Origin of the sequence: uncultured Thiodictyon sp. (assembly GCA_903837595.1) — a bacterium.
GTDB lineage: Bacteria > Pseudomonadota > Gammaproteobacteria > Chromatiales > Chromatiaceae > Thiodictyon.
This window is the reverse complement of sequence record CAILVI010000375.1, coordinates 1-57671: the sequence shown is the minus strand read 5'-3', so window position 1 is coordinate 57671 and position 57671 is coordinate 1. Positions and strand designations below refer to the sequence as shown.

50 protein-coding genes, 2 tRNA genes and 2 pseudogenes (1 of these 54 running past the window's edge) are annotated in these 57671 nt (G+C 64.0%); 17 read left to right on the top strand and 37 right to left on the bottom strand.

The window, feature by feature from the left end; all coding sequences use genetic code 11:
- Positions 1-41 (bottom strand) — tRNA-Leu (locus tag QZY44_RS22120); it reaches 44 nt to the left of the window's first position.
- 134 nt (positions 42-175) lie between these two features.
- On the opposite strand from QZY44_RS22120, the gene rnr reads away from it, so the two are divergent.
- The 10 genes from rnr (at position 176) to QZY44_RS22070 (ending at position 13885) form a co-directional block, all read left to right on the top strand.
- A complete protein-coding gene (gene rnr / locus QZY44_RS22115) occupies positions 176-2545 on the top strand; it encodes a ribonuclease R (protein ID WP_295452463.1) in 2370 nt (789 codons plus the stop codon).
- 226 nt (positions 2546-2771) lie between these two features.
- Positions 2772-3101, top strand: coding sequence for a killer suppression protein HigA (locus QZY44_RS22110; protein WP_295452460.1), 330 nt, complete (start codon positions 2772-2774; stop codon positions 3099-3101).
- The gene (locus QZY44_RS22105; protein WP_295452455.1) at positions 3094-4218 is read left to right on the top strand and encodes a helix-turn-helix domain-containing protein; all 1125 of its coding nucleotides are present in this window, start codon (positions 3094-3096) and stop codon (positions 4216-4218) included. The genes QZY44_RS22110 and QZY44_RS22105 overlap by 8 nt, the downstream gene beginning before the upstream one ends.
- A 118-nt stretch (positions 4219-4336) precedes the next feature.
- Positions 4337-7660, top strand: coding sequence for a site-specific DNA-methyltransferase (locus tag QZY44_RS22100; RefSeq protein ID WP_295452450.1), 3324 nt, complete (start codon positions 4337-4339; stop codon positions 7658-7660).
- Complete coding sequence (locus tag QZY44_RS22095; RefSeq protein ID WP_295452446.1) at positions 7657-9096, top strand: ATP-binding protein; 1440 nt, start codon at positions 7657-7659, stop codon at positions 9094-9096. The genes QZY44_RS22100 and QZY44_RS22095 overlap by 4 nt, the downstream gene beginning before the upstream one ends.
- Positions 9093-9395 carry a hypothetical protein gene (locus QZY44_RS22090; RefSeq protein ID WP_295452441.1) on the top strand — a complete coding sequence of 101 codons (303 nt, stop codon included), beginning with the start codon at positions 9093-9095 and terminating at the stop codon, positions 9393-9395. Before QZY44_RS22095 ends, QZY44_RS22090 begins: the two co-directional genes overlap by 4 nt.
- Positions 9392-12373, top strand: coding sequence for a BPTD_3080 family restriction endonuclease (locus QZY44_RS22085; protein WP_295452437.1), 2982 nt, complete (start codon positions 9392-9394; stop codon positions 12371-12373). Before QZY44_RS22090 ends, QZY44_RS22085 begins: the two co-directional genes overlap by 4 nt.
- Before the next feature lie 101 nt (positions 12374-12474).
- Positions 12475-13311 carry a hypothetical protein gene (locus QZY44_RS22080; protein WP_295452433.1) on the top strand — a complete coding sequence of 279 codons (837 nt, stop codon included), beginning with the start codon at positions 12475-12477 and terminating at the stop codon, positions 13309-13311.
- A gap of 39 nt (positions 13312-13350) precedes the next feature.
- Positions 13351-13590, top strand: a complete 240-nt coding sequence (locus QZY44_RS22075) for a hypothetical protein (RefSeq protein WP_295452429.1) — start codon at positions 13351-13353, stop codon at positions 13588-13590.
- Entirely contained in the window at positions 13580-13885 is a 306-nt protein-coding gene (locus QZY44_RS22070) for a carboxypeptidase-like regulatory domain-containing protein (RefSeq protein ID WP_295452425.1), read from the top strand. Before QZY44_RS22075 ends, QZY44_RS22070 begins: the two co-directional genes overlap by 11 nt.
- Before the next feature lie 57 nt (positions 13886-13942).
- On the opposite strand, the gene QZY44_RS22065 is transcribed toward QZY44_RS22070, so the two are convergent.
- The 11 genes from QZY44_RS22065 to QZY44_RS22015 all read right to left on the bottom strand — a co-directional run bounded on the left by QZY44_RS22065 (position 13943) and on the right by QZY44_RS22015 (position 25625).
- The gene (locus QZY44_RS22065) at positions 13943-14413 is read right to left on the bottom strand and encodes a hypothetical protein (RefSeq protein WP_295452419.1); all 471 of its coding nucleotides are present in this window, start codon (positions 14411-14413) and stop codon (positions 13943-13945) included.
- Between the two features lie 93 nt (positions 14414-14506).
- Entirely contained in the window at positions 14507-15985 is a 1479-nt protein-coding gene (locus QZY44_RS22060; protein ID WP_295452415.1) for a sigma-54 dependent transcriptional regulator, read from the bottom strand.
- A 13-nt stretch (positions 15986-15998) separates the two neighbouring features.
- Positions 15999-16826, bottom strand: a complete 828-nt coding sequence (locus QZY44_RS22055; RefSeq protein ID WP_295452411.1) for an N-formylglutamate amidohydrolase — start codon at positions 16824-16826, stop codon at positions 15999-16001.
- Positions 16823-18136, bottom strand: coding sequence for a hypothetical protein (locus tag QZY44_RS22050; protein WP_295452408.1), 1314 nt, complete (start codon positions 18134-18136; stop codon positions 16823-16825). Before QZY44_RS22050 ends, QZY44_RS22055 begins: the two co-directional genes overlap by 4 nt.
- Before the next feature lie 311 nt (positions 18137-18447).
- Positions 18448-19707 (bottom strand): MgtC/SapB family protein, encoded by a 1260-nt coding sequence (locus tag QZY44_RS22045; RefSeq protein WP_295452404.1) that lies wholly within the window; start codon positions 19705-19707, stop codon positions 18448-18450.
- Positions 19708-19751: 44 nt separating this feature from the next.
- A complete protein-coding gene (locus QZY44_RS22040; protein WP_295452399.1) occupies positions 19752-20609 on the bottom strand; it encodes a hydrogenase expression/formation protein in 858 nt (285 codons plus the stop codon).
- 270 nt (positions 20610-20879) lie between these two features.
- Positions 20880-21179 carry a HypC/HybG/HupF family hydrogenase formation chaperone gene (locus tag QZY44_RS22035; RefSeq protein WP_295452392.1) on the bottom strand — a complete coding sequence of 100 codons (300 nt, stop codon included), beginning with the start codon at positions 21177-21179 and terminating at the stop codon, positions 20880-20882.
- Positions 21176-21805, bottom strand: a complete 630-nt coding sequence (locus QZY44_RS22030; protein WP_295452387.1) for a HyaD/HybD family hydrogenase maturation endopeptidase — start codon at positions 21803-21805, stop codon at positions 21176-21178. The genes QZY44_RS22035 and QZY44_RS22030 overlap by 4 nt, the downstream gene beginning before the upstream one ends.
- A 153-nt stretch (positions 21806-21958) precedes the next feature.
- Positions 21959-22651, bottom strand: coding sequence for a Ni/Fe-hydrogenase, b-type cytochrome subunit (gene cybH, locus QZY44_RS22025; RefSeq protein WP_295452383.1), 693 nt, complete (start codon positions 22649-22651; stop codon positions 21959-21961).
- A 50-nt stretch (positions 22652-22701) separates the two neighbouring features.
- Positions 22702-24492 carry a nickel-dependent hydrogenase large subunit gene (locus QZY44_RS22020; RefSeq protein WP_295452380.1) on the bottom strand — a complete coding sequence of 597 codons (1791 nt, stop codon included), beginning with the start codon at positions 24490-24492 and terminating at the stop codon, positions 22702-22704.
- Entirely contained in the window at positions 24489-25625 is a 1137-nt protein-coding gene (locus QZY44_RS22015) for a hydrogenase small subunit (RefSeq protein ID WP_295452376.1), read from the bottom strand. The genes QZY44_RS22020 and QZY44_RS22015 overlap by 4 nt, the downstream gene beginning before the upstream one ends.
- A gap of 416 nt (positions 25626-26041) precedes the next feature.
- On the opposite strand from QZY44_RS22015, the gene QZY44_RS22010 reads away from it, so the two are divergent.
- Positions 26042-27952 (top strand): porin, encoded by a 1911-nt coding sequence (locus QZY44_RS22010; RefSeq protein ID WP_295452372.1) that lies wholly within the window; start codon positions 26042-26044, stop codon positions 27950-27952.
- Positions 27953-28459: 507 nt separating this feature from the next.
- Here the strand turns inward: QZY44_RS22010 and QZY44_RS22005 are convergent.
- The 3 genes from QZY44_RS22005 to QZY44_RS21995 all read right to left on the bottom strand — a co-directional run bounded on the left by QZY44_RS22005 (position 28460) and on the right by QZY44_RS21995 (position 31603).
- Positions 28460-28915 carry a sulfur globule family protein gene (locus tag QZY44_RS22005; RefSeq protein WP_295452368.1) on the bottom strand — a complete coding sequence of 152 codons (456 nt, stop codon included), beginning with the start codon at positions 28913-28915 and terminating at the stop codon, positions 28460-28462.
- A gap of 151 nt (positions 28916-29066) precedes the next feature.
- A complete protein-coding gene (locus tag QZY44_RS22000) occupies positions 29067-30047 on the bottom strand; it encodes a uracil-DNA glycosylase family protein (RefSeq protein ID WP_295452363.1) in 981 nt (326 codons plus the stop codon).
- Between the two features lie 5 nt (positions 30048-30052).
- Positions 30053-31603 carry a 2-isopropylmalate synthase gene (locus QZY44_RS21995; RefSeq protein WP_295452356.1) on the bottom strand — a complete coding sequence of 517 codons (1551 nt, stop codon included), beginning with the start codon at positions 31601-31603 and terminating at the stop codon, positions 30053-30055.
- Positions 31604-31882: 279 nt separating this feature from the next.
- Between QZY44_RS21995 and QZY44_RS21990 the strand changes: the two genes are divergently transcribed.
- Positions 31883-34027 carry a CARDB domain-containing protein gene (locus tag QZY44_RS21990; protein ID WP_295452349.1) on the top strand — a complete coding sequence of 715 codons (2145 nt, stop codon included), beginning with the start codon at positions 31883-31885 and terminating at the stop codon, positions 34025-34027.
- Positions 34028-34087: 60 nt separating this feature from the next.
- Here the strand turns inward: QZY44_RS21990 and pufA are convergent, their stop codons facing one another.
- The 13 genes and pseudogenes from pufA to QZY44_RS21925 all read right to left on the bottom strand — a co-directional run bounded on the left by pufA (position 34088) and on the right by QZY44_RS21925 (position 44740).
- Complete coding sequence (gene pufA / locus QZY44_RS21985; RefSeq protein WP_295452341.1) at positions 34088-34249, bottom strand: light-harvesting antenna LH1, alpha subunit; 162 nt, start codon at positions 34247-34249, stop codon at positions 34088-34090.
- 24 nt (positions 34250-34273) lie between these two features.
- The gene (locus QZY44_RS21980; protein WP_295446895.1) at positions 34274-34405 is read right to left on the bottom strand and encodes a light-harvesting protein; all 132 of its coding nucleotides are present in this window, start codon (positions 34403-34405) and stop codon (positions 34274-34276) included.
- Positions 34406-34572: 167 nt separating this feature from the next.
- Positions 34573-35550: a diguanylate cyclase gene (locus QZY44_RS21975; RefSeq protein ID WP_295452336.1), complete on the bottom strand. Its 978-nt coding sequence runs from the start codon at positions 35548-35550 to the stop codon at positions 34573-34575.
- Positions 35547-37853 (bottom strand): ATP-binding protein, encoded by a 2307-nt coding sequence (locus QZY44_RS21970; protein WP_295452331.1) that lies wholly within the window; start codon positions 37851-37853, stop codon positions 35547-35549. Before QZY44_RS21970 ends, QZY44_RS21975 begins: the two co-directional genes overlap by 4 nt.
- A 194-nt stretch (positions 37854-38047) precedes the next feature.
- Positions 38048-38677 (bottom strand): prepilin-type N-terminal cleavage/methylation domain-containing protein, encoded by a 630-nt coding sequence (locus QZY44_RS21965; protein WP_295452327.1) that lies wholly within the window; start codon positions 38675-38677, stop codon positions 38048-38050.
- A 345-nt stretch (positions 38678-39022) separates the two neighbouring features.
- Positions 39023-39508: pseudogene (locus QZY44_RS21960) on the bottom strand (YgjP-like metallopeptidase domain-containing protein).
- Positions 39505-39636, bottom strand: coding sequence for a hypothetical protein (locus QZY44_RS21955; protein ID WP_295452324.1), 132 nt, complete (start codon positions 39634-39636; stop codon positions 39505-39507). The pseudogene QZY44_RS21960 and the gene QZY44_RS21955 overlap by 4 nt, the downstream one beginning before the upstream one ends.
- Positions 39637-39721: 85 nt before the next feature.
- Complete coding sequence (locus QZY44_RS21950; protein WP_295452321.1) at positions 39722-41182, bottom strand: DEAD/DEAH box helicase family protein; 1461 nt, start codon at positions 41180-41182, stop codon at positions 39722-39724.
- Positions 41173-41952, bottom strand: coding sequence for a type I restriction endonuclease (locus QZY44_RS21945; RefSeq protein ID WP_295452311.1), 780 nt, complete (start codon positions 41950-41952; stop codon positions 41173-41175). Before QZY44_RS21945 ends, QZY44_RS21950 begins: the two co-directional genes overlap by 10 nt.
- A gap of 122 nt (positions 41953-42074) precedes the next feature.
- Positions 42075-43184 carry a restriction endonuclease subunit S gene (locus QZY44_RS21940; RefSeq protein ID WP_295452306.1) on the bottom strand — a complete coding sequence of 370 codons (1110 nt, stop codon included), beginning with the start codon at positions 43182-43184 and terminating at the stop codon, positions 42075-42077.
- Positions 43181-43876: a transposase gene (locus tag QZY44_RS21935; RefSeq protein WP_295452303.1), complete on the bottom strand. Its 696-nt coding sequence runs from the start codon at positions 43874-43876 to the stop codon at positions 43181-43183. The genes QZY44_RS21940 and QZY44_RS21935 overlap by 4 nt, the downstream gene beginning before the upstream one ends.
- 118 nt (positions 43877-43994) lie before the next feature.
- The gene (locus QZY44_RS21930; RefSeq protein ID WP_295452301.1) at positions 43995-44228 is read right to left on the bottom strand and encodes a hypothetical protein; all 234 of its coding nucleotides are present in this window, start codon (positions 44226-44228) and stop codon (positions 43995-43997) included.
- Positions 44229-44443: 215 nt separating this feature from the next.
- Positions 44444-44740 (bottom strand): N-6 DNA methylase, encoded by a 297-nt coding sequence (locus QZY44_RS21925; protein WP_295452296.1) that lies wholly within the window; start codon positions 44738-44740, stop codon positions 44444-44446.
- 412 nt (positions 44741-45152) lie between these two features.
- Between QZY44_RS21925 and QZY44_RS21920 the strand changes: the two genes are divergently transcribed.
- Positions 45153-45380 (top strand): hypothetical protein, encoded by a 228-nt coding sequence (locus QZY44_RS21920; RefSeq protein ID WP_295452292.1) that lies wholly within the window; start codon positions 45153-45155, stop codon positions 45378-45380.
- Between the two features lie 519 nt (positions 45381-45899).
- On the opposite strand, the gene QZY44_RS21915 is transcribed toward QZY44_RS21920, so the two are convergent.
- Complete coding sequence (locus QZY44_RS21915; RefSeq protein WP_295452288.1) at positions 45900-48500, bottom strand: hypothetical protein; 2601 nt, start codon at positions 48498-48500, stop codon at positions 45900-45902.
- Positions 48501-48635: 135 nt separating this feature from the next.
- A pseudogene (locus QZY44_RS21910) lies at positions 48636-48860 on the bottom strand (IS5/IS1182 family transposase); the annotation flags it as partial.
- 483 nt (positions 48861-49343) lie between these two features.
- On the opposite strand from QZY44_RS21910, the gene QZY44_RS21905 reads away from it, so the two are divergent.
- Positions 49344-49988, top strand: a complete 645-nt coding sequence (locus tag QZY44_RS21905) for a DUF11 domain-containing protein (protein WP_295452284.1) — start codon at positions 49344-49346, stop codon at positions 49986-49988.
- A 408-nt stretch (positions 49989-50396) separates the two neighbouring features.
- Here QZY44_RS21905 and QZY44_RS21900 read toward each other — a convergent pair.
- The 4 genes from QZY44_RS21900 to QZY44_RS21885 all read right to left on the bottom strand — a co-directional run bounded on the left by QZY44_RS21900 (position 50397) and on the right by QZY44_RS21885 (position 52132).
- Positions 50397-50470 (bottom strand) — tRNA-Gln (locus tag QZY44_RS21900).
- Positions 50471-50535: 65 nt separating this feature from the next.
- Entirely contained in the window at positions 50536-50925 is a 390-nt protein-coding gene (rpsI, locus tag QZY44_RS21895; RefSeq protein ID WP_295452279.1) for a 30S ribosomal protein S9, read from the bottom strand.
- Between the two features lie 16 nt (positions 50926-50941).
- Entirely contained in the window at positions 50942-51379 is a 438-nt protein-coding gene (gene rplM, locus QZY44_RS21890) for a 50S ribosomal protein L13 (RefSeq protein WP_295452274.1), read from the bottom strand.
- A 438-nt stretch (positions 51380-51817) separates the two neighbouring features.
- Positions 51818-52132, bottom strand: a complete 315-nt coding sequence (locus tag QZY44_RS21885) for a (2Fe-2S) ferredoxin domain-containing protein (protein ID WP_295452269.1) — start codon at positions 52130-52132, stop codon at positions 51818-51820.
- A 54-nt stretch (positions 52133-52186) separates the two neighbouring features.
- Between QZY44_RS21885 and QZY44_RS21880 the strand changes: the two genes are divergently transcribed.
- Together QZY44_RS21880 and coq7 are read left to right on the top strand one after the other, a co-directional pair.
- The gene (locus QZY44_RS21880; RefSeq protein WP_295452261.1) at positions 52187-53446 is read left to right on the top strand and encodes a (Fe-S)-binding protein; all 1260 of its coding nucleotides are present in this window, start codon (positions 52187-52189) and stop codon (positions 53444-53446) included.
- 79 nt (positions 53447-53525) lie between these two features.
- Positions 53526-54170 carry a 2-polyprenyl-3-methyl-6-methoxy-1,4-benzoquinone monooxygenase gene (gene coq7, locus QZY44_RS21875; RefSeq protein ID WP_295452258.1) on the top strand — a complete coding sequence of 215 codons (645 nt, stop codon included), beginning with the start codon at positions 53526-53528 and terminating at the stop codon, positions 54168-54170.
- Between the two features lie 10 nt (positions 54171-54180).
- Here coq7 and speD read toward each other — a convergent pair whose 3' ends face one another.
- From speD to QZY44_RS21860, 3 genes are all read right to left on the bottom strand, one after another.
- Positions 54181-55020 carry an adenosylmethionine decarboxylase gene (gene speD, locus QZY44_RS21870; protein WP_295452253.1) on the bottom strand — a complete coding sequence of 280 codons (840 nt, stop codon included), beginning with the start codon at positions 55018-55020 and terminating at the stop codon, positions 54181-54183.
- Between the two features lie 77 nt (positions 55021-55097).
- Positions 55098-56462, bottom strand: coding sequence for a DUF885 family protein (locus QZY44_RS21865; RefSeq protein WP_295452245.1), 1365 nt, complete (start codon positions 56460-56462; stop codon positions 55098-55100).
- Positions 56455-56871 carry an OsmC family protein gene (locus QZY44_RS21860; RefSeq protein WP_295452573.1) on the bottom strand — a complete coding sequence of 139 codons (417 nt, stop codon included), beginning with the start codon at positions 56869-56871 and terminating at the stop codon, positions 56455-56457. Before QZY44_RS21860 ends, QZY44_RS21865 begins: the two co-directional genes overlap by 8 nt.
- Before the next feature lie 169 nt (positions 56872-57040).
- On the opposite strand from QZY44_RS21860, the gene crp reads away from it, so the two are divergent.
- On the top strand, positions 57041-57671 hold a 631-nt coding region (gene crp, locus QZY44_RS21855), incomplete at its 3' end, for a cAMP-activated global transcriptional regulator CRP (protein WP_295452236.1).

Here is a 57671-nt window from a genome sequence, read left to right as displayed (position 1 = left end):
ATACCTGAAACTAGCGCGTCTACCAATTCCGCCACCTCGGCTAAGATTCCCTGCCAGGCCATCGCGTGAGAGATGAGCCGGTTGGGAGCGCGCATCTTAGTGAGACAGGGCGGGCTTGTCAACGATACACTAGGCAATATTCGCAAAAGCCTCAAGACAGACTCAGTAACACCACGTGACCAGACGCAAATCGACCGATACCCCACCCACCGACCTGCCCCCGGACGCCTACCAGGAGGCGGCCCCCCCGGCCCCCAAGCGGCCCGCCCGCAAGGCCAAGCCTACCCCCGATGCGGCACAGGCGTCCGCGCAGGCCGCCCCCCCAGTACCAACCGCCCGGGACAAGGACCCCAACCGCCAGCGCGAGGCAAAGAAATACGAGAACCCCATCCCCAGCCGGGAGTTCATCCTCGACACCCTGACCGCCCACGGCGCCCCGCTCGGTTTCGGCGAGGTGGCGGTCGCCCTGCAACTGACCACTGAGCCCGACCTGATCGCGCTGGAACGCCGCCTGGGCGCCATGGTCCGCGACGGCCAACTGCTGCGCAACCGCAAGGACGCCTTCTGCATCGTCAACCACCGGGATCTCATCGCCGGGCGGGTGATTGGGCATCAGGACGGTTTCGGCTTCGTGCGCCCGGATGAGGGCGGTGACGACATTTATCTCTACCCCAAGGATATGAAGTCGCTGTTCCATGGGGATCGGGTGGTGGTGCGTGTCAGCGGGCGCGACCGGCGCGGGCGCCTGGAGGGCTCACTGGTGGAGACCCTGGAGCGCAACACCCACACCGTGGTCGGGCGTCTCTATCAGGAGAGCGGCGTGGGCTTCGTGGCGCCCGACAACAAGCGCATCTCCCACGACGTCATCATCCCCAGCGACCGCCTGAACGGCGCCAGCCATGGTCAGATCGTGGTGGCCGAGATCACCGATCAGCCGACCAGCCGCACCCAGCCCATCGGCCGGGTGCGCGAGGTCCTGGGCGATCACATGGCCCCGGGGATGGAGACCGACATCGCCATCCGCGCCCATGACCTGCCGGTGGAGTGGCCGGCCGAGGTCGAAGCGGAGGTCGCCGGTCTCACCCCTGAGGTGCCGGAGTCCGCCAAAGCGGGCCGCACGGACCTGCGCAAACTGGCCCTGGTGACCATCGACGGGGCCGACGCCCGCGACTTCGACGACGCCGTCTACTGCGAGCGCAAGCCCAAGGGCTGGAAGCTCCTGGTCTCCATCGCCGACGTCTCGGCCTATGTGGTCCCCGGCACCGCCCTGGACACCGAGGCCCTGGAGCGCGGCAACTCGGTCTATTTCCCGGACCGGGTCATCCCGATGCTGCCGGAGGTGCTGTCCAACGGGCTCTGCTCGCTCAACCCGGACGTCGATCGCCTCTGCATGACCGCCGAGCTCTACATCGACGCCGAGGGCAAGGTCACCCGCACCCGCTTCTTCCAGGCGGTGATGCGCTCCAAGGCGCGCCTGACCTACGACCAGGTGGCGGCCATGATCGTGGACCGCGACCCCGGTCTGTGTGAACGGCACAAGGCCGTCCTGCCCCATCTGCAAGACCTGCATGCGCTCTATCAGGTGCTGCACGCCGCCCGCGTGGAGCGCGGTGCCATCGACTTCGACAGCACCGAGAGCAAGTTCGTCTTCAACGCGCAGGGCCGCATCAGCGCCGTGGTCCCGGTGATCCGCAACGACGCCCACCGCCTGATCGAGGAGTGCATGTTGGCCGCCAACGTGGCCGCCGCTCGGCATTTTGAGCGCAAGAAGGTCCCGGCCATCTACCGCATCCACGACCTGCCGAGCCAGGAGAAGCTCAGTGATCTGCGCGAGTTCCTGGGCCAGCTCGCGCTCAAGCTCCCGGGCGGGGAGAAGCCGATCGCCGCGGACTATGCCCAGTTGCTACGCGAGGTCCAGGACCGGCCCGACCGTTCACTGATCCAGACCGTGCTGCTGCGCTCCATGCAGCAGGCCATGTACAGCGCCGAGAACGTGGGTCACTTCGGCCTCGCGTTCCCCGCGTACACCCACTTCACCTCCCCCATCCGCCGTTACCCGGATCTGGTGGTGCATCGCATCATCAAGCACCTGCTGGCGGACGGCACCGCGGAGGATCTGGACTATTCCAAGTCCGACCTCCAGCAGATCGGCGAGCACTGCTCGGGCACCGAACGGCGCGCCGACGAGGCGACCCGCGACGCCAACGACTGGCTCAAATGCGAGTTCATGCAGGACAAGCTGGGCGAGGAGTTCGAGGGCACCATCACCAGCGTCACCTCCTTCGGCATCTTTGTGCAGCTGGACACCGTGCATGTTGACGGCCTGGTGCACATCACCGCCCTGGACAACGACTACTACCACTTCGACCCGATCGGCCACCGCCTCCAGGGCGAGCGCAGCGGCAACATCTACCGCCTGGGCGACCGCCTGCGCATCCAGGTGGCCGCGGTGAACCTGGATGATCGCAAGATCGATTTCGTGCTGGCACAAGCGCAGGCCCCGGCTGCGGGGACCAAGCCGGCGGGGCGGCGGCGCAAGGCCTGAGGCCGGTAGGTCGTGGTCGGTGGCGCGCTGGGCGGGACGGGCCCCGTCCCGAACATTTGTTCCGTCACCGAGCCATGCCACGGGTACGCAGGTCCGCAAGAGACTTGACGGACGCGGCGAATGCTCGGTCCGCCCCGGATTTGACGCCCCAGATCGTAGCGGCGAGCCAGGCTGATCGAGCATCGAAATTTACCTACCAGGTAAACTTTGATAGGATGGACCGTCGTTGGACATAGACTACAAGAACAAGAAACTCCGCGACCTGTGTGAAAAACGCGCCGTCGCTGAGAAAAGGCTTGGGACCGTCTGTGCCCGTAAGTTACGAAGTCGGCTTAGTGAGCTGGAAGCCGCAAGCCAGGTGACCGATCTGGTTGCCGGCCACCCACACCCGCTGGAGGGCTATCGAGCAGGACAGTTTGCGCTGGACCTGGCGGGCGGATGGCGACTCGTGTTCGCTCCGGATCAGGACCCTTGTCCCCGCCATGCCGATGGCAGCATCGATTGGTCCCAAATCACCATCCTCCTGATCGAATACATCGGGGATTACCATGACTGAGTTACGCGCCCCCTTCGCGCCAGACTGGGTCTCCCCTCCTGGCGACACCATCGTCGACATCATCGAAGAACGGGGATGGACACAGGCGGAATTGGCCAAGCGACTGGGCTACACAGAAAAGCATGTTAGCCAGTTACTCAATGGTAAGGTACCGCTTACCGATGATGCCGCGCTGCGGCTGGAGCATGTGCTGGGCAGCAATGCCGGCTTTTGGCTGGCGCGCGAGGCCAAATATCGAGAACACTCCGCCCGGCTGCAAGCCGCACGCACCCAGGCGAGTTGGGTGGACTGGCTCGCTGAACTACCGCTGAAAGAATTGATGGATGCCGGCGTCATCACCAAGTGCCGAATCGTGGCTAAGCACAAACCCGGCTTGGTGAATGCCTGTCTGCGTTTCTTCGGTGTCGCCTCGCCGGACGACTGGCGTGTTCACTATGGCGGTATGCAGGTCGCCTTTCGCCGCAGCCGCGCCGAGCAGAGCGACATCGGCGCCATTTCAGCGTGGCTTCGCCTGGGCGAACGGCAAGCAGAAACGACCGACGGTCCAAAGTACGACAAAGGCCGCTTTTTCAAGGCGCTCAATACCATCCGCACACTGACCTGCGAGCCGCCCGAAGTTTTTGAGCCACACATGCGGGCGCTGCTATATGAATCGGGCGTGACTCTCGTATTAGTCCCTGCCATACCTCGCACCCACGTCAGCGGAGTGGCGCGCTGGCTGAGCCCCACCCGACCATTGATCCAGCTCTCGCTCTACGGGAAAACCAACGACAGATTTTGGTTCACTTTTTTTCATGAGGCTGCGCATATTCTGCTGCACGCCAATACCAAAGAAGAAAAGCAGTCGGTCTTTCTCGATGACCCCAATGCCAGCCCTGCGGATACCCCCGATGAGCAACAAGCAAACCAATGGGCTGGCGAATGGTTGATCCCGCCACGGTATACCAGTGAATTGCCGGGTCTTCGCACCAAGGCTACGGTTATCGACTTTGCGCAACGGATCGGCATTCATCCCGGCATCGTGGTCGGACGCTTGCAGCACGACAAGCTGATTGAGCCCTCATGGATGAATGACGTGAAACTGAGTTTCTGCTTCAAGAAGGCCGCGGATGCCTGAGTCTTAAGCGGCGCAGCCTGAGTTGATGAGAAGCCGACGCGCGCCCCCCGTCCGGCCCGGAGTCCAAGGCGCCACCCTTGGATGAAGGGGGTTGGGCATTCAAAGACAGGAAGATCCAATGTCCACCGACGATGACGCGAAGACCCTATCTGACCGCCCGCAACCGCCACTGCCAGACCTGCTGCTGTCCCTGGTCCCGGCCGATGGCGCAACGATCGGCAATACCGCCTTGCGACGGCAGATCGAGGCGCGCCTGGCACCCGCGGGACTGACACTCGTGGAAGCCGACTATTGGGAGGCGCAGACCGCGCTGATTGCCCAGGGGCGGCTGATCAAGGGTCAGGGGCGCGGTGGCACGGTGCGGCGGGCCGCTTCGGCCGGAATCAACACCGTGGACGACTTGGCCGACGGTGCCGATGGCTTCGCGCTTCAGACCCAGGAGGTCCCGGCCGCTGCCGCGCTGCCCAACAAGACCAAACCAAGCAGTGCCGCGGCAACGCCCAAGCCCAAGGGCCGCCCGGCGGCCGACGAGGCGACCCAGGTCATCGCCTACCGCCACCTGGACAAACGCAAGAACAATCCGGAGGTCGGCATGGTCACGCCGGCCACCGATCCGGATGCCGACAAGACCTCGTGGGCCTATGACCCCCACCTCGACCCCGCCCTCACCTTCGATCCGCAGCGCGCCCACATCGAGACCCTGATCGACGACGCGCTGGCGTCCGGCGACCTTGAGCGGATGCGCGCCGCGCTGGAGGAATTGAAGCGCCTGCAATCGCCCTATCTGAACTGGGCCGGCAAGGCCGAGCGGACCAACTTTGAGATCGATACCGTCAGCCTGCATGTGCATGAGCGTATCGACTCCGCCAGCATCCTCTCGGCCGTGCGCAAACGGATGAAGGGCGAAGGCCAGGCCAAGGGGGCAGACAAGAAGATGCAGTTGGGCCTGTTCGACGCCCCCTTCGAGAACCTGCCGCTGCGCGACGCTATCGACTTCTACCGTCACGAACGCGGCTGGGCCAACCGCCTGATCGCCGGCGACAGCCTGCTGGTGATGAACAGCCTGCTGCAAAAGGAGGGTATGGCCGGCCGGGTGCAGATGATCTATATCGACCCGCCCTATGGCATCAAATACGGCAGCAACTTCCAGCCCTTCGTCGGCAAGCGCGACGTGAAGGACCGCAACGATGCGGACCTGACGCAGGAACCGGAGATGATCAAGGCGTTCCGCGATACCTGGGAGTTGGGCATCCATTCGTATCTCACCTATCTGCGCGACCGGCTGCTGTTGGCGCGGGAGCTGCTGCATGAGAGCGGCAGCGTGTTTGTGCAGATCTCGGATGAGAATGTTCATCTGGTGAGAAATCTCCTAGATGAGCTATTTGGCAAAGATAATTTTTGTTCGCAAGTGGTTTTCAGAAAAACAACTGGCAAAGCTAGCGAGCTCTTAGACGCAACCTGTGATTTCTTGATTTGGTATGCCAAAGACTCAAAACGAGTCAAGTTTCATTCTTCGTATGAACCGCGGGGACCACAAGACGATTACAACTTGCGCTTTGTCGAGGTCGTCGATGGGCGACGCAGAGGAATTACCGAAGAGGAGGTAGCTGGGACAGCTCCATTGCCAATTGGTGCCCGAATTTTTCGGCCCAACCCAATCACTAGCGCTCGCCCGCCAACACGCAACGACGTACAGAATTATAATTTCTCTGGAAAAACCTTCAGTCCGGGGGCAAGGACCTTCAGTACCGATGAACGTGGACTAACGCGTCTTAATAAGGCTGGAAGATTGATTGCCTCTGGAAACACGCTTGGCTTCACCCGCTACTTGGACGATTTTCCGTTTAAGCCAGGAAACGATATCTGGGACGACACGCGACAAAGTGGCTTTACGGACGCAAAGGTTTATGTCGTACAAACGGCGATTCGGGCTATTGAGCGCTGCCTGTTGATGACCACCGACCCCGGCGACCTGGTGCTCGACCCCACCTGCGGCTCAGGCACCACCGCCTTTGTGGCCGAAAAATGGGGCCGCCGCTGGATCACCTGCGATACCTCGCGGGTGGCGACCACGCTCGCGAAGCAGCGGCTGATGACCGCCAGTTACGACTATTATGAACTGAAATACCCGCACGAGGGACTGAAGGGCGGCTTCATCTATAAGACGGTGCCGCACGTCACCCTGAAATCGATCGCCAACAATCCGGAGATCGACAATATCCACGAGCGGATGCACCCCGCCATCGCGGCGGCACTCGCCGACTTGAATACGGCCTTGAAGGCGCAGCCGCCGACCAACAGCCTGCTCGTCACCGAGGGCGGACGCAAGGGTCAGCGGCTCGCGGTCGGCAAGGGCACCGACCTGCATGAATGGGAGGTGCCTTTCGATTTCCCGGAGGGCTGGCCGGATGCCGCACATTCACCCTTTGATACGTTCCAGAGCGCCCGCCAGGCGATGCAGCGGCAGATGGACCTGTCGATCGCCGCCCATGCCGATCAGGAGGTCCTGTACGACCAGCCCGCGGTAGCGAAGAACAAGCTGCGCATCAGCGGTCCATTCACCATGGAGGCCGTACCCTTCCCAAGCGTGCAGTCGATGGATGAACCCAGCGGCCCCCAAGAGGCGGACGCCAGCATCGCCCGCACCGGCGAGTCCGGCCGTCAACACCAATGGCGTGACGAACTACTCAAGACCGGCGTGCGCGGCAAGGGCGGCCAGATGCTCCGAATCAGCGACCTGGAGCCCCTGCCGACCGACCCCGATCTGCGTCACCTGCACGCCAGCGGTCATCTGGATAGCGGCGAGCGGGTAGTGGTGAGCTTCGGCCCCGAGCATGCCGCGCTGGAGCAACGCCAGGTCGCCCATGCGTTCAATGAGGCGGGCAACCTCTTTCCGCTGCCGAAGATGATCCTATTCTGCGCCTTCGCCTTCGACCCGGAGGCGGCCAAGGACATCGACTCCATCAAGGGCGTCACCGCACTCAAGGCGCAGATGAATACCGACCTGCTAACCGAAGACCTCAAGAAGGCCCGCGCCGGCAACCAGAGTTTCTGGTTGATGGGTCAGCCGGAGGTGGAGGTCCGCCCGCGTAAGGATGGCCGTTTTGAAGTCGAGGTGCATGGTTTCGACTATTTCGACACCGTCAAAGGCGAGCTGATCTCCGGCGGCAAGAGCAGGATTGCGATGTGGGCGCTGGATACCGACTATGACGAGCGCAGCCTGTTCCCGCGTCAGGTGTTTTTCCCGATGGCCGGCAAGGGTGAGGGCTGGGAGAAGCTAAAGAAGAACATCCGTGCCGAGTTGGATGAATCCCTGCTCGACCAGTTCCGCGGCACCGTCAGCCTGCCCTTCGAGGCGGGCGAGAACCGCAAGATCGCGGTGAAGATCGTCGATGACCGCGGGATCGAGTCGCTGAAGGTGATGAACCTGGAGGTGAGATGATGAACGCAGACAGTGAAAACGAGCAGCGTCTTGACCTCGCGAGCTGGCGTTTCAAGCCCGGCAAGTTCGGTTGCCTGGAAGCGGACGCGGGTGAAATCGACTTCAAGCCTTTGACGCTGGTCTGCGGCCCGAATAACACGGGCAAGACCTGGGTGATGTATGCGTTGTACGGATTCTTGTCCGACTCCAGCCTCGTCAAGCTTCCGGGGCTCGACGCATTGTCCGAAGACTTGATGCGAGAGGGCCAGATTACATGGAACTTCGGTGAATGGGCACATGGCAATACAAGAAAAATACTAGCGGCAATCAATCAGGCCACAAGACACCGGCTGCCTTCGGTTTTTAATGGTTCCGCAGGCTTTTTTAGGGACAGCAAGTTTGACTGGGATGTCGATGGCACTCTGCTAGCCAGCCAGGCGATTGCTCGCGCCATGGATTTCAGGCTAGTGATCGGCCGAAAAAAGGATGAGGTTCTGCGTTTGCTCAAGCCGGCGGGCCAAGAAGTTGCCCAGCTTACTCTTTTATCTAGGGATTTTCCCGATGTTGAGTACATTCTTTTCGAGGCGATTGCACGCCACATCATAGGCAATCCGCCGCGTCGCAATGTATTCTTGATACCGGCGGAAAGAAGTGGGTTGCACTTATTTTATCGCGAACTATCGAGTCGGCGTACTGCTCTATTGCACCATGCGGCCAAGAAAGATAAGGATATCAATATCGGTCAACTTATTCAGGATGTTGTCCGTTCGCGCTATGCCCAGCCGATCGCTGACTACATTGACTGGCTAAATGATTTGCCTGATGTCCGTAAGAAGAAGAGTGGGCCTTATCACGCCTTGGCCGAGGAGATAAAACAACTGATCGGGGGGCGCTATGATATCGATGCGGAACGCGATATCAGCTTTACCCCCTACAAGCTGAAACGCGGCGACAAAGAGGCGCCGCCGAAAATGGATCTGCATCTGGCCTCGTCGACGGTGAAGAGCTTGTTCGGCTTGTGGGCCTATCTGCAATTCGACGCGGAGCCCGGCGATGTCTTGATGATCGACGAGCCCGAACTCAATCTGCACCCAAGCAATCAACGTAAACTGGCACGCCTGCTGGCGCGACTGGTCAACAGCGACTTGCGCGTCGTCGTCAGCACGCACAGTGATTATTTGGTGCGCGAAATCAACTCGCTGATTATGCTCTCCCGCCCGCATCAGGCTCAAGAGGAACTGATGCAGCGGTTTTCCTATATCAAAGATGAGATTCTTGAGCCGAGCAAGGTTGCGGCCTGGTTATTCAGCAGCCGCCACATTTCTCCAATGGAGATCGACGCGATCGAGGGCATCAATGCAAAGACCTTTGACGAGGAAATTCACGCACTGAATGACACGGGTGACAGCATTTATTATGCTTACCAAGGCGTCGGTGACTCGGAGGCCGATGAATGAGCCTTGCTGCGGCTTTCCAGGCATTGATCAACCCAGATTGGGAGTTGGCGCGCACCGACAGTTTCTGGCAACTTCAGGAACCTACATCGCCGCATTCTTTACTGGAGATTGGCGGCAGTAAGTCTTACGCGTTCTCATTGGATCACAAAGAAGGAAAGGAGCGGAAGGGAACAACCCGAAGAAGCGCGGAATTGCCTGAGCCAGAAACCTGCTGCTATGGCTACCCGGTATTTACACTGGCAAATCACCCACGGGTCTTTCTGCCGGACTTGATCCATAAATTAGGTAGCGGGGCATGACCAAGGCAACCTCGCTGATTATCAGCTCCCCGTTCGAGCGTCCCACGCACCACTGGCGCCGTGCCGGCGAGAGCCGACTCGAACTGCTGGAAGGCCGCCGCCCGGCGGGTTACGAGGTCTTCGACACCCGCAATAACACCGTGCGCACCGTGCCGCTGGCGCGAGTCAACCGCATCCGCGAACGGGTGGACGCCTGGCGCGCGGCCGACTACCCGGGCGTGACCGCTGTGACGCGCCAATTGCTGGAACACTGGCAGGACCCGCAGACCCATCGACAATACGCCTTTTATTTCTGTCAGATCGAGGCGATCGAAACGCTGGTCTGGCATGTGGAGGCACCGCCCGACTTCAAGCAAGGCATTGTGGTCCCTGGCGATGGCGGCGCCTGGGAGCGCCTCTGCAATAAGATGGCAACCGGCAGCGGCAAGACCGCGGTGATGGCCATGATCATCACCTGGCAGGTGCTCAATGCCCTGACCTATCCGAAGCGCAACAAGGATTTCTCGCGGGCCATCTTTATCGTCGCACCCGGACTGACGGTCAAGGAGCGCTTGCAGGTGCTGCAACCGGGAAACCCGGAAAACGACTACGATGCCTTCGCACTCTGTCCGAACGAGGCACAGCGCCAGCGGCTCAATCAAGTCGAACTGCTGATCGATAACTGGCACAACCTGATGCCGCTGAAAGATCGGGACCGCTCGGTGGTCAAGAAGGGCGCGGAAAGCGACGAGGCCTTTGTGCGGCGGGTACTGGGCCGGCTCGCGGGGTCCAGGGACTTGGTCATCATCAATGACGAGGCCCACCACGCCTACCGCAAACCGGCCGAATTGAAGATCAGCAAGAAGGATGCAGAAGCCCTTGGCATCGACCTCGACGAGGCCACCCGCTGGATCGAAGGGCTTGACCGCATCCACAAGAAGCGGCGCATTGCGCGCTGTTTCGATCTTTCCGCGACACCCTTCGCACCGACCGGCAAGACCAGCACCGAGGCCGCGCTGTTCGAATGGGTGGTCTCCGATTTCGGCCTGAACGATGCCATTGAGGCCGGGTTGGTCAAGACCCCGCGCGTGGTGATCCGCGACAACGCCTTGGCAAATACGCAAACTTATCGCAGTAAGCTCTATCACCTCTACCGGGAACCGGAAGTGGCCGAGGACCTGAACCGGCGCGGCGCGGAGCCGCACGAGGCGCTGCCGCAGATCGTGCAGGAGGCCTATACGCTGCTGGGGGCCGATTGGCGTGAGACATTGAATGCGTGGCGGGAAGCGGGACACCTGTCTCCGCCCGTGATGCTGACGGTGTGCAACCGGACTGAAACGGCGGCACGCATCGAGCACTACTTTACTCAGGGCGATGCCTACTGGCCGGAGCTGAACGCACCCGAGCGCACCTTACGTGTCGACTCCAAGGTGTTGGACAAGGCCGAAATCGGCGAGGTAGCCGGTGCCGACAAGGCCTATGAGGAGGTGCTGCGCGGTATCGTGGAAGCAGCGCGCATTCCGGAAACACGCAAGGAAGCGCTGCGCGCGATGAAGAAGGAGGAACTGCTGCGCGCCATCATCGACAATGTAGGCAAGCGCGGCAGTGCCGGTCAGGACCTGCAGAATGTCATTTCGGTGGCCATGCTGTCGGAGGGCTGGGATGCCAAGAATGTCACCCATATCATGGGGCTGCGTGCCTTCACCAGCCAATTATTGTGCGAGCAGGTGATTGGACGCGGGCTACGGCGCGTGTCCTATGAGACCGAACCCGTGGTCTGTCCGGACGGTCAGACGCGGGCACTGTTCAAGGCGGAATACGTCAATATATTCGGGGTACCGCTGTCGATTTTTCAGGAAACGGACGACGACGGCAAACCGCCACCGCCGCCCAAGCCGAGCACCCAGATTGAATCCATCCCAGAGCGCAGCGAGTTGGAGATCGCCTGGCCCAATGTGCTGCGTGTCGATGTGGTGGTACGGCCCGAGTTGGTGGTGGATTGGTCGACCATGCCGCCGCTGAAGATCGATCCGGCGCAGATCCATATCGCCGCGGACCTGGCACCGGCATTGGGTGGTGCGGCCGATCTATCCAAGGCGGTCTCCATCGACCTGGAGGCATTACCCGAAGAATTCCGCCTGCAGCGGCTCTTGTTCCTGGCCGCGCGCAAGGCGTTGGCCACCGTCGAGCACGGCTTTACCGGCGGGCGGGAGTGGCTCATCCAGCAACTGGTGCGTCTGGTCGAACAGTTCTTTGCCTCCGACCGACTGGACATCCCCTCGCTGTTTCATCAGGACCCGCTGCGCAAGCGCATCCTGATTGCATTGTCCATCGACACACTCGTCGGGCATGTGGTCGCCCAGGTCCAACAGCAGAACAGCGAGCGGCCGGAGCCGGTCTTCGACGCCGAATACCCCATCGGCTCGACCCGCCTGATGCGCACTTGGTACTCGACCAGGCATTGCCTGGAAACCACCAGGTCACAGATCAGCCACGCGGTGGCCGACAGCACCTGGGAGCATTACACGGCCACCCTGTTTGAAACCCATCCGGAGGTGGCCGCTTATGCCAAGAACGACCATCTGGGTTTGCAGATTTATTATCTGTGGCGCGGCAGCCGGCGGCGTTTCGTCCCCGATTTCGTCATTCGACTGGCGAACTGCAAGCAATTGATACTTGAGATCAAGGGCGAGGATTCCGACCAGAACCGCGCCAAACGCCTCGCGCTCGACACCTGGGTGCGCGCGGTGAATGCGCGCGGCGGCTTCGGCACCTGGTGCAGGGATGTAGTGAAGGCCGAGCCGTCACGGGTGAATGACGTGATCGCCCATCACGCCCAGCGTCCGGGCCCTAGCGATCCGATTGGCGAGGACGTGGCGGGAAGTATGGGTGTGGGTATCGCAGGAGTCCGCCAAGCCCGGAAGGACGTCCCGTCAGCCGGGCTCGTCCGCCTCGTGCAATGCCTTGAGCACGACCAACAGGGTGCCGACCAGACTTGAACATCGCCGCTATACTGGGCTGTACGCCGATCCTGCGTGGCGCTTGGCGCACCCCGGGCGGGCGCGTTGAGCGTTGCGATACCACGATAATGGAGGCAGGCATGAGTGACGCACTATCCAGGTGGGCGCGGCTGCGACGGCAGTTCAAGAGCTGGCAGTTCTACGCCTACGGTTTCATTCTTATCTATGCGCTATTGAATATCATCAGCAACCTCAATAGTTTCCGGGCCGACCTGACAGGCTATCTCAGCGAATTGCCGCAGGTGCTGCTCGACGCTGCCATCTTCGGTGTACTCACGCCGCTGGCCGTTATCTGGTTCATCCAATATTTCAGTACCCCGTTGCAGGACTGCACCGGTACGAGCACCCCGGGCGGCGACGTCTCAAAGGCAAAGCCTTTATCGAATGAGATATTTCTGGAGCTCAAACGGCGCTGGATGGTCTTCGCCTATGGGTTCATGTTCTTCGCCATGGCGATGGCCATCTACCCCTTCATGATCGACCGGATCCCGCCGAAGCAGGCGACGACCAGGAAGGGGACTACGAGTGCCTACGAGCACTACATGAAACGCCGCATGAATGCGCCCATCTCCATCCTGCGGGGTTGCGTCGCAGACGATAAGGGCACGAGCGATGCACTCGCGTGTCGTTCGAAAGACAGTGGTAGCACCGCGCCGCGCACCAGTTGGCTGATCCAGATGGGTGGCCAGGTCAGCCCCCTGAGGACCAGTGTCCAGGCACCCGCCACCCCGGTGGAAACCCCAGTCCCCAAGCCAGCCCCCCCACCGGCCGAGCCGGCGACCAAAGACGTCGAGGGCAGCTTTGAGATCCGCGGCGGCTTGGTCATTCCGCTCTATCTGGTGATTTTTTCCCTGATCGGCGGGGCCATCAGCCTGACCCGGCGGATCCCGGAATACCAGAAGCAGTCCGAGCCCTGATACATCCCGGTCGCGGGCGCCCCCCAACTGACCCCGGCGATGCTTCGCGCGTACCTGGTGTTTCAGATCGTCCGGTTTGTCTCGGCCCCATTCATCGCGGTGATCGCCTATTACGTGATCCGGCCTGAGTCGACGGAGGGCACGGTCGCGCTGGCCTTTGCCGCGGGGTTCGCCTCCGAGACGGTGCTGCTGTGGGTCCGCGCCGCGCTCAACAAGGTCATACCGGCCCCGCCCACCGGCGCGCTTACTGGGTCGGTAGTGGGGCTTGGTGACCGATAAGGACGCCCTACCCGCAGACAAGGCCAAGGTGAGCGTGGGGAGCACCCCCGCACTGACCACCAAGACCAACGAGCGCGGCTGCTTCATACTCAACGGCGTTGCGGTCGGTGACTGGGCGGTGGATGTGAGCGACAAGAACGGCCAACAGACGACCCTGGCACGACTGAAGATCGAGGCGAACAAGGCGACCTTCCTGCCGGTGAAACTGACGCAGGACAGCGTAGCCGAGGCGAACCCACCCGCACCCGACGACAATACCCAGGATGCCGGCACTGAGGCGATTTCCAACAATTAGCATACCGCCAAGTGTAGGTGCGACTTAAGTCGCACCTACATCCGAGCCGACGGTGCACTAGTCCCGGCTCATGGCCTCGAATGGCCGCCACTTGAGCGCGTCGAGCCGGGCCAGGGTCTCGCGGCGGCGGGTCTCGTCCGCCTCCCGGAACGCCTTGAGCACCGCGAGCAGCGAGTCGATGAGCCCCTTGACCAGCTTTCCCACATCGAGCGCCGCGGGCAGTCCAAACCGGGTCGCCCCTTCAAGGACGATCAGCCGCGAGCGCACCAGGTCGGTGAAGGCCGCCCGCTGCGCGACCGCGGACTCCACCCGCGCCCGGAAGCCCTCGACCTCGGTCAGGTCCCGATCCGCGATCAGGTGGGTCTTGGCCCCCTCGATCAGCACATCGAAGGCGGCCTTGGCGTCTACATAGGCGATGATGCCCATGGCATAGGTCTGCGGGTCATCGCGCCCTTGCTCGCACAGTAGCCGGGCGTGGCCCTCGCCCAAGGCTTGCTCGCGGGCCAGGATCTCAAACAGCGTGTCCATGGTCAGGGTCTCCGGTGGTTGTTGGTGCTTCTGGCTCCCGCGCTGGAACGTGGGAATAACAAAAACTGGAGGCTTCAGCCGGCAGGCGCCCGCTCAGGCGTCGGTCTTGGGCGCCAGCCCATAGCGCTCCAGCTTGTTGCGCAGGCCGACCCGGGACAGGCCTAGGGACTCGGCCGCCTGGCTCTTGTTCCAGCCGTGGCGGTCCAGGGCCTCGCGCACCAGGCGCTCCTCCAGGGCCTCCACCTGCTCTTTGAGCCCGCCGGGGGCGGCGACCGGGTCGGCCACCGGGTCCGAGCGCTGATCAGACCCGGCATCGGCCTCCACCGGGGCGGCACCGCGCCACAAACGGGGATCGAGCAACTCGCACCCCAAGAGATCCCCGGGGGCCATGATGAGCATGCGCTGGATCTCGTTGCGCAGTTCACGCACGTTGCCAGGCCAGTCATAGGTCTGGAGGCAGACCATGGCGTCGTCGGTGATGCCGCGGCACGCCTTCCCCAGCGTCCGGGTCAGTTCCTCAAGCAGTGACCGGGCGATGAGCGGGATGTCCACCCGCCGGTCGCGCAGCGGCGGCAGGTGCAGGCAGAGCCCCGCCAGGCGGTAATAGAGGTCCTCGCGGAAGCGCCCGGCGCGGCGCTCGCGGGCCAGGTCGCGGTTGGTGGCGGCCACCACCCGCACATCCACCCGGCGCCGGCGGTTGCTGCCGACCGGGCGCACCTCGCCCTCTTGGAGTACCCGCAGGAGCTTGACCTGGAAGGCCGGGGAGACCTCACCGATCTCGTCCAGGAAGATCGTCCCGCCGTCGGCCTGCTCGAAGAGCCCGATGCGGGCGTTGACCGCGCCGGTAAAGGCGCCCTTTTCATGGCCGAAGAGCTCACTCTCCAAGATGTCGTCGGCCAGTGCGGCACAGTTCTCGGCCACGAAGGGCCGGTCGGCGCGGGGGCTGTTGTAGTGCAGTGCGCGGGCGAACAGTTCCTTGCCGGTGCCGGACTCACCGGTGAGCAGCACCGGCACGTCATAGGGGGCGACCTGCGCGACCTGCTCGCAGACCCGATTCAGCGGGCTGTCGGGGCTGCGGGTGATGGAGTCGAGCCGGAAGTTGCGCTTGAGCTGCGCGCGCTGCCGATCCATCCGCTGCTCCAGGGTCGGCGCAGTCACCCGCATCTCCAAGGCCAGCAGGTCGTTCTCGCGCTGCAGCCGATGCAAGCGGCAGGCGTTGCGCACGGTGAGCAGCAGTTGGTCCGGATGCCAGGGCTTGGTGATGAACTGGTAGATGCCGACACGGGTGACGCCGTCGATGAGGCCGCTCCCCGCCGGGTGGTCGCAGAGGATCAGGCGCACCAGGTTCGGCCAGCGCTCACGCACCCGGGCCAGGAAGTCCATGCCGCGCATCTCCGGCAGCCGCTGATCGGCAATCACGGCCTGGAGACAGTCGCGCTCCAGGCAACGCTCGGCCTCCGTGACACTGGGGGCGATATGGACATCGAATTCGTCGGCGAGGATGGAACGCAGCGTGTCCAGGGACAGGGCTTCCCCATCCACCACCAGAATACTCGGGCGGGCGTTGGTCATGCGTCAGGCCCGCTCACTCCCGCCGCCATTGTGCCAGGGCCAGGACCAGGCGGTTGACGATGGCGCGGGTGGGCGCGATGTTGTCCGGATTGTGCAGGAGCAGGTCGCGGTTGATCTCGATGGTCAAGGGCTGCTTGCCGCGCAAGGCTTCCGGGTCGAAGCGATTCAGTGAATGGCTGCCCGCGTAGGGGTGGTTGTAGCGGATCACGTCGCAGAAGTTGAAGTCGACGTCCAGGTCGCCGACGCTGGTCTCGACGATCTCGGACAGGGTGAGCAGGAGTGCACGCTCGGCAAAGCAGTCGTTGACTGGATTGCCTTTCTGATCGCCGCCGTTGCCGAACATGATGAGCGGGCGCAACTCACCCTTGTCATTGGAACCACCGGTCCCGATGCCCGGCATGGTGTGACAAAACAGGACCTTTTCGATGGCTGAGCTGGCGACCAGCTCGACGAGACGGCGCTGGTGGGGCTCGATGTAGCGCTCGATAACCTGCCGGCGCACCTGGGCCGGGAGCCCACGATCGGACTGGTAGATCTTCACGCGCTGGCTGGTGAGGGTCTTGACGGCCCCATCCGCGCCGATGTCCTCGCACGGACGGTTGGGGTCCGCGTGGGCGCGCCAGATGGGGAAGCGCAAGACATGGGGGGCGGCGGGCAGGTCCAGATAGAGCTCATCGGAGAACTCGTCGGAGTCCTCCCGCCGGTCGCCGGGGGTGAACTTGGGATGCAGGTAGGGCTTGACCTCGCTGGGGGTCAGGTGGCCCCCATGCGGCAGCTCCAGCAGGACGGGGATTTGGCCCTCCCGATAATCGAGTGGGAGGGTGTCGAATACCTGGCTCACAGTCCGATTCCCGATAGCAGTTGCTTGGCGGCGAAGGCGCGCAGCAGCCCGGCATGGCGCTGCGGGTCGTCATCGCTGACCACCGCGGCATACAGGCGCGTACACCCATCCTCACGGGCGTCGTAGTGGGCCCCGACCGGGACCAGGGTGCCGCGGTGGATCTCCCGGTGGAAGCGGTCGAACAGCTCCGCCGGGGTGCCAGGATAGCAGAAGTAGCCGGTGCTGAGTTGGGGTCGGCGGTGGCGGTCGGTGAGATAGTCCCCCAAGAGAAAGAAGGGCGTGGACCCATTGAGCCGGAAATTGGGGTCGATCAGCCAGACCTCGCCGGCCCCGTCCTCGATCAGGTCCAGGCCGCAGACCCCATGCCAGCGCAGCGCGGCGGCGGCGCGTGCCGCCTGATCGCAGACCGCCGCCACCGCGGCCGGCGGCACCCATTGGGGGTCGATGCAGTTGCCGGCGTAGGCACCGTCCACCACCCGCTGCACCGAACCGCCGATGTAGGAGATCTCACCATCCGGTGCGATCTGGAGTTGGACGTTGAAGTTGTTGCGGATGTCTTGCAGGTACTGTTCAATCTTCAACGGGCGGCCGGCAAAGCGATGGCTGGCCTCCAGCAGGTCGCGCTCGTAGCGGCACAGCGCCACCCCGTCGCCCCCGCCGCAGGGTTCGGTCAGCTTGACCACGAACGGCAGCGACCACCGCTCCCGCCACCGGCCCTGGGCGAAGGACTCGGGACTCAGGCGCTCATGGCGCGGGACCCGCTCGGTCAACTCGTGCAGTCGGCCCTTGTCGTTCAGGCGCACCGCGAGCGTCGGGTCGTCCAGATAAAACCGCTCGGCGGGGATGTGCGCGCTGTCGAATGGGTGCGGCGAGACCACGCGCAGGTGCGGGTGCTCGACGACCCGATGGCGATAGTCGGTGGGGCCGGCATAGCGCAGTATGGCGCCGATCTGCCCGGCAAAATGCTCACGAAAAAAGCCGCTCCAGTAAGCGGAGATGTCAGCGGCCAGATGCACCGCACCCTGGTCCGCGAGGGTGATGAAGTCCCCGCCAAAGAGCAGGAAACGGGCGGCCTGGCAGCTGCGGTAGCGCTCGCCGCGCAGAAAGAAATACTGGTAGTCGCCGACCAGCGCCTCGCCGGACCCGTAATGCGGGTAGCGCGGCAGATGCAGCGCCTGCTCAGACAGTGCAAAAAGATCAGACAGGGAGCCGGCCGTGCACCGCGGCCAGGGGAGTGCGGCGCGCGGGCCGCGTTGGGGTCGGACCCAGGTTGACAATACCTGGCTTGCAAGTTGCTGAGGGATATACACCGGGGATTCCTCCGTCGGTTGAGGGATCCCGACCCTTCTGATCAGCGCGTCGAGCGCCCGCGACGGGGCCGCACGGCTATCGGGGTCAGGAGCGGCAAGGGTCCGACGCCCACGCAGCGGGGCATCGGGAAGGACGAGGCAGCAACGAACCTGAGCGTAGATCAATACGCGGAGTCTAGATGGCCGCTGTGACGGTTTGCTTAACCCCGTCCGACGCGCACCGGCCGCCCGCGCGGGCAGCTCCCCGCACGTAGTGGCGAACCGCAGAGGGTTCAAGCCCGTACAAGGGTCCGCGGTGCGGACCACTCACCTCACCAGAGCGTGATCCACACCGCGAGCGGGCCCACCACGGCCGCGCCCACCAGTGGCAGGGCCACGCTCGCCCCCAGTCGCCGGCCGCTGATGATGGTCGCCATCGCGCCTTTGACCAGTGAGTTGGTCGCCGCCGCGATGATGATGCCGGTGACCACGGTTTGCAGGGTGAGACCCGTCATTCCGGCCAGTGACAGGGTAATGGCATCCACGTCCGCAATGCCCGAGGCCGCCGCCAGGGCCAGCACCCCGGCGCTGCCAAGCCAGCCCTCGACCCACTTGGCCAGGACCATGATCAGGGCCAGAAAGGCGCCGAAGCCGATGGCCGCCGTCAGCTCCAAGGGGTTGGTCAGGGTGGTGGCGGCCGCTGCCGGTGAGTCGCCCGCGGTCCACCATTGGTAGAACGCCGCCCCATAGACCACGAGCGTCATCAGACCCAAGGGGAGCAGGGCCGGCAGCAGCGCGCTGGGGGCCGCCACCGCCAAGACCAGGGCCATGCGCGGGAACATGGTACCGCAGGCGAGCAGGATGCCGGTGGCGAGCATGGGGCTCAAGTCCGGCTGGCTGCGGGCCAGGCGGGAGAAGTGCAGGGTCAGGGCCGTGGACGAGGCCAGGCCGGCAAAGATCCCGGTGAAGACGGCCCCTTTGCGGGCTCCCGCTTCCTTCACCGCAAAGTAGCCGACGAAGGACATGGCCGCGATCAGGACCACCATCCACCAGATGCGATAGGGATTGAGCGCCTGCCACGGGCCATAGCCCTGATTCGGCAACAACGGCAGGACGACCACCGACAGCAGCAGCAACTGGAGCCCGGCGGCCAGTTCCTGGCGCTGAAGGGTGGTGAGCCAATGGTGCAGGACCGGTTTTGCACTCAGCAGCACGGCGGCGACTACCGCCCCGGCGGCAGCCACGGCGACCTGGCCCGAGGCGGCCAGCGCGCCCAGCACAAAGGTCAGCAGCCCCGCCACCGGGACCGTGATCCCGATGTGATCCGGTCGGCTGCGGGCGCGGATCGCATGGGCGGTAGCGAAGAGTAGCGCGAGCCCAATCAGCCCCAGGGCCGTCAGCCATGTCCCCAAGGGCGGCGCCACCAGCGTCGCCGAGCCGCCCAGCAAACCGATGAGCGCAAAGGTCCGGACCCCCGCGACCCGGGTGCCATCCTCTTCATCACGCTCCGACCAACCGCGCTCAATCCCGATCAGCAGCCCAACCGCCAGGGCGACGCTCAGGTGGTAGAAGGTAGCTTGGGCGGGGGACATGGCAGGGCCTCAGGGTATTGGGACGGGGCGCGCCGCGGACCAGACTAGAACAAGGCTTCCAAGATCTCGGCCAGGCGCTGCGCGCTGTCGTCCAGATCTTCCTGGGCCGCCAGCACCGCCACCGGCACCTCGGTGATCTCGATGGAATCGAGGATCAGCACGTCCTGCGAGTTGTAGTGCTGCACCCGCCAGCAATGGCGCACCGCGGTGGCGGTGACCCGACAGTTGCCATAACCGCTGGAGAGCAGGGTCACCGGCCCGGTACCCAGGCTGGCCGCGAGACAACTCAGATCCTCGGGGGTCTGGGGCAACAGGGTCAGATTCACGATGTGCGGCGGCGCACCGCCTTGACGGCCGGCGACCTGGGCGTTGACCTCCGCCAGTACGCCGGGGGCATTCATCACACCCGCGGGCCGCGGATCGGGGATCGGTGCCTGGTCCGCTGCGGCGTGCAAGGCGGCGGCCCGCACCAGGGCGGGCAGGTCCGCTACCTCCAGATGAACCGGCCCCGCGGCCCCATCGACACCGACCAAGCGCACCCACCAGACCCCGGCCAGCCGGGTCTCCTGGACCCGCCCGGCCCCACGACCGGTGATCAAGGCGCTGACCTCACCATCACCGAGCGTCTGCTCCAGAAATTCGCGGTTACCGGCATCCAGCATCGACAGGTCCAGCACCACCGGCGGGTCCGCGACCCGCTGGGCGGCGAGTATGAGTTGGAGCCGCGCCAGCAGCGCCAGGGCCGGACCAAAGGCAGGCAGGACCTCCGGCTCGGGCAGGTTGGGCGGCGAATAGGTCCCCATCGTCTTGGGCATGGGTAGGTAGTCGAGCGCCGCCCCGTCCTCCTCCGCCGGCTGGGTACCGGGACCGACGAGGCCCATGGGGTTCTGGATCTGGTGCATAGGTGAACTCAGTGGAGAAAGCAATTGGTCTAACGCGGCTTCGTCTCAGACCGACGCGCGAAAGGCCGGTAGCCAGTCATTGAGGGTCGTGCCAATCGGTGAAAAATAGACAGGATTAACAGGATTTTGCAGGATTCACAGGATAACAAGATCGCAACTCGTGTAATCGATAATCCTGTAAATCCTGCGAAATCCTGTTAATCCTGTCCATTTGTTCTGCGGGCCACGTGGACCTTGCGGAGTGGCACGAGCGAATCCCGGGGTGCCCCTTCAGGGCTCGCGCAGGAACTCCGGCAACTGGGGCTCCCGCCCCACCAGGTCGGGGAACAGGTGGTCGAATGGATCGCCGGCCGCCGCCGCGCTCAGTGCCGCCAGGGCATCCAGCACCAGTCGGGCGCGGGGCTCGCTCAACACCTCCCGCGCCGCACCCTGGAACACCAGCAGCCAGGCGCCCAGGCGCTGCTCCCCGACCAGCCGCGTGTCGACCTGGACCGCATCGCCGGAACCCTGGCACCAGGCCCAGTGGGGGCCGGCCTCAATGACCTGCATCGGCACGCCGATACACATCATGCTCCCCCGAACGCCGCCAGCACCCGCGGGTCGCCCACCCGACAGGCCGTGGCCTCGCTGGGACGACCGGACTCGTAGGCGTCCAGGCTCAAGGCCGGATCGGGGAGATCCACCAAGCGCCCGGGGTTGCCATCGAGCGGCTCGCCATGGACCCCGAAGCCCGCGAGGAACTCGAGGGCCAGTTCAATGGCGGGGAAGATGCAGGCCTTGACGGGCGGCCGCAAACTGCCGCCAAAGTCATCCAGTTCCACCGGCTGGACGCCGATCAGCAACAGGTGTTGCGGATATTCTCCCAGCAAGTCTGCCAGCGCCAGCACTTCCTGGAACCCGGTCTGGTGCAGGCTCATTTTCTTGGCCCCCAGGAAGCGGGGCACCTCGGCCCCCTCCACCCGCTTGAGGGTGCCGGGTGGCAATCCGTAGTCCACCGCGTCGAAGACCACCAGCACGTCGGTCCACCGTACCTGATCGACCAGATAGATCCCCTGGGTACCACCGTCGAGCAGCCGGACGTTGGGGCCGAAGCGGTAGCGGCCAGCCAGCGCCTCCACCGCCCGCACCCCGAATCCTTCATCGGCCCAGAGGACGTTGCCGATGCCCAGAATCAATATGTTGGGTGGCTCATTCATCGCGTGTGCCCGAGCCGTACGGGGCATTGGCCCCGTCCGGAATGTTTAGGTGCCGATTGCAAAGCAGTGGGCCTACGGTGTGATGGCGGAATTCAAACGTTCGGGACGGGGCGCATGCCCCGCCCCGCGTAGGGGCGGGTTTGAAACCCGCCCCTACGGGCGGTCGTCCTTGAACATCCGCCAGCCGCTGACCATGGTACTGATCAGGCTCTGGCGGGAGAGGATGTCCTCGCGGATGGCGGTATAGACGTGCAGCATGACAAAGATGCCTATGACCCACATCCCCCAGTGGTGCCACATGCGCACATCCTGACTCTGGCCGACGAAGGGAATGACCCAACCGAACCAGCGGTCCTGCCAACTCCCGAGCCCGGCCCCTTCCGAGTAGAGTGCAAAGCCCGTGAAAATCATCACGATGCCGCCAACGGTGATGATGACCACCATGAACAGGTGGGCCAGCGGATTGTGGCCGATATATTTGCGCGGCTCCTTCTCCAGAAAGGCGTACCAGCGCACCTCGTGCCAGAGCTCACTCCAGAAGCTGCGGCGCCAGACCGGCAAGGTGAATAGCTGGTGCGACCAGCGATTACCGACCATGGCCCAATAGAGCCGGAAGATGAAACCGACGGCAAAGACATAGGCGGCGGCGAAGTGGGCAAAGCGGATATAGCCCATCAGGTAATGATCGCTGGCCTCCCCGGACAGGGTCGGCAATGGATTGCCGATCAGATACCCGGTCACGGCCAGGATGGTGATCGACAGGGCACTGATCCAATGCCAGGCGCGCAGCGGCGCCTCATAGACATAGACCGCGGTGCGCTTGACAGTGGGGACGGCGGTACTCATGGGTACAGATCTCCGCAACTGATGAATAAGAGGGCAGATGTCCCCACTGCTTACCGCACCTTGGCCCGTGTCAGTTCCTCCCCCTCGGGGCTCATGACGTGGGTGGAGCACGCCAGGCAGGGGTCGAAGCTGTGCAGGGTGCGCAGGATCTCCAAGGGCTGATCGGGGACCGCGACCGGGGTGTTCAGCAAGGCCGCCTCGAAGGCGCCGATGTTGCCCGCCGGGTCACGCGGGGAGCCGTTCCAGGTCGTCGGCACCACCGCCTGGTAGTTCTCGATCCGCCCCTTCTTGATGACGATCCAGTGCCCGAGCGCGCCGCGCGGGGCCTCGGTGGTCCCCACCCCCCGCGCCTCTTTCGGCCAGGTCGAGGGGTCCCACTTGGTCACATTGGCGGTACTGCTGTCACCGGCCTTGAGGTTGGCCACCAGCTTGTCCTGGAAATAACGCAACTTATGCACGGCCCAGGAGGCCTCGAGCCCGCGGGCCGCGGTGCGCCCCAGGGTCGAGAACAGCGCGGTCACGGGGAGCCCAAGATCGGTCAGGACCTTCTCGACCGGCTCCTTGAACTCCGGGATGCCCTTGGCGTAACCGATCACCCAGCGGGCCAGTGGACCGACCTCCATGGCATGGCCGCGCCAGCGCGGGGCCTTGATCCAGGAATATTTGTCGCCCTCGTCGATCTGCTGGATATTGGTCTTGGTCCCCTTGGTGTTGGGGCCAAGCACAAAGTTGGGTTCGGTCACGCCATCCCAGGGGTGTAGGCCCTTGCGTTCGTCCGGGTAGCTGTACCAGGAGTGCGCGACGAACTCCTGGATCTGCTGCGGGTCGCGCAGGTCCACGTCGAGGACCTCCTTGAGATTCCCGTTGATGATGGCCCCGCGCGGCAGGCACTGGTTGGCCGCGGAGTTGTCGTTGGCCCGCTCCGGGATGTCGCCATAGGACAGCACCGAGCGGCTGGACAGCCCGCCGCCGAAGGTCCAGTCCTTATAGAAGGAGGCGATGGCCAGCAGGTCCGGGAGGTAAACCTGGTCGATAAAGTCGATGGTGCGGTCGATGATGGAGGAGACCAGGTTCAGCCGCTCCATGTTGACCGCGCCCACGGCCCCGGTACCGTCGAGGTTGATGGCACAGGGCACCCCGCCCACCAGCCAGTTGGGGTGGGGGTTCTTGCCGCCGTAGACGGTGTGGATCTTGACGATCTCGCGCTGGAAGTCGAGCGCCTCCAGATAGTGTGCGACCGCCATCAGGTTGGCCTCCGGCGGCAGCTTGTAGGCCGGATTGCCCCAGTAGCCGTTCATGAAGGGACCCAACTGGCCGGACTCCACGAAGCGCTTGAGCCGGTTCTGCACGTCCCGGAACCAGCCCGGGGAGGACTGGGGCCAGCTGGAGATGGACTGCGCCAGGGTGGAGGTGGCCTTGGGGTCCGCCTTCAGGGCCGAAACCACGTCCACCCAGTCGAGTGCGTGCAGGTGGTAAAAATGCACCAGGTGGTCGTGTGACTGCAGGGTCAGCTGCATGATGTTGCGGATGGTGTTGGCGTTCTCCGGGATCGCGATCCCGAGCGCATCCTCCACCGCCCGGACACTGGTGAGCGCGTGGGTGCCGGTGCAGACGCCGCAGATCCGCTCGGTGAAGGCCCAAGCGTCGCGCGGGTCGCGGCCCTTGAGGATCACCTCCAGCCCGCGCCACATGGTGCCGGTGGACACGGCGTTGCGGATCACGTCGTCCGCGTCGAGGTTCACCTCGACGCGCAGGTGGCCCTCGATCCGGGTGACCGGGTCAACCACGACCCGGGTGCCAGAGCTGTCCAGGGTGAAGCCGTTGGGGGTCTTGATACTCATGAACGCTCACCTGTCTGGTTCTTGGCCTGATCGCCACTGCCCTCACCGGGCGCGCTGTCACCGAATTCGCCCGGCTTGCGGGCCCGCTTGACGGCAGAGGCCACCGCGTGGGCCGCCACCGCGGCCCCCACGGTGCCGGCCGCGGCCAGGCCCACGCGATCGGCGTTGAGCTCGACGCCGAAGACGCGGGTTTCGGTTACATGGTCATAGAAACTGCCCTTGTCCCAGAAGCCGTCCTCGGAGCAGCCGATGCACCCGTGCCCGGACTGGATCGGGAAGGAAACGCCGTCGTTCCAACGCACGGTGGAGCAGGCGTTGTAGGTCGTCGGCCCCTTGCAGCCCATCTTATAGAGACAGTAGCCGCGCCGCGCCCCCTCGTCGTCCCACGACTCGACAAACTGACCGGCGTCGAAGTGGGGTCGGCGATAACACTTATCGTGGATACGCTGGCCGTAGAACATCTTGGGCCGGCCCTGGCGGTCCAGTTCGGGGATGCGCTCAAAGGTCAGTAGGTAGGCCACGACCGCGGTCATGACCTCCGCGATCGGCGGGCAGCCCGGGACCTTGATGATGGGCTTGTCGTGGATGACCTTATGAATCGGGACCGCCTGGGTCGGGTTGGGGTGGGCCGCCTGGACGCACCCCCAGGAGGCACAGGTGCCCCAAGAGATGATCGCCTTGCAGTCCGCCGCCGCCTCCTTGAGCTGCTCCATGAAGGGCCGACCGGCAATGAAGCAGGACATGCCGTCCTGGTTGAGCGGCGCGTTGCCCTCCACCGCCAGGATGTAGTTGCCTTTGTACTTCGCCCGGATCTCCGTGAGGATCGCCTCGGCCTGGTGCCCGGAGGCGGCCATGATGGTGTCGTCATAGTCGAGCGAGATCATCGACAGCACCACGTCCTTGACCAGGGGGTGGGCCGAGCGGATGAAGGACTCAGAGCAACAGGTACACTCCAACCCATGGAGCCACAGCACCGGGAGGCGCGGCTTGGTCTGCATCGCCTGCACCAACTGGTCGGCCGCGGCCGGCCCCAGACCCAGGGCCGTGGCGGTCAGGCTACAGAACTTGAGGAAACTGCGGCGGGTGATCCCCTGGCGCCGCATGACCTCATAGAAGGTCTCGGTGGTCGGCATCGTCTCTCCCCTCGGGTGGGCGACCGCGCAGGGGGTCGCGTCTTGCATGTAGGGACCCTGACGCAAACGGCGGGCCAACTAGGCATCATCAATTATTCAATGGGTTACAAATTGCCCGCCGATCGGAACGGGCCGGCGGTGCAAAGCATGCTACCGGTCTTGCCACGCAAGCCGTCAACGATCTTTGCAGCACCGGCCCGGCTGCCGCGCCCTTCGCGGCGGGGACCGCGCAACCCGAGCCGACCGGACACCTGGCACCGAGTGAGTCGAAAACGCAACAGTCGCTCTTGGTGTCTCTTTTTTTTCTCGACACTGTTGCAAACCTCCCCGGCGTCGTCTATAGTTCGCCCTGCTAAGCGCGATTGCGTTAGGTTTATGCAGTCCTTGTTGCTGAATCCACAACAGCGGAGATCATGATGAACAAAAAGCTTCTTACCCTGGCGGTCGCCACCGCCCTGGCCGTCCCGGCCTACACCGCGTCTGCCGAAGCCATCCTGTACGGTAAGGTCAACGTCTCGCTCGACTACATCAACGTCAGCCAGAACGCCACCTATTTCCGTCCTGGCAACACGGTCAGCCCGCTGTTCAATGCGGCCAGCTTCTTCTACGGCACCGGCGGGCAGAATACGGCGCCTAACGCCGTGGCGCAGGCAGCCCAGCAAGTCGCCCTCCAGACTCAACTCGGTGGGCTGCCGATCGTCAATGGCGGCGTGTTCCTTCCCGGGGGCATCGGTACGCAAGGCCTGACGCAGAGTCGCGTGGTATCGGCGGCGGCGGTCACGACGCTGAGCACGCAGTATAACAACACCTATGCCAGCATCTATAACTCCCAGATCCGGGCCGGTGCGACCGCGGCTAACGCCGCCACCGTGGCGGCCGCCGGGGCAGCGCAGTATGGCAACCCGAATACCGGTACGCAGTGGGGCGCTGGCCAAGAGGTCATTAATCTCACCTCGCAGCAACTGGCGAACGTGACCGCGGCGGAGAATACCGGGTGGGCGGCCGTCCAGGCCGGCGGCTTCGGCAACATTTATGGCGGCGCCATTGCGCTGAACACCTACACGCAGGGCCAGGTGGCGAACCTCCAGAATGCCATCAAGGCCAACTCGATCAACGCGGTGCAAACGGCACAGGCCAATGCCCAGATCCTGGCGCTGGTCGGCGCCAACGGCAAGGGCGGATATGCCGCGGCGGCACTGCGCGCCTCGTCCCTCGCCAGCATCCGGGCCGGCCAGAAGTACAATGGCTGGGGCTTGGATACCTCCAATCCCATCAACGGCCCCGCCTCCCGCGTCGGCGTCAAGGGCTCCGAGGACTTGGGCAACGGCCTGAAGGCGATCTACCAGATCGAAATCGGCGTGGACATCAGCAACGCCAACCGCGACTACTCGCTGACCACTGGCAACCGTGGCGGCACGGCCGGCGTCGGCACCAGCGTGTCCCCCTCCGGCTTCTCCTTCCGCAACACCTTCGTCGGTTTGACGGGTGACTGGGGTACCGTCATGCTGGGTCGTTATGACACCCCGCTGAAGCTCTCCACGGCCCGCCTGGACCTGTTCGCCGATACCCTGGCGGACTACAACAGCACGGTCGGCTTCCAGGACATCCGCGCGGACAACACAATCGCCTTCATCAGCCCGAACTTCAGCGGGTTCCAGTTGGCGATGGCCGCCGTCCCGCAGAATGCCTCCACCCCGATTCTGCTCAACGGGCTGCCCGACAACAAGGCATCCAATTTCGCCGGTGCCTACTCAATGGCCGCCACCTACAAGAACGGCCCCTTCTACGGGTCTGTGGCCTACGAGGCCTTGGGGAAATCAAACTTCGCGGCTGACAACCCGTACTACCAGTTCACCTTCCAGAACAAGACGGCCAAGGACGACACCAAGGTGCGCATTGGCTTAGGCCTGCTGGACTGGAACGGGTTCACCCTGACCGGTATCTACGAGCAGCGCAACAACATCAATGGCGCCCCGGTGAAGTCGAACGGCAACTTCCTGCAGTTCCAGGGCGCCTATGCCTTCGGCAGCAACACGGTCAAGGTTGCATGGGGCCGCGCGGACCTGAGCCGGTGCGCCGATCCGAACCTGGTTGGCTTCCGCTTCACCTGCCAGGCGGGCGTCGTCGGGCAGTACCTGGCCGGCAGCGGCGCCCCGCTGATGGACCAAAAGCGCAAGGAAGTGTTTTCGGTTGGGTATGACTACAACTTCAGCAAGCGTACCGCGGCCTATGCCCTCTTCACCCAGACCACCGACAAGGTCAGTGGGGTTGGCGGCGGGAACGGGAACTGGAACGGCTTCTCGGTCGGCATGACCCACAGCTTCTGATGAGATAGGAGCGCGCCTTCGGGCGCGCGCAGGGATGCATGAAAAACGGGGCCAGTAGGCCCCGTTTTTTTTGTCCTGGATTTCTTGCTCCCTCCCTGGGAAGGATGGAGTGTCGGCAGCGGCGAGGGCTGGAAGCCGGCAATTGATCACGCCAAGGCGCCAAGCTCGCCAAGAAATACCAACTCATGGGGCAAGTCGAGTGGCACCGTTTGAGACTACCCTACACGGTCAACCAGCGGGGCTGGCCAACCAGACAGTTGCCCCCAAGCGCCGAGTGATCACCCGCGCAGGTGAAGCACCCGACGCCGATCAGTGACTGACAAGCCTTGGCGAGCTTGGCGCCTTGGCGTGAGTGACTCCAGGATATGGAGTAACCGTCGCGGCCGGGAGCCGCTCCTACGAGAACACGCTGTTGGGGGGCAGGTGGGCTCGCATAAAAAAGGCCAGGGGATGCCTGGCCTTGGTCTGGCGCGCCATCGGGGCGCGCCCGCGGTCGCCCGCGCGAACTTACTTGGCGTCGGCCTTGGCCGGGGCCGCGGGGGCGGGCGGCGGGGCCATCGGCGCCGGGTAAGGAGCAGCATAAGGGGCGCCGTAGCCGTAGGGGGCATAACCGCCGCCATAGGGGGCGCCGTAGGGACCATAGCCGCCGTAGTAAGGGGCATTGTAGCCGTAGCCATCACCATAGCCGCGGCCATAGCCATACCCATCGCCACGCCCACGACCGTACCCGCGACCGCCGCCGCCCATGCTCATGCTGAAGTCGCCGTCACCGAACATATCGCCAGAGCCATCACCCCAACCGTTGTTGCCCCAGCCGTTGTTGTTGCCCCAACCGTTCCCGTAACCGGGGCCGCCCCAGGGACCACCGCCCCAGGGACCGCCACCCCACGGACTCCAGGCGGATGCGGAGGCGGACACGCCCAGCAGGGCGGCAACGGCGACGGCAGCAGCAAGCTTCTTCATTATTGGTCTCCAGTGGATTGCATTCGTTACAACCAGCGGGGCGCCCAGCGCCTCGCTCACGGAGATCAGCATATAAGCAGTCTCTAAAATATGCAAGACCGATTTTCCCACTGACCGACCGCACACCTGTCAAGCGCCAAACCCTGACTGACTAGCTGGCAGCCCGCAGCCGCCGGGCGACCTCGATCAAGTCCTCCCAGGCCTTGGCCTTTTGGTCCGGGGAGCGCAACAGGTAGGCCGGATGGTAGGTGACGCGCAGCGCGATGGCCGCGGGGCCATAGTCGAACCAGTGGCCGCGCAAGCGACCCACAGGGGTGTCGGTGCCGAGCAGGTTCTGGGCCGCGACCGCACCCACGGCCAGGATCGCCCGGGGCTGGATCAATTCAACCTGTCGTGCCAGGTAGCCGTGACAGTGCTGGACCTCCCCCGGGTGCGGGTTGCGATTGTTGGGCGGGCGACACTTGAGGATATTGGCAATATAGACCTGATCGCGGGCTAAACCGATGGCGGCCAACATCTGGGTGAGGAGCCGACCGGCCCGGCCCACGAAGGGCTGGCCCTCCCGGTCCTCATCCGCCCCCGGGGCCTCACCGATCACCAGCAGGCGCGCCTGCCGATCACCGACGCCAAAAACGGTTTGGGTGCGGGTCTCACAGAGCGCACAGGCGCGGCAGCCGGCAACCGCAGTGGCCAGGGCGTCCCAAGTCAGCGCTCCCGGGTCCTCGAGCAGGGGCGCAGGATCGGCCACGTCGGCTGGCACGGCATGCTTGGCCGGCACCGTGCTGGACGCCGTCGCAGGGGGTGTCGCAAGTCCCGGGGGCGGCTCCCAAACGGGCTCCCAGGCCGATTCCCATACCGGCTCCCAGGTGCTGCCCGGCTCGGGCGGGGGCTGCCGATCCTGCGCCGGCGTCGGCGGCACCTCAGGTGGCGGCGTCACCAGTGGCGCTGCCGCCACGCGGGGCGGCGTCGGTTCAATCAGGTCGACGACCGGCGGCGCAGCGCGGTGCGGACCGGAGGACGGCGCCGCCACGGGCGGCGACACGCCCGCTCGCGGGACCCACGCCTCGATGCCCATGGCCTGCAAATAGGCCCGCCGCCGTGACTCGTCCACTGTCTGGTCGCTCCCGGCCATGGGGCTCAGACGTCCCCGATCTGGGGATGGGCACGCTCGACGGCATGCAGGATCTTGTTGCAGGCATTGATGTAGGCCTTGGCGGAGGCGATGACGATGTCGGTGTCCGCCCCCTGACCGTTGACAATGCGCCCCCCCTTCTCCAGCCGGACCGTGACCTCGCCCTGGGCGTCGGTGCCGCTGGTGATGGCATTGACCGAGTAGAGCTTGAGCACGGTGCCGCTGTTAACGATCGACTCGATGGCCTTGAAGGTGGCATCCACCGGCCCGCCGCCAGTGGCCGTGCCGGTGCGCTCCTCGCCATCGAACTGCAGGACGACGGCCGCATTCGGGACCTCTCCGGTCTCGGAGCAGACCCGCAGCGAGACCAGCTTGACCCGCTCCTTGGCAGCGTCCAGGTTGGCATCGCTGACCAGGGCCTGGAGGTCCTCGTCGTAAATGTCGTGCTTCTTGTCCGCCAGGTCCTTGAAGCGAGAGAAGGCGGCATTGAGTTCCTCCTCCGAACTCAAGACCACCCCCAACTCCAGCAGCCGGCTGCGCAGCGCGTTGCGGCCTGAGTGTTTGCCCAGGACCATGCGGTTGGCGTTCCAGCCGACCTCCTGCGCGCGCATGATCTCGTAGGTCTCGCGGTTCTTGAGCACCCCGTCCTGGTGGATACCGGCCTCGTGGGCAAAGGCATTGGCACCGACCACCGCCTTGTTGGGCTGGACCGGAAACCCGGTGATACTGGAGACGAGGCGCGAACAGGGGACGATCTGGGTGGTGTCGAGGCGCACGTTGCAGTCGAAAAGGTCCTGGCGGGTACGCACCGCCATGACGACCTCCTCCAGGGCCGCGTTGCCGGCGCGCTCGCCCAGACCATTGATGGTGCACTCCACCTGGCGCGCCCCGTTGCGCACGGCCGCCAGCGAGTTGGCGGTGGCGAGCCCCAGGTCGTTGTGGCAGTGGACCGAGAAGATGGCCTGGTCCGCATTGACCACCCGCTCCCTCAGGGTGCGGATCAGGCTGCCGAACTGATCCGGAATGTTGTAACCCACGGTGTCCGGGATGTTCACGGTGCGGGCACCGGCCGCGATCACCGCCTCCAGGATGCGGCACAGGAAGTCGATCTCAGAACGCCCGGCGTCCTCCGGGGAGAACTCGACGTCGTCAGTAAAGCGCCGCGCGCGCTTGACCGCATGGACCGCCTGCTCCAGGACCTGGTCCGGGGTCATGCCGAGCTTCTTCTCCATATGGATGGGAGAGGTGGCGATGAAGGTATGGATACGCCCGGCGACGGCCCCGGCAAGGGCCTCACCGGCGCGGTCGATGTCCTTATCGAGCGCACGGGCAAGGCCGCAGACCCGGCAGTCTTTGATGACGGCAGCCACCGCCTTGACGCCCTCGAAATCCCCGGGGCTGGCGATGGGGAACCCGGCCTCGATCACGTCGACCTTGAGCTTCTCCAGGGCCTTGGCGATACGCACCTTCTCGTCCCGGGTCATGGATGCCCCGGGGGACTGCTCGCCGTCGCGCAGCGTGGTGTCGAAAATGATCAGGTGGTCTTTAGTGCTCATGGCTGTCCAATTCTCGGTAGGGTCGCAACGTCGAGAAGAGCGTACATGATAGCCTACCAGCCTTGCACCACGCGGTCCCGCGCATCGCGGGGGATGGCCCGCGGCCCCGCGCCGGGATTGCTCGACCTGGGCGCCGCGAAACCCACCCCCAGGACGCACCTGAGGGCTTGTCGGCGCACGTGATCGCCTTCTATGATGCACCGGCTGTTCGCCACGGGTCCGCCCCGATCGAGCGCACCGATCCACTGAAAAAGCGCAGAGCAGCCAGGGGAAAGAGTCATGGTTATCCGATCTGTTGCACGCCGCTGCCGGCCGTCGAACCGGCACACCAGGGTGATCGGTTGCTGTTTCGGGCTGACGCTGGGCCTGTGGCTGAACCAGGGCATGGCGCAGTCGGTGACACCGGTCGCGAGCGCCGGCACGACCGATACTCAAAGGATTTATGCCGCTGCCAACGACACCCTGGTGATCAAACCCGACGGCAGCCTGTGGGGCTGGGGACGTAACTCCTCCGGCCAGCTCGGCGACGGCACCTGGATCGAACGCCTGACTCCCATCCAGATCCTGACCGGAGCCACGGCACTGGCGGTCGGCGCTGGGCACATCCTCGCCATCAAGACCGACGGCAGCCTCTGGGCCTGGGGGGGGAATTGGTACGGCCAGCTCGGCGACGGTAACATGGCCACCACCCAACTCAGTCCGATTGAGGTCATGACCGGGGTCGCAACGATCGCGGCCGGCGATCATCACAGCCTGGCCATCAAGACCGACGGGACGCTTTGGGCCTGGGGGGCTAACGGGTCCGGCCAACTCGGCGACGGCACCACCACCGATCGCCCGCGTCCGGTCCAGGTCCTGAGCGAGGTCGCGGCTGTCGCTGCCGGGCATGAGCACTCACTGGCGCGCAAGACCGACGGCAGCCTCTGGGCCTGGGGACAGAACGCGGCTGGCCAACTGGGAGACGGCACCAAGACCAATCGCTCAAAACCGCAGCGTATACCTGGGTTTGGGCCAACCAAACCGGACTTCGTGGTCACTGGGATGGTCCTGACACCAGCCAGTCCGATCCCCGACAGGACCTTCGACGCGGCCATCACAGTGATGAATCAGGGCGCGGCGGACGGGGCGCCGGGAACGCTCCAGGTCTGGGCCGATCAGAGCGCGGTCCAGGACTGCGCCGCCGTGGGTGACCAATCCGCCACCCTGACGCCGCTCGCACAGGGTGCCAGCGAAACGGTGACGGTCACCGGCCTGCCCGCCGGTCCCATCGGGTCCAAGACCCTGCGCGCCTTCGTCGACAGCGCCTGTCAGAGCGCCGAGACCGATGACGCCAACAACCAATCGACCCAGGCCTATACAGTCCCGGCCCCCGACTTCGTGGTCACCAGCATCGTCCTGACACCGGCCGCCCCAGCCCCGAACGGGACCTTCGAGGCGGCGGTCACGGTGTTCAATCAGGGCACCGCGGCCGGGGAGCCGGGGACGCTTGGCGTGTGGGCCGATCAGCCCGAGGTGCCGGACTGCGCCGCCGCGCCCGACCAATCCGCGACGCTGCCGAGCCTCGCCGCGGGCGCCAGCCACACGGTCAAGCTCAGCGGCCTGCCGGCCGGCACCACCGGGTCCAAGACGCTGCGCGCCTTCGTCGACAGTGCCTGTCAGAGCGTGGAGACCGACGAGACCAACAACCAGTCAACCCTCGCCTACGCGGTCTCGGCCCCGGACTTCGTGGTGACGGGCATCGTCCTCACGCCGAGTGGCCCGCTCGCCAACGGTACCTTCAACGCCGCGATCACGGTGAAAAACCAGGGCACGGAGGCCGGGGTACCAGGAACCCTCCAAGTCTGGAGCGACCGGAGCGCGGCCGCGGACTGCGCCGCCGTAGGGGACAAGTCAGCGCCCCTGACGAGCCTCGCGGCGGGCGCCAGCCGCACCGTCATGTTGAGCAATCTGCCCGCGGGTGTGACCGGCACCAAGACCCTGCGCGCCTTCGTCGACAGCGCCTGCCTGGCGGCCGAGAGCGACGATACCAACAACCAATCAATCAAGACCTACGCCGTCTTCCCGCGGCAGATACCCGACTTCGTGGTGACGGACATCAGCCTGCGGCCTGGCAATCCGATCGCCAACCGGACCTTCAGCGCAGTAGTCACCGTGAAGAATCAGGGCTCAGGCAGCGGCGATGGGGGCTATCTGGAGGTCTGGGCCGATCAACCGACGCAGCCAACCTGTCCGGCCAATGGCGACGTCAATATCAGCGTCGGTACGCTGGCGGCCGGCGCCACCAAGACCATGACCGTATCCGGACTCCGAGCCGCGACCGCGGGGACCAAGACGCTGCGTGGTTTCGTGGATAGCTACTGCCGCACCGCTGAGTCGGTTGAGGACAACAATCAGGCGCTGAAGGAGTATACGGTCGGACCTTAGCCGGTGAGGCCAGGGTCTGACTGGTCCTGGTCAGACCCTGGCGGGATCGGCGATTACCGATTACCAGCCGCGACCGGGCAGGTGCAGCGCATAGTTGTGCACGAGCAGGGCGATCAGCAGCACGGCGAGCAGAATCGGAACCAACCAGGTGGAAGGATCGACCACCAGCCAGAACTTCCAATCGTCGTCCGGATTTTTCGGCTTTGCGATGTTATCGGCCATTTGCGTTACCTCCAGCGGCTGAGATCAGAACCAGGGCTTGCTGGCGAAGACCAGCAGGTGCGCAACGGCGGCCAGGCCGACGAATGCGGAGTAGGTCACCTTGAACTGCTCATGGAACTCTTTTGCCTGATCGGGCGTAAATGCGGGTGCTGACATGATAGACCTCTTCTACAGGGCAGTTGGAATCCGCTGCCGGTCATTCCGTAGCGGCACGGTTGCGCCACGGTTGGCCGCAGGATCAACGGTCCGCACCGCAATGGGCTTCTTGGCGCCCGGTGCGTTGCCGACCGTGAGTGGCATCCTAGCCCCGCAGGGTCCATCTTCTAAGACTCAACCGCGGTCGCAGGCGCCTCGACACAGACCCGATCCCGGCCGGCCGCCTTGGCGGCATAGAGCGCCCGGTCGGCCCGCGCAAGCAGGACCTGGACACGCTGCAATACCGGTGCAGCGTTGGCAGCAGATTGGCTGGTCGCGTTGGCACCCTGGCGCGTCGGATCAATCGCCGGGACGCCACTGGCAACGCCGATGCTCACGGTGACATAAGGGGCGACGGCGGAGTGGACGTGAGGGATGGCCAGCGCCCGCACGGCGGCACAAATCTTCCCGGCCAGCGTGCCGGCGCCCTCAAGGTTACTGCCCGCCAGCAGCACCGCGAACTCCTCGCCCCCATAGCGAGCCACCAGATCGCCGGCCCGATTGGCCATCGCGGCGAGAACCTGGGCCACCTGGCGCAGACAGTCGTCGCCCCGGACATGACCGTAATAGTCGTTGTAGCGCTTGAAGTGATCGATGTCGATCATCAGCAAACCGAGCGGCTGTCGCTGCCGCGCGGCCCGGCGCCATTCCAGGACCAGCTGGTTATCCAGTGCCCGGCGATTGGCGATTCCGGTCAGGGCATCACGACCGCTCAGGGCGCGCAGCTCAGCGTTGAGCGCGTTCAGTCGCAGATGAACACCAACCCGTGCGCGGACCACGGGCGGCTTGATGGGCTTGTGGACAAAATCCACGGCCCCCGCCTTGAGTGCCCGGACCTCATGAACCTCGTCGCCGAAGGCCGTGACGAAGATCACTGGGATATCGGGATATTCCTGCTTGATGCTGTGGCAAGTCGCAAAACCATCCAGATCCGGCATATTGGCGTCGAGCAGCACCAGATCGACCGGGTCATCTGCCATCAGGGCCAGCGCCTGCGCTCCGCCAGTGGCGCAACACAGCTCCCCGAGACCCGCCAATGCGTGCTCCAGCGCCTCAATGGCCGCAGGATCATCGTCGACGATCAGGATTCTCACTGTGGTTATCATCGCCGTGTCTCCGCGCTGGTATCGCGCCGCCCAGCGCCCGCTGCCGCTTCATCCAAGATGCTGAGTGCCTCCCCGAATCGCAGGCCGCGGATGGCGCGGTCGAGCACAGCGGTTCTGGCCTCGCCCCAAGCGCCCGCCAACGCCGGTCGCAGTGCTTCGAAACGCGACCGGGCCTTCAAATTGTGGCGACGCAAGTCCTCGCGCAGCGCATCAACGTGGCGCGCGTCCAGCGCTGGTGGGATCACCAGCGCTGACGTTGCGGCTGTTACGACCTCCCGCCAGGGTGCGCTGGCGACCATCAGGTCCGCCAACTGTCGGCCAAGGACCGCGAGCCACCCTGCCAGGTCCGTCTCGCCCTGGTCAATGGCCTCCTCCAGCGTCTTGGCCGTGGCCATGAGGTCGAGCGCCCCGAGCTGGCCCGCCCCACCCCGCAGGGTATGCATCCGCGCAGCGGCACCCTCCCGCTCGCCCACGACCAAATCACGGGCCGTGCGGTCCGCGGCATCGGCGTATTCGTCGGCGAATCGCTCCAGCAACCGCAGGAACAAGTCCCGATTATGACTCAGGGTCGCGGCGGCCCGCTCCCGATCGATGCCGACAATGTCGGGGAACGTGTCAGCCGCGTGCTGGCCGGTGACCGGCGCAGCCCCTGGGGTTGGCTCAGCAAGCGCCGCGGCAGTGACGGCCGCGGGCGCCGACGGCCTAGGTTTGACCCATTTCAGCAACAGCGCCGCCATCTGCTCCAGGTCGAATGGTTTGGGCAGGATGGCATTCACGCCGGCGGCACGCGCCGCCTCCTGTCTTGCGGGCAACACGGTGGCGGTGAGCGCGATGACGGGCAACTCGGTCAAACCAAGCTCACCGCGGATCAGGCGGGTGGCCATGAGGCCATCCATGATCGGCATCCGCAGGTCCATCAGCACGGCATCGAATTCCCGCCAGCCCGTCTTGAGAATCCGCACGGCCTGCTGACCGTCTGCGGCCAGGGTGGCGGTCGCGCCTTCCAGCGCCAGCGCCCGCTCGACGAGATCCCGGTTCATAGCGCTGTCATCGACCACCAGGAAATGTGTGCCGCTCAGGCGGGGCCCGGCAGACGGTGGTAACACTGGGCCCGCGGTTGCGGCCGACAACCCCGCCTCATCCCCGGCCACCCGCGCAAACGGCAACTCGAACCAGAAGAGACTGCCCTCGCCAGGGAGGCTCTCCACGCCGATCTCACCCCCCATCAGCGCCACCAGACGCTTGGCGATGGAGAGCCCAAGCCCGGTGCCGCCGAAGCGCCGTGCAATGCCCTCCTCGGCCTGGGTGAAGGGGGTGAAGAGCCGCGTGAGCGCCTCCGGCGGGATGCCGATGCCGGTGTCGCGCACCGCGAAGCGCAGGCGCACGGCCGCCGGGTCGCTGTGCAGCGTGTGTACCGACAGGGTCACCTGTCCCTGTTCGGTGAACTTGACGGCGTTGCCGAGCAGATTGACCACGACCTGCTCCAAGCGCAGCGCATCGCCCAGCAGCAGGCCCAGTGGCTGCGGCGGCGCCACCAGACCCAGCGCGAGCCCCTTGGCCTGGGCGGCCGGCCCCATCAGACCCTTGAGCTTGTCCAGCAGGCTCAACAGGTCGAAGGGGCCTGGCGCGACGCGCAACTGACCAGCCTCGATCTTGGAGAAGTCGAGGATGTCGTTGATGATGCAGAGCAGCGACTGGCCGGCGGTCTGAATGAGCCCGACCAGCTCGTGCTGGTTGGCCGTGAGCGGCTCGCGGTTCAGCACCTGGGCCAGGCCGAGCACACCGTTGAGCGGGGTGCGGATCTCGTGGCTCATCTGCGCCAGAAACTCGCTCTTGGCGCGGCTGGCGGTCTCGGCGACCGCGCAGGCCTGCTGAAGCTCGCGCTCATAGCGCTTGCGTTCCGCGATGTTACGGGCCACCTCCAGTATTTCAAACACCTGGCCATGGGCGTCGTAAATGGGGGTGGCCGTGACCTCGGTCCAGACCGTGGCGCCGCCCTTACACCACATCTCAAGCTCACCGCGGAACTCCTCCACTGGCCGCCCGGCGTCCCGATTGGCCAGGACTCGCCGGTAATACTGCACGGCAATGACGAGCGACTCAGGCGTGATGATATCGGCAGGCCGGTGCGTCATAGCCTCGGCCGCGGTATAGCCCCGCAGCTTCTCCACGGATGGACTCACATAGGTCATGACGCCTTCGATCGTCATGGTCGAGATGACATCGGTGGCATGATCGGCCAGCAGCCGGAAGCGCTCCTCACTCTCGCGCAGGACTACCTCAGTGCGTTTTCGCGTCGTCACGTCGGTCGCGATCCCCATTCTGACCTGGCACCCGCCCAATACAAGGCGCAATCACGCACGGAGGCCCTCCCCCTTAAGGTCCTTGGGTTTCCGCGACTTCCAGCGCCGCATCAAAACAAATCTCAAGTATCGCGTCGCGTTATCCGGCGCCGCGTGCCTGACTATTGGTCCAAGCGCGGAACTTGGCAATCACCTCAACGGAAACTGGCCGGCAGATATTGCGGTGGGCAGGTTGACGATCCGGTCCATTGCGTCGCGTTGGTATTAGGCGTCGGCGTGAGATACAGATCGCAGGCGCCACCAAGCCCGGTTCGCGTCCCATAGATACTCACCTTGATAACGCCGCCCGCAGTCACATCCAAACCGCTGACGACATTCGGTGTCTTTACGGTTGTTACGGTGGGCTGACTGGGGTCTGAAATGAAGCAGCCGGAGGCGGCGAGAGTGCCCGGCAATTGCCCCGTGTCAGTATAAGCCAGATAAACCGATCGCTTGCAGGCGTCCGCAAAAATGATGGCCTCGGACAGTCTGGCACGGATGGTATAGTTCTTATACGCAGGCATACCCAGCGTGGACAGAATGCCGACGATCGCCACGACGATCATTAATTCCAGGAGCGTGAATCCCTGCTGCCCCACGCCCAGTGGATAGGGAACGACGGCGGATTCGCGTTGATTTCGCATTAGGACATACCGATTGTTCCGCGGGCTGTGCAATCGCCGTATCGCCAATGCGCCGCAGCACTGCTGCGAACCCGAACTACCGGTTGCGATACGCGAATTATTGAGTGCCGCAATCCGGCATTTGCCGATCGCTTCCATCATTGCGGCCGGCTGCCGGGACCCAGACGCCCTGCGCGGCAACTCGGCCACGAGCAGTAGCGCGAGGAGCATAAACTGTCAAGTGTCCTGGTTCAAGCGTCGTGAAGGGTTCAAATCCGAAGGGGTGGGGAGGCCAAGTGCGTCACTGTTCAACGGACTCTCAACCCGGCAGGTTCGCGGAGACCCTGTACCCAGGGCTGCGACGGAGGCGGCATCGGTGCCCCACCGCGTCGCCCCTCAGTACAGCCACTCCTCGTGCCCCAGCGGCAGGCCATTGAGAATGCTCCGATACTGCTGCCACTGCCGCATGTTCGCATCCAGCAGTGCGATGAACCGGGCGTTGTGATGTCACTCCAGCAGGTGTGCCAGTTCGTGGACGATGATGTACTCAAGGCACCGCACCGGCTTCTTAGCCAACTCGGTGTCGAGGCGGATCGTCCGGGACGCGGGGTTGCAGCCGCCCCACCGGGTCTTCATGCGCTGGACAAAGACCCGCTCCACCCGTACCCCGAGGACGCCTTCCCACTGTGCGAGCAACCCGAAGGCGGCCTACTTGAGCTGCTGCCGGTACCATGAGGCCAGGATGTCCTGCCGTTTCTCCTGCGTGGTCCCCGGCCGGACCCTCAGGATCAGTGTGCGGTGCTTGATCTGCACGGACGCGGCGGCGTCTGCCTCGATCACCTGCAACAGATAGCGCCGACCCCAGAGGTAGTGACTCTCACGGTCCAACAGTTCGCGGGGCGTTTCCCGCACCTGCTCGCGCAGCTTGCGCTGTTGCTGCTTGGTCCAGGCCAGCCTGGAGACGGCGTAGACGCGCAGGCTGTCCAGGTTCATGCGCGACGGGGCCGCGATCCGCACCCGGCCATCCGGCCATCCGGCGGATAGACGCTGAGATGAATATTCTTGATGTCCTTGAAGACGACATCCACCGCAATGTCGCCAAGGTAAAACGCGGCGGCCATCAGTAGTCGGTCTGCGCCTTGATGATCAGAAACAGGCGCTCGACCTCCGCTATATCCTGCAACACGCCATAGAGCGCCTGCTTGATCACCAGTTCACGCGCCTGGCCCCCCGCCAACCATCGGGGCGGACTGCCCTCACCACCTGATCGCTCTTGAGCGAAAACGCCAGGGCTGCACCACCGGATGCGACATACGCCTCGGGGTCTTCAGCCACGGCCGGATCGGCAATCGGCCCTGGACCGCATGGCTTCAGGTTCTTGTAAACGGCGCGCCTACCGGGCGTATCCAGCGCCGCGGGCGTGTCCGGTGGTTGCCCGGCGGCCACCCGCTTCGCCAGTTCGGCGATACGCTGAAGGTACTGCTCATACTCGATGGCCCGCGCCTTGCGCAGCTCGATAATCTCCTGCAACTGCGCAGACATCTTGGCGTAGAAGGCCGGATCGGTCAGCTGCTCCTTGATGATCTTGCGGCGGACGTTGTTCTCGATGGTCGCCGCGACCGCGTGCTTGTTGCCGTTCAGGCAGCCGAGCTGCGCGGCGATGGCATCGGCGATGCCGGTCTTCACGATCAATTCCAAGAGACCCAGGTTGTCGAAGGGCCAGATGGTGCGGGGCTCATCGGCCTCGATCTTATAGAGCGCGGTCCGCTGCGGCTCGCGCTCCTGTAGATCGGACGCCGCCTCGGTGTTGGCGCAGAAATAATGGATATGCTCCAGCCCACACTTGGGCAGCTCCACCGGCTCGCACAGCAGCACCAGGGCCTCCAGCGCGTCATCCAGGCGTTCCCTGCCCTTCTTGAGTCGATCCTTTAACAGCACCTCAGGGTCTGCCCCACCGGCGCTATGGTCCAACTCGGCAGTATAGACCGCGATGGCATTCTCCACCTTCTTGAAGAGGCCCTTATAGTCGACGATATAGCCGAAGTCCTTGTCATCGCCGTACAGCCGGTTGGTGCGGCAGATGGCCTGGAACAGGCCGTGGTCCTGCATGGACTTGTCGATATAGAGCCAGGTGCAGGGCGGTGCGTCGAAGCCGGTGAGCAGCTTGTCCACCACCACCAGCAGCTTCATGTTGGCCGGCTCCCTGGTGAACAGCACCTTGGCCTGCGCCTCATAGGTCTCGGTCTTGGTCATGCCCGGCTTGGCGTCAACCGCCTTGAGCTTGCCACTCTGAGTGCGGTGGCACTCGTCCACGAACACAAAGACCTCGCCCACCGTTTGGCTCGGCTGGGCCTCCAGGTCCGTGATGAAGGCTTCGAAGTCGTCGACATCGCGGCGGCCGAACTTGTGCACCAGCGAGCACAGCAGCCGCGGCGCGGCCTGACCGAGCTGGTGCATCAGGTCGCGCCCGCTGCTGGTGCGGTAGATCGCCTCACCGGCCTCGGTGAAGACGCCCTCGATCTGCGCGTCCAGTTCGTCGCGGTCCGTGATGATGACCACCCGGGCGTTGGGATGGTTCTCCAGAAACCAGCGGGCGAGCAGTACCATGACGATACTCTTGCCGCTACCCTGGGTGTGCCAGATGATGCCGCCCTGCCTCAGGAGCACATGCCGCTGGGCCGCCGTAACCCCGATCTTGATGCCCCGCCATCGAACAGCACAAAGTCGTGCCTCAGCTCGATCAAGCGGCGCTTATCGCAAATCTTGAGCAGATACTTGTCGAGTTTGAAGCGGTTGTCGTCCGCCTCGTCCTCCGTCCACTTGGGAAAGTATTTCTCCGGCGTCTCCGTGGTATCGTATTTCAGCCCCTCTGAATCGTTACCGGCGAAGACGAACTGCACTGTGCTGTAGAACCAGGCATTGAACTCCGGCCGCTGGTTCGAGAGGCTCTGGCGGATACTGTCACCAATCGACACGCGACTGTTCTTCAGCTCCAGGGTGCCGATGGCGATGCCGTTCACATAGATCACGGCGTCCGGCCGCCGCTCGTAGTTGCCCTTGAGCGTCACCTCCTCGGCGATAGCGAAGTCGTTTTGCTCGGGCCGTTTCCAATCGATGAGGTGGACGGTCTCGGTGACCTTGCCCGCCTCAATCTTCACCGGCACGCTATAGCGCAGCAACTTGTAGACCGCCTGGTTGTTACCGTAGAGGGTGCGGTTGTGGTTGCCCGCCTCGGTCCACAGCTTGTGCAGCGCCACCGCGATCCGCGCCGGCGTATAGCCGCTCTTGTTCAGCCAGGCCGAGACCAGGCCCTCGTCGATATTGCTGTTACCGACGCGGTCGGTCCAGTCGCCCAGGTAGCGATAGCCCAGCTCGTCGCGGAACAGGGCGATGACGCGGTCCTGGGTGGCGCGTTCGGGTTGGCCGACAGTCGACATCACAATGACTCCTGGTGAAGATGCTCAGCCTTGGAGACGTTATAGTGCTACTAAAGCGCATCAGCCGGCGAAAAGCCCCATGGAAACAAAACCCACGCAGAAGCCACCCAGCCGGAAGGCGATCATCCGCGCCGTGGCCAGCTCGACCGCCATTGAGACCGGCCAGAGCATTGCGCAGCTCGAACGCATGCTACGCAAGAAGACCAGCAAGTTCCGTCACATCGCACTGGCTGACTGAGTGAGCGCTGATTCCCACGCGCCGCGTGGGAACCAGCCCGGGCGCGCCGCGCCCGGCCCGCACCGCGGCGCGGTGCAACTGCATTCCCACGCGGCGCGTGGGAACGAGAGGAAAGGACCTCGTAGCGCTTGAAATCGCTGCGACTCACTTCGAGCTTGCTCATTTCTGAGAGGTCCAGATAACCATCCTGAACATTGGCGACGCGAAGGTAGTAAACGAAAATTGAATTGGTGAGCTTTCTATTGGAATTCTTAGCAACACCAGACCTAACTTCGGCTGCTTGCTTCAGCGACTTTACCTCCCAGCTTTCCGGGATCACCCTCACTTCGGTCCGTTTGTAGCCGGAGCTATCTGCAAACGCTATTAGGCGCTTCTTGCCGGTGAGCAATTCCTGCATCGTGCCTTGCTTGAGCTGGCGCTTCTTGGCAAGGAGCTGGGCCAATGATTCGATGAAGGCATCCGCTTCACTCAGCCCCTTGGCGATGGCGCGCTGCTCGGATAAGGGAGGGCAAGGAAGCAAATGGGGGCGCAACTTCTCAAGGTTGATGTTGAGCTGTGCGTTATGCGTTGCAATGCCCTCAAACGCTGTTTTCCGTTTAGCTCGCTCATATGAGAGCCATATCGCATCGACCGACTTGGTCGGGGTGATAGCAACAAGGCTGTCAGGACAAGCGGTGTCGAAATCCGCAAAGCCAACGTCGCCAATATTGGCGGCAATGGTGAAAAACAGCGTCCCCCGCGGGAACAGCTTACTCACCTTGAGGCCCTCCGAATTTAGTGTCTGAGAGTAGGTTGTGATCCGTCCCTCCGCGTTTGTGACATCGCCGGTTTGGATAAACGGAATGTCTCCCCCGTAATATTTTGGATCATTGCGTGGACGAGCAGTGAACTTGCCACGTTCAATTTTCGCCAGGTTTTCAAATGGTTCAATCTCCCAATCCGCTGGAATTACCCCAACCTCGGCCTTCTTGTACCCTACTGGGATCTCACTCATCGCAACCCCCGGGCGTCCGTAGGGGCGGGTTTCAAACCCGCCCCTACGCCGGCATCGCCGTGGTCATGGGGTTTCAGACCCGCCACCACATCGGCGCCGCGATGGCAGTGATCGGGTGTGAAGCCCGCGGCGACGATGGCGGTATCGACAACCGGCGCATTGTCAGGGTGGAGGCTGTCTTCGGACCAGCGGCGCGGGTTGTCGATGACATATTCGGCGATACGGGTGTAATCCGCCTCACTGCGGATGATGTGTTCATAATAGTTGCGTTGCCAGACCGAGGTACCCGGCGTTTGGCGGATCTCGTTGATCCGGCGGGCAGAGAAGGTCTTGAATGCCCGGACGATCTCGGGCAAGGCATAACGTTTCGTAGGGGCGGGTTTCAAACCCGCCCGTACGGCGGGTTTGAAATCCGCCCCGATGTCGGCCAGGACGATAATCCCATGGACATGATTGGGCATGACGACGAATTGGTCGAGACTGACGTGCGGATAATGGTTGGGCAGATCGCTCCAGGCCCGCGCAACCAGTGCGCTATATCGATTCGACACCAACAGACCATCGACCACCTCGCCAAACAGGCAGAGGCGATCTTGCACGCAGATGGTAACGAAATAGGCCCCGGCCTGAGCATAGTCATAGCCTTTCAGGCGCATGGGGCCGCGATGCCCGATCGCTGTTGCCATGGTCATAAGGCGAACCCCATCCGCTCCAGATGCCGATTTACCTTGCCCTCCAGCTCCGAAACCCGCCCGGTCAGCCGCGGCATCGGCGTCTCGTAGCGCTCGGCCAGTTCCTTGACCCGCTGGGTCAGTAGCCGGCGACGATCAGGGCCTTGGGGATCAGGTCGCAGGTCCAGCCCTTGTCCTTGTCCTTGCGCTTGCCCTTCTTGTCGGTCTCGATAACGCGATAGGTCTCGGCCTTCCAGCCGTCGGCGGCGATCAGATAGAGGTCGTCCTGCAGGGTCTCGGCCCAATAGTCCTGTAGGTACTGGTAGATGTGGTAGGGGTCGATGAGCGGCTTGTCCTTGTAGTGTGCCAGCAAGCCCTCGGAGAGCCCCAGACGATGACCGCTTTCGGGTGGCAGCCGGCCGCGAGTGCCTTAAGTGCGGCGGCACTCTGCGCCTGCCAGGCAACGAAATGGGTCTGCATCCCACTGATGAAGGCGGCGAACTCGGGGTGCTCATAGATGGCGGTCTTGATGGCCGGTTTTGCCACGCCGAGGTCCAGATAACCGGGGCGGTTGGGACTGAACAGGGCCTACCGCAGCTGCGGGCAGGCCGCCCAACAGGGGGCCAGCGCATCGACATCGGCGGCGCGGATGTCGCCTTGCAGGTGGCCGGCGATGTCCTGGAGGTCCTCCGGCTGCTGGCTGTCGATGTAGCGCGGCAGGTTGAGGTTGAAGTCGTTGCGTTCGATCTCTTCGATGCCGACCAGGCGCGCGTAACGGGGGACTTCGAGCCGGCGGGTGAAGCAGTCCACGATCTTGTGGATGCCCTGGGCGCGCAGCCGGTTATTGGGGCCGTCCTTCATGAAACCGCCGCTGGCGTCGATCATGAAAATCCCCTTGCGCGCCGCAGCGTCCTTCTTGTCGATGACGACTAGTCCTTGTACTGGCTGGTATCCATGCCGCCGCGCAGCTCATCGCAGCTGGACCAGAGGGAGAAGTGGAGTTCGGACTTCTTCAGGGCCATGGACGGGTTTTTTGTGGGTGGGGCGCAGGCACACTGGGAGCCAGGCGACCGCCCCGGAACGCCTCAGGGACGGGCGAGCCCCGCGGCGGTGCGCCTGACCGGGTCCGCCAATCATACCCGTCGTCGCCGCCCCCTCCTGTCCGGCGACAAAACCAATTCTGAGCATTTGCTGACAGGCCCGCTCAGGTCCTGTCTAACCGCCCTCCTGCATGCTGTGCCCAAGGTCGCGATCGAGCGACCAGAGTAACCCAACACAGTGTCAGGAGTCTCAGACCATGTATAGCTTCCCGATCCACTGCCGTAGCGCGCGTATTGCTTCGCAGACCCAGACCGCGTCGGCGGCAACCATCGGTATCCAGTGCGTGAAGGGCGCACGCAGCCTCAATAAGCGCTTCGAGCCCCTCCAGGCCACCGCCCGCAACAGTATCGAAGAGCTGATGTTCGCCGACCTGATCGGGCGCGCCATCAACGATAACTCGTCGCAACTGTATCGCGGCGCTTGAGCGTGCTGCTGGACGAGGAGGACATCCATGCAAACGTTAGCTGGCTATCGTCGCGTCCCGATCGATGACGACCCACGGGTTCAGGCGATGGCCTGGGCGTTCCTCAATGGCCTGGGAGCGCCGGCGTGGCGAGCCGCCCCCGGCTCTCCTGCGCAAGAATTGCTAAAAGCACTTGCTGAACAACGGCAACTTGAATTTCAACGCCGGTTACCAGGCCCTTTGACCAAGCAGCCATAACAGAGCGAGACGGCCCGCGCGATCTTCGCCCGACAGCCACGCGTACGTCAGCCTTGATCATCGTTGCCGCCGGGCCATTGTATTCTGTCTGGCTATGGTAGCTGAGAGGTTGCCATTCCCGGCCAGCATTCCTGCGTCCTGGCCGGAATGCTGGCTCGCCGTTGACCGCAGCGACGCTCAAGGCCGGAGATAGTTCCGCGGGCCTCTACCGAAACTGACGTTAGTCCAGACGCGAGGCCGGTCCGGGCACGCGGCGCACCCGTCAGTATTTCATAACCAAGATCACCGGCCCAGGACCGCCCTCCAACCTCCGCGAGCGGGCAGCACTAAGTTAATATCAACGAAGTTTGCCGTGACCGTTGGTGCCGAAGTGATAGCGGTCAAGGCGCAGGTGCCCCGGCCTTGAGTCGCACAGCCACCAACCCAACCGGCAAACAAATAACCGGCGTTGGTTGTAGCGGTACAGGTACTATTTTCACCGATGCTGACGGGATTTGGATCGCAAACCACCGCACCAGCGACAGTGGGACTTGCCGTCGTGGTGATGGCGTACATGGCCTTGCTATCGACCAGCTTTGCGATACCAAAGCGCCATGCCGAATCGATCACCCCAAAGGCTCCACCAGCGAAGGTGTTGTAGACGCCAGCCACCGGGGAGGTCACCAGTATCGCATTGATTGCGCCGGCTGCAGATGAGTTGAATGAATTGTCGCGTGCGCCATTGGGCAGGAGGCGTACGATCCCGTTGAAGATCGAGCCACCCTCGATCAACTGGATGTCACCGCCCACGAGGACGCGACCATCGGGTTGCAGATAGACTGCCGAGTAGGCGCTTGATCCTTGATCGAGAAAAGGGGTTACGAATCGCGTGTCTACCGTGCCGTCTGCGTTCAGCCGTGCAACGGTCGGCCTGCTAATGGCGTCGACGCTAGAAAAGCGGCCGGCAATGAGTATCTTGCCGTCTGCCTGTACTGCGATTGAAAAGATCTCACTGCGGAAATTGAAAACCGTGAAGGAGGGCGAGTGGAAGCTCGAATCCAGCGAACCGTTAGCGTTCAGTCGCACAATATTCTGACGCGTTTCACCAGCGAAGGTCGAGAATGAGCCCGCGACGAGGATATTTCCATCCGGCTGTACTGCCACCGCATTGACCCGATCAAATTCGTAGTCTGGCTGCTGTGCGTTGGAAATGCCGCCTCCTGGGTTGAATGTGTCGTCGACGGACAGGTTTGCGTTCAAACGATGGATCCCCGGCTTGTTATAGCTGCCGACCACGATCTTATCCCCGGGATACCAGGCCAGCGCCGTCGCATTCCACACGTAGGCACCGGCTTCAACGGTACCTGAAGGCCCAAGCAGTGCGACATCCCGATAGTCCACGTTGGCGATGCGATAAAATGAACCACCGATGATGATCTTCCCGTCACTGCGGCTCAACACGGCGTTGATCGGCCCGCCGACGGTGGCAGGTGGCGTTAGGCTCGCATCCAGAGTGCCATTCGTGTTCAGGCGGGTGAGTTTGCTCTGAGGCACGCCGTCGACCAGCCAGAAGTCTCCAGCCACCAGGATGCGGCCGTCCGCTTGGAGCGCGAGGGACCTGACATCGGGGATTGCACCGGCGATCGGACGGTAAGTCGGGTCCAACTGGAAGTTGGTTCCGGAAAGAAGACAGACGCCAGCATAAATGCCGGTGTCGATGGGGTCATCGCGTTGGGTGAAACTGCCGACCGCCACCACAGTTCCGTCGCTCCGCAATGCCAGACCCCAAACGTCGGTGGGCTTGCCGCTAAAGGCCACGTAATTGACAAAGGCACCATCGACGCTCAAAGCGTAGACCTGCGCGTTGTGATCGGTTGGATAGCCGTTGAAATACATGACGGGATACCAGCCGCCGACGATGATGCTGCCGGCGAGCGGTAAAAGACTGGTCACCTCATCCAGGTAGCCACGAACGAAGGGGGTAAAGGCGCTCTCGATTTCGCCGATGTCGCTGAAACGCGCCATCTTCGGCGCACTTACTCCACCAGCCATAGTGAAGCGCCCGCCGATCAGGACCCGGTTATCGTCTTGCACCGCGAGCGCCGACAATCCGCCGCCAGATACACCCGGCCCGAATGCAGTCGCATCGACCGCGCCGGTTGACGTGAGACGGGCAATACCGCCTTTAGTCACACCGCCGACGGCCGTGAAGCCCCCACCAATGATAAGGTGGCCTGAAGATTGGCGTGCGACATGCGTCACCACGCCGTTGGCGCCGCCGACCGGATCGAAAGTGGCGTCGACGGTGCCGTCAGTATTCAGCCGTGTAATGTGGTTGTAGGGATACGTGAAGTCCCCTCCCACAACAATCTTCCCCCCGGGCTCGACCAGGATGGTTCTGACGATGCCATTCAGACCATACGAGCTGTTGGATCCCCAGACGTATCCGCCAGCGTCCAAGCTATTATCCCAGGACCCGTCGGCGTTAAGGCGAAAGAGGTAGTTTTGCGAGCCTGAATAACCGTACCACGCGATCTCTCCCCCGATGAGAATCTTGCCGTCGCTCTGCACCGCAACGGCGTAAGTCTTGTTTATTATTAGCTCGGGCGCTAAGTGGAAGGTGGTGTCGAGCGAGCCGTCTGCGTTGAGCCTCGCAATGCCATCCGCGGCTCCACCGTTCATGGAGACTCCATCGCCGAACACAATGACTTTGCCGTTGGACAGCGCAATTACCCCATTTACCGACGCCCGGCCTGCCAAGGTTGGTTTATACTCGGTGTCGAGGATCGTCGTAGCGGACGCGAATAAGGTGAGGGAGAAAAAGACTGTTAACCCAAACGCGACCTTCATGAAAAAGCGATTCCATGCGGAATCGCGTTGAGGTTCGGTTGTGTTCGGAGACATGGTGACAACTCCAGCGGGCAGAATTTGGTGAGGCAACCAACCCATGGTGAGGTCAGGAGATTCACGTGAATATTCTAACGGTCGCGAAGTGCGATCATCGGCTTACTAGCATGGCTAGCCAGGAAACCTCACCCTATGGCGGCTGGTGTTGGCGTGGATTTTGGTGCCGTCGCGGCTGATGCTGTCGAAGCGCCTGAGTTGATTCGCGCGATCTCCAGCAGCTGCAAGAATACCGCCTCGAAGTCCTTGCGAAACGCCGCCGGAAGATGGCCAAGGTGTCCTGATCGGGATTGCTGTTGCAGACGAGGTAGCGAAGAAACGCCAACGCGCGTAGTCCCCCCGCTCGATCTTGCGGCTAGAATTACAGGCGTGATGAGGTAGACTTTCATAGTATACTAAAGGCGCTGCTGGGTAACGCGAAAATCAGCAATTCTCATTATGGCAAACTCAGACTGTTTTCGGCTGTTGCGGGAAGGCTGTTCAACATGAAGGCCGTCAGCGCGAGGAGCAACTCCCGCCCGGACGGGTTGCCGTGCGGCGCGACGGCCGGAATGACGACCAAGGCCCTCGCACGAATGACGGCCGCCACGCCAGACAGGTCTGACGCGCGAGGACGGCCGAACTGTTTCGTGCTGGCCGCGACAACCTCACCGAAGTGACCGGGATAGAGTCAGACGAAAAATCCGACGAAATACCTACGCAGGGTAGCGGACTGGATCAGGCTCATGATTCAGACCCACGTGCGCCGGGCTTTAGGCGGCGGCAGAGACGGTGGCGGGCCATCGACGGGCATCCAGCCGCCGCCAGATGGTTGATGATGCACAACAGCAGCGGGGGCGTTCGATGAGCGGCTTGATGGATGGATTCTGCACGCTTCGCACCTGGCCCGCGCTGGCCGGGTTGATCCTGGCGCTCGCGACCGGCACGGCGACCGGGACCATGGTCGTCGTGGTGCAGATGGAGACCGACCTGGCGGTCGCTCAGACGCCGGTCCCGAGTCCGGTGGTATCCGGTGCGCCGCTGACCTACGGTATCACGGTGACCAACATGGGGCAGGCGGCGGCGCGGGACGTGCGGGTCGAAGACCGCCTGCCCGCGGGCAGCGTGTTCGTCTCGGCGACCGGGACCGGTTGGGGGTGTATCGAGGCGGGCGGGGTCGTGAGCTGCTACCGCGATGCGCTAGCCGCCGGTGCCGCCGCCCCGATCAGCCTGGTAGTGACTGCCCCGGCGTCCTGTGACATCCTCTCCAATCAGGTCGCGGTCACTGCCGGGACCCCGGATGGCGATGCGGACAACAATGTCAGTGTTGCCGCCACGCCTTGTGCCGTGCCAACTTATGCGCTAAAGCTGAACAAGGCTGGCACTGGGTGGGGTACGGTCAGCGGCGGCGGCACCTTCGCGACGGGCGCCCCCGTCACCCTCAACGCGACGGCGGAGCCCGGCAGCACCTTCCTGGCGTGGAGTGGCGACTGCACCGGCGCCAGTTGATTACTGAGCGACGTCACCGCGGCCAAGTCCGTCGCGGCGACCTATGTCGATACGGCGTTTTACTGCCCAGCCGCGGCGGTTGGCGGGTCACCCTGGGGCGATGAGCGCGGCGTGGGGCGGCCTTGATCATCAGGCCGGGACCCGATGGGAGCGGCTTCAGCCGCGACGCAACCTGCCGTCTCGGACGGATATCATGTCCCGCCGGACGGACGAAGGCGGCGGGAGTGACGCCCGCACCAATCGCCGCCGGACGGGGTGCTCTGATCCAACGCGGACGCAGGCCCGCATCAAGCCCGCCGATGCGGCCGGGACCGGACATGTCTGGCTCCGTCGGGACGTGCATCGGCCCGGTATTCGCCCAGGGCCCAAACGAAAAGGGCTTAGCCTCGCGGCTAAGCCCTTCTTGTTTGGCTGGGGGACTAGGATTCGAACCTAGGTTGACGGAGTCAGAGTCCGTAGTCCTGCCGCTGGACGATCCCCCAATAAACTGTTCGGCGACCGGCGGGGTATGCGGCTACGCGACACCCGCCAGAAGCCCTCCAGCGCGCTAGCGCTTGGAGTACTGCGGACGCTTGCGCGCCTTGTGCAGACCGACCTTCTTACGTTCCACTTCACGGGCGTCGCGGGTCAGGAACCCGGCGCGGCGCAGCGGGGAGCGTAGCTCTTCATTATAACTGACCAGGGCGCGGGCGATACCGTGGCGAATGGCACCGGCCTGGCCGCTGTTACCACCGCCGACGACGGTGGCCATGATGTCGACCCGGCCCAACAGGCCGCAGGTCTCCAGTGGCTGACGGACCACCATACGGGCGGTTTCCCGGCCGAAGAAGTGGTCGAGGGTGCGACCGTTGACCGTAATCGCGCCTGAACCCGTGGTCAGGAAGACCCGGGCGGCGGAGGTCTTGCGGCGGCCGGTGGCGTATTGAGTCTCCGACATGGATGCTGTTCCTGGGCTAGCAGTCGAGTTCAAGGGTTTGTGGTTGTTGGGCCTGATGGCCGTGCTCGGGCCCACCATAGACGCGCAACTTGCGGAACATGGCACGACCCAGGGGGCCGCGGGGCAACATGCCCTTGACCGCAATCTCAATGGCGCGCTCCGGGGCGTGGTCCAGAAGCTTGCCCAGACTCATGGACTTGAGGTGTCCTACATAGCCGGTGTGGCGGTAGTACATCTTATCCGCGAGTTTGTTGCCGGTCACGCGAACCTTACCGGCGTTGACCACGACGATATAGTCACCCGTGTCCACATGGGGGGTGTATTGGGGCTTGTGCTTGCCGCGCAAGCGCAGCGCAAGCTCAGTGGCCAGCCGGCCGAGCGTCTTATTCTCGGCGTCCACCAAAAACCAGGCACGGCGTACCTCTGCCGGTTTGGTGCTCACAGTCGTCGTCATGATCCGTTATCCCCGTACCGAGTCCGCGTGCGCCCCGGCCCGGATACCCCACAAGGGGTGCCGGTGGGAATGCGGCGGGTCTTTAAGTTCGTTAGAGCTAAAGCGCGAAAGACCGCGAACTATACGGGAGGCGGCGCCTCAACGCAACCCCTCGCAAGAGATCTGCGGCATCCCGGCGTTGCCAGCAAGGTGCTGACCATGAGCGGGATCCTTGAAACCGATGAACCAGAGGCCACGAAGCCAATTTCAAAAACCGCGCCAGCCGCTGGAAAATGGACAGGATTAACAAGATTCTTCAGGATTTACAGGATAACAAGGTCGCGCTTCAAACCAACGACAATCCTGTTGATCCTGCGAAATCCTGTTAATCCTGTCCACTTATTCTCAGCCCGCTCAAACCGCGCCGCATGCTTGGACATTTCCGCGTCCAGACGCCCCTCAGCCCGGCAACTGCAAGCGCGTGACGACCCGACCCGCGATCAGGTGTTCGGTCAGGATCTCCTCCAAATCGTCCTGATTGGCGTAGGTATACCAGACCGCCTCCGGGTAGACGACCACCACCGGCCCTTCGGCACAGCGGTTCAGACAACCGGCGGTGTTGATCCGCACGCCGCCCGGACCGGCCAGGTCCAGTTCTTTGGTGCGGCGCTTCAGATAGTCGCGCAGGTCCGCGGCTCCGCTGCGGCCGCAGCAACGCCGGCCGTCCTCACGCTGGTTGGTACAGAAAAAGACGTGATGCCGGTAGTAGGACATCGGAATCCTCCGTTGCTTAGGTGGCGCGGGCGGCGCCCGCCGCGAGAGGTTACCATGTCCGCACCGGCGCGTCGGCAGACGGGGCGCTCCGGCGCAACTCCCGGCCGCTCTGCCACCAGGATCGACGTGTCCCCAGACCAACTCCTTACCCTCGCCGACCAGTGCGTCAAGTGCGGGCTGTGCCTGCCGCACTGCCCGACTTTCATGCAGCTGCGGAACGAGGCCGATTCGCCGCGCGGGCGCATCGCCCTGATCCAGGGCTGGGCCAGCGGTGAACTCGCCATGAGCCCGACCCTGGCCGGGCACCTGGGCGGCTGTCTGGGCTGCCGCGCCTGCGAGGACGCCTGTCCCTCGCTGGTCGCCTATGGCCAACTCATCGATGGTGCCAAGGCGGCACGCCTGCGCGCGTCGCCCGCCTGGCGCCAGGCCTGGCGGCGGCTCTGGTTGGGGCGGCTCGCCGATGCCCACTTCACCGGGGCACTGGCCCGCGCGGCGGCGCTTTATGAGCGCACGGGGGTCGCCCGGCTGGCGCAACGCTGCGGGCTCGCCGGGCTGCGGGGACTGCGGCCACTGCATCGGCTGGCCCGGGCGATCACCAAGACCGCCGCGCCGGTACCCGGCAGCAGCGACGCATCGGCAGACGTGGAACTCTTCGTCGGCTGCATGGGGGGGCTGGCCCAGGGGCGCGCCGTGGCCGCCGCCCGCACCCTGCTCGGGCGGCTCGGCCTGCGGGTGCGGGTCCCATCGGCGCCGCGCTGTTGCGGCGCGCTGCACCAACACAATGGCCTGCCGGCCGATGGGCAGCGTCGAGGCGCGGCCTGCGCCCGGCACCGGGGTGATCCACCCCTGGTGGGACTGGCCAGCGCCTGTGTCGCCGAACTGCGCGCGGCGCCGGGCAGCGCGGACACCCAAGAGTTCTGTGACTGGCTCGATCGACTACCGACCCTCAATGGGCTCGGATTTCGGCCACTGGAGCGCCTGGTACTGGTTCATGAGCCCTGCTCCCAACGCCAGCTGCTGGGGGGCAACGCGGCGGTGTACCGGTTGCTCGCGCGCATCCCGGGGCTCACCGCCCAACCGCTCCCGGGCAATCAGACCTGTTGCGGCGGCGCCGGGACCTATCCGCTCCAGCAACCGGAGTTGGCCGACGCCCTGGTCGCTGAGAAGCTCGCCGGGTTGACCGCGGGGTCACCCGACCTGATCGTCACCACCAATCCCGGCTGCGCCCTGCACCTGATCGCCGGTCTGCGGGAGGCCGCGCTGGCCATCGAGGTCTGTCACCCGGTGGAACTGTTGGCAAGACAGATCAAGTGATGCACAGTATCGGTTGCATCAATCCTCGCCACCGCCCAAAATCGCCCTCCCAAGACCACTCGACACCCCAGGCACCCCCATGACGAACCGCCACTACACCCCGGTGGACCGGCTGATCCAGAACGCCGACCTGGCGCTGCGTACCCTCTTCGGTCGCCCCCGGGGCACCGACCGCCCCTACCCGGCAAGAGCCCTGGACGAGGTAGCGCTGGGGGAGCAAGAGCGCCGACACGTTGCCGCCCTGATGCGCATCAACCACACGGGTGAGGTCTGCGCCCAGGCCCTCTACCAGGGTCAGGCACTCACGGCACACCTGCCGGAGACGCGCCAGCGCATGGAGCGCTCGGCACGCGAGGAGAACGACCATCTGGCCTGGTGCGCCGCCCGGATCGAGGAATTGGGGGACCGCCGCAGCCTGCTGAACCCGCTCTTTTACGCCGGGTCCTTTGCCATTGGCGCGGCGGCCGGGTGGGCCGGGGATCGCTGGAGCCTGGGGTTTGTGGTGGCGACTGAACATCAGGTCGAGGACCATCTGACCGACCACCTGGACCAGGTTCCGGAACGCGATGAGCGCACCCGCTCGATCCTCGAGCAAATGAAACTGGACGAGGTCCACCACGCCCAAGTGGCCAAGGCGGCGGGTGGAACGGAGTTGCCGGGGGGGCTGCGGACCGCCATGCGCCTGGCCTCGGGGGTCATGACGCGCAGCGTCTATTGGCTGTAGCGGCGAGCCGCTAGCCCATAAATTCGAGCTCCTGCACCATATTGCAGCCGTAGAAGATCTCCGAGAGCTCGCGGCGCAGGCATTTCTGGAGACGCTGGCGCTGCGGCCGGGTCAGGTCCTTCTCCTGGATGCAGAAAAGATAGTCGTCGAGCTGGAACTGCTTCAGTACCATCTTGGTGTGGAACAGGTTTTCCTGGTAAACGTTCACGTCCACCATCTGGTAGCGGTCCTTGGTGTCGCGCGACAGGTAGTTCTGGATGGAACTGATGTTGTGGTCGATGAAGTGCTTGCGCCCGGTGACGTCGCGGGTAAAACCGCGCACCCGGTAGTCCATGATCACGACGTCAGACTCGAAGGAGTGGATCAGATAATTGAGCGCACGCAGCGGCGAGATGCGCCCGCAGGTGGACACGTCGATATCGGCCCGGAAGGTGCTGATACCGGTGACCGGGTTGCTCTCCGGGTAGGTGTGGACCGTGATGTGGCTCTTGTCCAGGTGGGCCACGACGGCGTCCGGGAAGGGAGCGGACTTGGCGCGCGGTCCCGGCTTGGCGAAATTTTGCAGTTGCTCAGCGACCAGGGGCTCTTCGGAGATCAGCATGGTGACCGAGGCGCCCTGGGGGTCGTAATCCTGGTGGGCGACGTTGAGTATATTGGCGCCGATGATCTGTGCCACGTCGGTCAGGATGACGGTCAGGCGCTCGGCGTTGTAGGCCTCGTCGATATACTGGATGTAGGCCTCACGCTGGGCCTCGGAATCCGCGTAGCAGACGTCATAGATGTTGAAGCTCAGGGTTTTGGTCAGATTATTGAAGCCCTGCAGCTTCAGCTTCTTGATGCCGATCGGCATGATAGGGGACTCCTGTAGGCTCAACCGCGCATCGTAGCAGCCGCCGACGGCCAACCGCTACCACTAAGGTACCCGCCTCAGCGGCCCAATACCCCGGCATAGGCGGCCTGCCAGAGGCTTGGCCCGTGGCCATAGCGCAGCACCAGGGGCAGAGGGATCGCTCCCTGGGAGACCACCAGGTCGTGGAAATCGCGCTCGGCGAACCCGCCGCCATCCCCCGCCGCGTGTGAGTGGCGCGCCTGCTCCAGCAACTGCCAGCCAAGCACACCCGCCAGGGCCTCACCCGGGTGCCGGGCCAGCTGAACGAGGCGCGCGTCGGCCGCCGGACCCGCGAGCCCCTGTTGGCGCAGGCGCGCGAGCGCTCCATCGCCGTCGATCCGTCCGGTATGCAGGTCCAGATCGAGCCAGGCCAGCAGGAGCCGCTCGCGCTCCGCGGCCAGTCCCGGTCGGGCCCCGTCCCCCGGTGCGCGGCGAGGCAGGCGATGACCGAGGTAGAGGTGCCAACCCATCGCCAGCGAGACGTCGTTGGCGAGCCGCCGCGGCAGGCGGCGCGCGCGCTCCGGGTCGGTCACGGCGAAGTGGTGACGACCACCGCAGCCTTGCGCGAGCCGCTGGGCCGCGACCGGCTCCGGGGCGGCGGGCGGATCGGCCAAGGCCAGTTCGGCGCGTTCAAGCGCGCGCCTGATGGCCGCCTGACCGCGTCCCGGATCGCTGTCGAGTTCGCAATCGATGAAATGCAGTTCGCGCAACCGCAAACCCAGGTGCTCCCCCCCGCAGCCCAGCGCCCCCCGGGCGCGGGGGGCCAGGTCCTGCGTGAGACAGTGCTGATAGCCGGCCAGCGCCGCATCGGCGGCCTCAAGCTGCGCGTAAACACCAGCGTGCCCCTGGGCATACTGGTGCCACCAGGGGCCGCGCGCGAGCTCGCGCAGGGCGCGACGCACGCTATGCGCCTCATCGGCGGCAACGCGCAGCAGGGGCGCAGCCAAGCGCACCGCCGCCATCTGTAACCGCGCCTGGGCACGGCGCAGGTGTTGCGGGACCTCACTCAAGAGACGCGCCAGGGTGTCGCCCCGGGTATCGTCCAGGGCCTCAGCCGGCCCCCAGGTCAGCCACTGGAGCACAGCGCCCGGCAAACAGCGCCGGGGGTCAAGGTGATACCAATCGCAGTCACTGAGCTCCCAATGCTCGACCCGGGCGGCCCCGGCCAGCAATTCCCAATCCAATTGCCGATCGGCGTCCAGGGCGAGAAAATTGACCTCGTCGAGGCCCAGCAGCAGCTCCTCCAACCACCCTCGCAGGGCGGACAGGTCGTCGTCGTCCTGGGCCGGCAACAGCCGCCCGGTGACCGGGAGCCCGGCCTGCGGGGCCAGCTCCGGGTGATAATGGAGCCAGACCTCGTAGAACTCCGTGGTGAGTGCATCGAACTCGGCAACGTCAGGCATCGCGACACTCGAAGTCGTGGGTGATCGCGGCGGTCGCACCCAGCATGATGGACGCGGAGCAATATTTCTCGGCACTGAGTGTGATCGCGCGCGCCACCTGGCGCGGGTCGAGCCCGCGGCCGGTCACGATAAAATGGGCGTGGATGCGGGTAAAGACCTTGGGGTCGGTCGCGGCCCGGTCCGCCGTCAGCTCAACGACGCAGTCCGTCACCTCTTGGCGGGCCTTGCGCAGGATCAGCAGTACATCGAACTGGGTACAGCCGCCCATGCCGATCAACAGCATCTCCATGGGCCGCACCCCGACATTACGCCCGCCCAATTCCGGCGGGCCGTCCATGACCACACCATGCCCGGAGCCGGACTCACCCAACATGGCAACCCCATCGATCCACTTCACCCGCGCCTTCATCGAGACCCCCGCGACGATCACACCAGGACGCCTGATACCGAGGGCGCCACCCTTGGCGCGGGAGGCTACCATAGTTCGACCGGAGCAAGCGGCGTTCGACAAGGCCAACCACCTTGCCTAGAATCCGGCATCAAGCCCTACATCTTCACCCGCCACCTTGCCCACACCCATGACCATGCTGATCCACCCCCCAGAAGAACCGGTCTGGTTAAGGCCCTTCCTGTCGTTCTGTCACACCAAAGCCTACGATAAAAATGTGGACTTTATCCGTGTCGGCGAGCCGGCGGAGAGCCTCTATTATCTGATCGAGGGCTCAGTGGCCGCGGTCATTGAGGATGAGGACCGCCGTGAACTGATGTTGGCCTATATCAATAAGGGTGAGTTCATCGGCGAAATGGGGCTGTTCTTCCCCCAGAACACCCGCAGCGTCATCGTGCGCACCCGCGTCAAGTGCAAGGTCGCGGAGATCTCCTATGTGCGCCTGGACCGGCTGCTCGACACTGAACTGAAGGACGTCGCCAAGCCATTCCTCTATGCCATCGGCTTTCAACTGTCGCAGCGCCTGCGCCAGACCAGCTCCAAGGTCGGGCACCTGGCCTTCCTCGACGTGACCGGACGCATCGCCAGCACCCTGCTGGATCTGTGCAAACAACCGGATGCCGTGACCCACCCGGACGGGATGCAGATCCGCGTCACCCGCCAGGAGCTCGGACGCTTGGTCGGCTGCTCGCGGGAGATGGCCGGGCGGGTACTCAAGAGCCGGGAGGAGCAGGGGCTGGCGAGCGTGAAAGGGCAAACCG

Coding starts and splice junctions, on each gene's coding strand:
- QZY44_RS21945 (WP_295452311.1), bottom strand. CDS start 41,952: ATGTCGACTGTCGGCCAACCCGAACGCGCCACCCAGGACCGCGTCATC.
- QZY44_RS22000 (WP_295452363.1), bottom strand. CDS start 30,047: ATGGCCGGGAGCGACCAGACAGTGGACGAGTCACGGCGGCGGGCCTAT.
- QZY44_RS21940 (WP_295452306.1), bottom strand. CDS start 43,184: ATGAGTGAGATCCCAGTAGGGTACAAGAAGGCCGAGGTTGGGGTAATT.
- QZY44_RS22035 (WP_295452392.1), bottom strand. CDS start 21,179: ATGATGTGTATCGGCGTGCCGATGCAGGTCATTGAGGCCGGCCCCCAC.
- QZY44_RS21925 (WP_295452296.1), bottom strand. CDS start 44,740: ATGATCGACGCCAGCGGCGGTTTCATGAAGGACGGCCCCAATAACCGG.
- QZY44_RS22075 (WP_295452429.1), top strand. CDS start 13,351: ATGCTTCGCGCGTACCTGGTGTTTCAGATCGTCCGGTTTGTCTCGGCC.
- QZY44_RS22100 (WP_295452450.1), top strand. CDS start 4,337: ATGTCCACCGACGATGACGCGAAGACCCTATCTGACCGCCCGCAACCG.
- QZY44_RS21995 (WP_295452356.1), bottom strand. CDS start 31,603: ATGAGCACTAAAGACCACCTGATCATTTTCGACACCACGCTGCGCGAC.
- QZY44_RS22080 (WP_295452433.1), top strand. CDS start 12,475: ATGAGTGACGCACTATCCAGGTGGGCGCGGCTGCGACGGCAGTTCAAG.
- QZY44_RS22005 (WP_295452368.1), bottom strand. CDS start 28,915: ATGAAGAAGCTTGCTGCTGCCGTCGCCGTTGCCGCCCTGCTGGGCGTG.
- QZY44_RS21990 (WP_295452349.1), top strand. CDS start 31,883: ATGGTTATCCGATCTGTTGCACGCCGCTGCCGGCCGTCGAACCGGCAC.
- QZY44_RS22010 (WP_295452372.1), top strand. CDS start 26,042: ATGAACAAAAAGCTTCTTACCCTGGCGGTCGCCACCGCCCTGGCCGTC.
- QZY44_RS21955 (WP_295452324.1), bottom strand. CDS start 39,636: ATGGCCGCCGCGTTTTACCTTGGCGACATTGCGGTGGATGTCGTCTTC.
- QZY44_RS22030 (WP_295452387.1), bottom strand. CDS start 21,805: ATGAATGAGCCACCCAACATATTGATTCTGGGCATCGGCAACGTCCTC.
- QZY44_RS21905 (WP_295452284.1), top strand. CDS start 49,344: ATGAGCGGCTTGATGGATGGATTCTGCACGCTTCGCACCTGGCCCGCG.
- rplM (WP_295452274.1), bottom strand. CDS start 51,379: ATGACGACGACTGTGAGCACCAAACCGGCAGAGGTACGCCGTGCCTGG.
- speD (WP_295452253.1), bottom strand. CDS start 55,020: ATGCCGATCGGCATCAAGAAGCTGAAGCTGCAGGGCTTCAATAATCTG.
- QZY44_RS21920 (WP_295452292.1), top strand. CDS start 45,153: ATGTATAGCTTCCCGATCCACTGCCGTAGCGCGCGTATTGCTTCGCAG.
- QZY44_RS21880 (WP_295452261.1), top strand. CDS start 52,187: ATGTCCGCACCGGCGCGTCGGCAGACGGGGCGCTCCGGCGCAACTCCC.
- QZY44_RS22090 (WP_295452441.1), top strand. CDS start 9,093: ATGAGCCTTGCTGCGGCTTTCCAGGCATTGATCAACCCAGATTGGGAG.
- QZY44_RS22020 (WP_295452380.1), bottom strand. CDS start 24,492: ATGAGTATCAAGACCCCCAACGGCTTCACCCTGGACAGCTCTGGCACC.
- QZY44_RS21885 (WP_295452269.1), bottom strand. CDS start 52,132: ATGTCCTACTACCGGCATCACGTCTTTTTCTGTACCAACCAGCGTGAG.
- pufA (WP_295452341.1), bottom strand. CDS start 34,249: ATGGCCGATAACATCGCAAAGCCGAAAAATCCGGACGACGATTGGAAG.
- QZY44_RS22040 (WP_295452399.1), bottom strand. CDS start 20,609: ATGCACCAGATCCAGAACCCCATGGGCCTCGTCGGTCCCGGTACCCAG.
- rpsI (WP_295452279.1), bottom strand. CDS start 50,925: ATGTCGGAGACTCAATACGCCACCGGCCGCCGCAAGACCTCCGCCGCC.
- QZY44_RS21860 (WP_295452573.1), bottom strand. CDS start 56,871: ATGAAGGCGCGGGTGAAGTGGATCGATGGGGTTGCCATGTTGGGTGAG.
- QZY44_RS22045 (WP_295452404.1), bottom strand. CDS start 19,707: ATGTCCCCCGCCCAAGCTACCTTCTACCACCTGAGCGTCGCCCTGGCG.
- QZY44_RS21915 (WP_295452288.1), bottom strand. CDS start 48,500: ATGTCTCCGAACACAACCGAACCTCAACGCGATTCCGCATGGAATCGC.
- cybH (WP_295452383.1), bottom strand. CDS start 22,651: ATGAGTACCGCCGTCCCCACTGTCAAGCGCACCGCGGTCTATGTCTAT.
- QZY44_RS21935 (WP_295452303.1), bottom strand. CDS start 43,876: ATGACCATGGCAACAGCGATCGGGCATCGCGGCCCCATGCGCCTGAAA.
- QZY44_RS22095 (WP_295452446.1), top strand. CDS start 7,657: ATGATGAACGCAGACAGTGAAAACGAGCAGCGTCTTGACCTCGCGAGC.
- QZY44_RS21975 (WP_295452336.1), bottom strand. CDS start 35,550: ATGATAACCACAGTGAGAATCCTGATCGTCGACGATGATCCTGCGGCC.
- QZY44_RS22015 (WP_295452376.1), bottom strand. CDS start 25,625: ATGCCGACCACCGAGACCTTCTATGAGGTCATGCGGCGCCAGGGGATC.
- QZY44_RS22060 (WP_295452415.1), bottom strand. CDS start 15,985: ATGACCAACGCCCGCCCGAGTATTCTGGTGGTGGATGGGGAAGCCCTG.
- QZY44_RS22065 (WP_295452419.1), bottom strand. CDS start 14,413: ATGGACACGCTGTTTGAGATCCTGGCCCGCGAGCAAGCCTTGGGCGAG.
- QZY44_RS22105 (WP_295452455.1), top strand. CDS start 3,094: ATGACTGAGTTACGCGCCCCCTTCGCGCCAGACTGGGTCTCCCCTCCT.
- coq7 (WP_295452258.1), top strand. CDS start 53,526: ATGACGAACCGCCACTACACCCCGGTGGACCGGCTGATCCAGAACGCC.
- QZY44_RS21865 (WP_295452245.1), bottom strand. CDS start 56,462: ATGCCTGACGTTGCCGAGTTCGATGCACTCACCACGGAGTTCTACGAG.
- QZY44_RS21965 (WP_295452327.1), bottom strand. CDS start 38,677: ATGATGGAAGCGATCGGCAAATGCCGGATTGCGGCACTCAATAATTCG.
- QZY44_RS21980 (WP_295446895.1), bottom strand. CDS start 34,405: ATGTCAGCACCCGCATTTACGCCCGATCAGGCAAAAGAGTTCCATGAG.
- QZY44_RS22085 (WP_295452437.1), top strand. CDS start 9,392: ATGACCAAGGCAACCTCGCTGATTATCAGCTCCCCGTTCGAGCGTCCC.